General features: G+C 66.8%; 51 protein-coding genes (2 of these 51 only partly in view). 39 read left to right on the top strand and 12 right to left on the bottom strand.

Translation table 11 applies throughout. The features are described 5' to 3' along the window. Positions 1-754 carry the 3' portion of a methionine ABC transporter ATP-binding protein gene (locus ACTXG9_RS09345; protein ID WP_021203891.1) on the top strand. Its footprint begins 254 nt before the window's first position, so 754 of the gene's 1,008 nt are visible here — the last part of the coding sequence; its start codon lies beyond the left edge, outside the window; it ends in the stop codon at positions 752-754. Further along, the gene (locus tag ACTXG9_RS09340) at positions 751-1,440 is read left to right on the top strand and encodes a methionine ABC transporter permease (RefSeq protein WP_021203892.1); all 690 of its coding nucleotides are present in this window, start codon (positions 751-753) and stop codon (positions 1,438-1,440) included. The genes ACTXG9_RS09345 and ACTXG9_RS09340 overlap by 4 nt, the downstream gene beginning before the upstream one ends. A gap of 104 nt (positions 1,441-1,544) precedes the next feature. Here ACTXG9_RS09340 and ACTXG9_RS09335 read toward each other — a convergent pair whose 3' ends face one another. Continuing rightward, entirely contained in the window at positions 1,545-2,147 is a 603-nt protein-coding gene (locus ACTXG9_RS09335) for a lipocalin family protein (protein ID WP_019660709.1), read from the bottom strand. A 128-nt stretch (positions 2,148-2,275) separates the two neighbouring features. Between ACTXG9_RS09335 and ACTXG9_RS09330 the strand changes: the two genes are divergently transcribed. Both ACTXG9_RS09330 and ACTXG9_RS09325 read left to right on the top strand, forming a co-directional pair. Continuing rightward, positions 2,276-2,602, top strand: coding sequence for a hypothetical protein (locus ACTXG9_RS09330; RefSeq protein ID WP_021203893.1), 327 nt, complete (start codon positions 2,276-2,278; stop codon positions 2,600-2,602). A gap of 69 nt (positions 2,603-2,671) precedes the next feature. Then, the gene (locus tag ACTXG9_RS09325; RefSeq protein WP_111098347.1) at positions 2,672-4,768 is read left to right on the top strand and encodes a prolyl oligopeptidase family serine peptidase; all 2,097 of its coding nucleotides are present in this window, start codon (positions 2,672-2,674) and stop codon (positions 4,766-4,768) included. Positions 4,769-4,878: 110 nt separating this feature from the next. Here ACTXG9_RS09325 and ACTXG9_RS09320 read toward each other — a convergent pair whose 3' ends face one another. Then, the gene (locus tag ACTXG9_RS09320) at positions 4,879-6,066 is read right to left on the bottom strand and encodes a pyridoxal phosphate-dependent aminotransferase (protein WP_111098346.1); all 1,188 of its coding nucleotides are present in this window, start codon (positions 6,064-6,066) and stop codon (positions 4,879-4,881) included. 205 nt (positions 6,067-6,271) lie between these two features. Here ACTXG9_RS09320 and ACTXG9_RS09315 point away from each other — a divergent pair, with 205 nt between their 5' ends. The 8 genes from ACTXG9_RS09315 (at position 6,272) to hslU (ending at position 13,793) form a co-directional block, all read left to right on the top strand. Further along, positions 6,272-8,383, top strand: a complete 2,112-nt coding sequence (locus tag ACTXG9_RS09315; protein WP_111098702.1) for a S9 family peptidase — start codon at positions 6,272-6,274, stop codon at positions 8,381-8,383. 54 nt (positions 8,384-8,437) lie between these two features. Continuing rightward, the gene (locus ACTXG9_RS09310; protein ID WP_021203896.1) at positions 8,438-8,860 is read left to right on the top strand and encodes a YbaN family protein; all 423 of its coding nucleotides are present in this window, start codon (positions 8,438-8,440) and stop codon (positions 8,858-8,860) included. 127 nt (positions 8,861-8,987) lie between these two features. Further along, complete coding sequence (gene lptM, locus ACTXG9_RS09305) at positions 8,988-9,260, top strand: LPS translocon maturation chaperone LptM (RefSeq protein ID WP_031270510.1); 273 nt, start codon at positions 8,988-8,990, stop codon at positions 9,258-9,260. Continuing rightward, on the top strand, positions 9,253-10,104 hold the full coding sequence (gene dapF, locus ACTXG9_RS09300) for a diaminopimelate epimerase (protein WP_111098675.1): 852 nt from the start codon (positions 9,253-9,255) through the stop codon (positions 10,102-10,104). Before lptM ends, dapF begins: the two co-directional genes overlap by 8 nt. Next, a complete protein-coding gene (locus tag ACTXG9_RS09295) occupies positions 10,101-10,775 on the top strand; it encodes a DUF484 family protein (RefSeq protein WP_019660702.1) in 675 nt (224 codons plus the stop codon). Before dapF ends, ACTXG9_RS09295 begins: the two co-directional genes overlap by 4 nt. A 16-nt stretch (positions 10,776-10,791) precedes the next feature. After that, entirely contained in the window at positions 10,792-11,688 is an 897-nt protein-coding gene (gene xerC / locus ACTXG9_RS09290) for a tyrosine recombinase XerC (protein WP_111102110.1), read from the top strand. Positions 11,689-11,773: 85 nt separating this feature from the next. Next, a complete protein-coding gene (gene hslV / locus ACTXG9_RS09285; RefSeq protein ID WP_005411093.1) occupies positions 11,774-12,325 on the top strand; it encodes an ATP-dependent protease subunit HslV in 552 nt (183 codons plus the stop codon). Between the two features lie 94 nt (positions 12,326-12,419). Then, positions 12,420-13,793: an ATP-dependent protease ATPase subunit HslU gene (gene hslU, locus ACTXG9_RS09280; protein ID WP_095378276.1), complete on the top strand. Its 1,374-nt coding sequence runs from the start codon at positions 12,420-12,422 to the stop codon at positions 13,791-13,793. Positions 13,794-13,889: 96 nt separating this feature from the next. Here the strand turns inward: hslU and ACTXG9_RS09275 are convergent, their stop codons facing one another. Both ACTXG9_RS09275 and smeT read right to left on the bottom strand, forming a co-directional pair. Next, positions 13,890-14,882, bottom strand: a complete 993-nt coding sequence (locus ACTXG9_RS09275) for a Gfo/Idh/MocA family protein (protein WP_111098678.1) — start codon at positions 14,880-14,882, stop codon at positions 13,890-13,892. Positions 14,883-14,928: 46 nt separating this feature from the next. Continuing rightward, positions 14,929-15,588: an efflux transporter SmeDEF transcriptional repressor SmeT gene (smeT, locus tag ACTXG9_RS09270; protein ID WP_019660698.1), complete on the bottom strand. Its 660-nt coding sequence runs from the start codon at positions 15,586-15,588 to the stop codon at positions 14,929-14,931. A gap of 207 nt (positions 15,589-15,795) precedes the next feature. Between smeT and smeD the strand changes: the two genes are divergently transcribed. From smeD to smeF, 3 genes are all read left to right on the top strand, one after another. Then, positions 15,796-16,980, top strand: a complete 1,185-nt coding sequence (smeD, locus tag ACTXG9_RS09265; protein ID WP_155030142.1) for a multidrug efflux RND transporter periplasmic adaptor subunit SmeD — start codon at positions 15,796-15,798, stop codon at positions 16,978-16,980. A 12-nt stretch (positions 16,981-16,992) separates the two neighbouring features. Next, entirely contained in the window at positions 16,993-20,115 is a 3,123-nt protein-coding gene (gene smeE, locus ACTXG9_RS09260) for a multidrug efflux RND transporter permease subunit SmeE (RefSeq protein ID WP_456115793.1), read from the top strand. A 110-nt stretch (positions 20,116-20,225) separates the two neighbouring features. Then, a complete protein-coding gene (gene smeF, locus ACTXG9_RS09255; protein WP_146268407.1) occupies positions 20,226-21,626 on the top strand; it encodes a multidrug efflux RND transporter outer membrane subunit SmeF in 1,401 nt (466 codons plus the stop codon). A 115-nt stretch (positions 21,627-21,741) separates the two neighbouring features. Here the strand turns inward: smeF and ACTXG9_RS09250 are convergent, their stop codons facing one another. From ACTXG9_RS09250 to ACTXG9_RS09235, 4 genes are all read right to left on the bottom strand, one after another. After that, the gene (locus ACTXG9_RS09250) at positions 21,742-22,164 is read right to left on the bottom strand and encodes a low affinity iron permease family protein (protein ID WP_456115792.1); all 423 of its coding nucleotides are present in this window, start codon (positions 22,162-22,164) and stop codon (positions 21,742-21,744) included. 67 nt (positions 22,165-22,231) lie between these two features. Continuing rightward, positions 22,232-22,567, bottom strand: a complete 336-nt coding sequence (locus ACTXG9_RS09245) for a hypothetical protein (RefSeq protein WP_021203904.1) — start codon at positions 22,565-22,567, stop codon at positions 22,232-22,234. A gap of 75 nt (positions 22,568-22,642) precedes the next feature. Then, positions 22,643-22,903 (bottom strand): hypothetical protein, encoded by a 261-nt coding sequence (locus ACTXG9_RS09240; protein ID WP_021203905.1) that lies wholly within the window; start codon positions 22,901-22,903, stop codon positions 22,643-22,645. 198 nt (positions 22,904-23,101) lie between these two features. Next, positions 23,102-23,554, bottom strand: coding sequence for a nucleoside deaminase (locus ACTXG9_RS09235; RefSeq protein ID WP_005419409.1), 453 nt, complete (start codon positions 23,552-23,554; stop codon positions 23,102-23,104). Positions 23,555-23,634: 80 nt separating this feature from the next. On the opposite strand from ACTXG9_RS09235, the gene ubiE reads away from it, so the two are divergent. The 4 genes from ubiE to ACTXG9_RS09215 all read left to right on the top strand — a co-directional run bounded on the left by ubiE (position 23,635) and on the right by ACTXG9_RS09215 (position 27,987). Then, positions 23,635-24,396, top strand: a complete 762-nt coding sequence (ubiE, locus tag ACTXG9_RS09230) for a bifunctional demethylmenaquinone methyltransferase/2-methoxy-6-polyprenyl-1,4-benzoquinol methylase UbiE (protein WP_019660690.1) — start codon at positions 23,635-23,637, stop codon at positions 24,394-24,396. A gap of 183 nt (positions 24,397-24,579) precedes the next feature. Further along, the gene (locus ACTXG9_RS09225; protein WP_021203906.1) at positions 24,580-26,508 is read left to right on the top strand and encodes a M1 family metallopeptidase; all 1,929 of its coding nucleotides are present in this window, start codon (positions 24,580-24,582) and stop codon (positions 26,506-26,508) included. Between the two features lie 127 nt (positions 26,509-26,635). Further along, positions 26,636-27,367 (top strand): hypothetical protein, encoded by a 732-nt coding sequence (locus ACTXG9_RS09220; RefSeq protein WP_021203907.1) that lies wholly within the window; start codon positions 26,636-26,638, stop codon positions 27,365-27,367. After that, complete coding sequence (locus ACTXG9_RS09215; protein WP_031270516.1) at positions 27,367-27,987, top strand: HAD family hydrolase; 621 nt, start codon at positions 27,367-27,369, stop codon at positions 27,985-27,987. Before ACTXG9_RS09220 ends, ACTXG9_RS09215 begins: the two co-directional genes overlap by 1 nt. 220 nt (positions 27,988-28,207) lie before the next feature. On the opposite strand, the gene ACTXG9_RS09210 is transcribed toward ACTXG9_RS09215, so the two are convergent. Beyond that, the gene (locus tag ACTXG9_RS09210; protein WP_019660686.1) at positions 28,208-29,146 is read right to left on the bottom strand and encodes a carbohydrate kinase family protein; all 939 of its coding nucleotides are present in this window, start codon (positions 29,144-29,146) and stop codon (positions 28,208-28,210) included. A 283-nt stretch (positions 29,147-29,429) separates the two neighbouring features. Between ACTXG9_RS09210 and ACTXG9_RS09205 the strand changes: the two genes are divergently transcribed. The 9 genes from ACTXG9_RS09205 (at position 29,430) to ACTXG9_RS09165 (ending at position 41,323) form a co-directional block, all read left to right on the top strand. Then, positions 29,430-30,476 (top strand): rod shape-determining protein, encoded by a 1,047-nt coding sequence (locus ACTXG9_RS09205; protein ID WP_005419402.1) that lies wholly within the window; start codon positions 29,430-29,432, stop codon positions 30,474-30,476. A 121-nt stretch (positions 30,477-30,597) separates the two neighbouring features. Then, positions 30,598-31,695: a rod shape-determining protein MreC gene (gene mreC / locus ACTXG9_RS09200; RefSeq protein ID WP_456115791.1), complete on the top strand. Its 1,098-nt coding sequence runs from the start codon at positions 30,598-30,600 to the stop codon at positions 31,693-31,695. Next, positions 31,692-32,177: a rod shape-determining protein MreD gene (gene mreD / locus ACTXG9_RS09195; RefSeq protein ID WP_021204559.1), complete on the top strand. Its 486-nt coding sequence runs from the start codon at positions 31,692-31,694 to the stop codon at positions 32,175-32,177. Before mreC ends, mreD begins: the two co-directional genes overlap by 4 nt. A 3-nt stretch (positions 32,178-32,180) precedes the next feature. After that, positions 32,181-34,253 (top strand): penicillin-binding protein 2, encoded by a 2,073-nt coding sequence (mrdA, locus tag ACTXG9_RS09190; RefSeq protein WP_456115790.1) that lies wholly within the window; start codon positions 32,181-32,183, stop codon positions 34,251-34,253. Beyond that, positions 34,250-35,362, top strand: a complete 1,113-nt coding sequence (gene rodA / locus ACTXG9_RS09185; RefSeq protein ID WP_456115789.1) for a rod shape-determining protein RodA — start codon at positions 34,250-34,252, stop codon at positions 35,360-35,362. The genes mrdA and rodA (ACTXG9_RS09185) overlap by 4 nt, the downstream gene beginning before the upstream one ends. A 148-nt stretch (positions 35,363-35,510) precedes the next feature. Beyond that, positions 35,511-36,605 (top strand): rod shape-determining protein RodA, encoded by a 1,095-nt coding sequence (rodA, locus tag ACTXG9_RS09180; protein WP_031270823.1) that lies wholly within the window; start codon positions 35,511-35,513, stop codon positions 36,603-36,605. Between the two features lie 986 nt (positions 36,606-37,591). Further along, positions 37,592-38,737 (top strand): lytic murein transglycosylase B, encoded by a 1,146-nt coding sequence (mltB, locus tag ACTXG9_RS09175; RefSeq protein ID WP_288040343.1) that lies wholly within the window; start codon positions 37,592-37,594, stop codon positions 38,735-38,737. Then, positions 38,734-40,005 (top strand): septal ring lytic transglycosylase RlpA family protein, encoded by a 1,272-nt coding sequence (locus ACTXG9_RS09170; protein ID WP_019660679.1) that lies wholly within the window; start codon positions 38,734-38,736, stop codon positions 40,003-40,005. Before mltB ends, ACTXG9_RS09170 begins: the two co-directional genes overlap by 4 nt. A 100-nt stretch (positions 40,006-40,105) precedes the next feature. Then, positions 40,106-41,323: a D-alanyl-D-alanine carboxypeptidase family protein gene (locus tag ACTXG9_RS09165; RefSeq protein ID WP_329866081.1), complete on the top strand. Its 1,218-nt coding sequence runs from the start codon at positions 40,106-40,108 to the stop codon at positions 41,321-41,323. A gap of 238 nt (positions 41,324-41,561) precedes the next feature. Here ACTXG9_RS09165 and ACTXG9_RS09160 read toward each other — a convergent pair whose 3' ends face one another. Then, positions 41,562-42,635: a lipid A deacylase LpxR family protein gene (locus ACTXG9_RS09160; protein WP_206621868.1), complete on the bottom strand. Its 1,074-nt coding sequence runs from the start codon at positions 42,633-42,635 to the stop codon at positions 41,562-41,564. A gap of 263 nt (positions 42,636-42,898) precedes the next feature. Here ACTXG9_RS09160 and ACTXG9_RS09155 point away from each other — a divergent pair, with 263 nt between their 5' ends. The 7 genes from ACTXG9_RS09155 (at position 42,899) to gnd (ending at position 50,286) form a co-directional block, all read left to right on the top strand. Continuing rightward, positions 42,899-43,177: a YbeD family protein gene (locus ACTXG9_RS09155; protein WP_005411067.1), complete on the top strand. Its 279-nt coding sequence runs from the start codon at positions 42,899-42,901 to the stop codon at positions 43,175-43,177. Then, complete coding sequence (lipB, locus tag ACTXG9_RS09150; RefSeq protein WP_019660675.1) at positions 43,165-43,875, top strand: lipoyl(octanoyl) transferase LipB; 711 nt, start codon at positions 43,165-43,167, stop codon at positions 43,873-43,875. Before ACTXG9_RS09155 ends, lipB begins: the two co-directional genes overlap by 13 nt. Before the next feature lie 17 nt (positions 43,876-43,892). Further along, a complete protein-coding gene (lipA, locus tag ACTXG9_RS09145; protein WP_019660674.1) occupies positions 43,893-44,903 on the top strand; it encodes a lipoyl synthase in 1,011 nt (336 codons plus the stop codon). A 278-nt stretch (positions 44,904-45,181) separates the two neighbouring features. Beyond that, on the top strand, positions 45,182-47,359 hold the full coding sequence (locus tag ACTXG9_RS09140) for a carboxy terminal-processing peptidase (protein ID WP_019660673.1): 2,178 nt from the start codon (positions 45,182-45,184) through the stop codon (positions 47,357-47,359). A gap of 161 nt (positions 47,360-47,520) precedes the next feature. After that, the gene (locus tag ACTXG9_RS09135) at positions 47,521-48,114 is read left to right on the top strand and encodes a DUF2242 domain-containing protein (protein WP_019660672.1); all 594 of its coding nucleotides are present in this window, start codon (positions 47,521-47,523) and stop codon (positions 48,112-48,114) included. A gap of 17 nt (positions 48,115-48,131) precedes the next feature. Further along, positions 48,132-49,370 carry a hypothetical protein gene (locus ACTXG9_RS09130; protein ID WP_111102121.1) on the top strand — a complete coding sequence of 413 codons (1,239 nt, stop codon included), beginning with the start codon at positions 48,132-48,134 and terminating at the stop codon, positions 49,368-49,370. A 10-nt stretch (positions 49,371-49,380) separates the two neighbouring features. Next, entirely contained in the window at positions 49,381-50,286 is a 906-nt protein-coding gene (gene gnd, locus ACTXG9_RS09125; RefSeq protein WP_111098686.1) for a phosphogluconate dehydrogenase (NAD(+)-dependent, decarboxylating), read from the top strand. A gap of 350 nt (positions 50,287-50,636) precedes the next feature. On the opposite strand, the gene ACTXG9_RS09120 is transcribed toward gnd, so the two are convergent. Further along, complete coding sequence (locus tag ACTXG9_RS09120) at positions 50,637-51,680, bottom strand: oxidoreductase (RefSeq protein ID WP_021204678.1); 1,044 nt, start codon at positions 51,678-51,680, stop codon at positions 50,637-50,639. A gap of 169 nt (positions 51,681-51,849) precedes the next feature. Here ACTXG9_RS09120 and ACTXG9_RS09115 point away from each other — a divergent pair, with 169 nt between their 5' ends. The 4 genes from ACTXG9_RS09115 (at position 51,850) to ACTXG9_RS09100 (ending at position 56,242) form a co-directional block, all read left to right on the top strand. Further along, positions 51,850-52,233 carry a BON domain-containing protein gene (locus ACTXG9_RS09115; RefSeq protein ID WP_019660668.1) on the top strand — a complete coding sequence of 128 codons (384 nt, stop codon included), beginning with the start codon at positions 51,850-51,852 and terminating at the stop codon, positions 52,231-52,233. 238 nt (positions 52,234-52,471) lie between these two features. Continuing rightward, entirely contained in the window at positions 52,472-54,289 is a 1,818-nt protein-coding gene (locus ACTXG9_RS09110) for a sensor histidine kinase (RefSeq protein ID WP_456115865.1), read from the top strand. Then, positions 54,286-54,726 carry a response regulator gene (locus ACTXG9_RS09105; RefSeq protein ID WP_005411057.1) on the top strand — a complete coding sequence of 147 codons (441 nt, stop codon included), beginning with the start codon at positions 54,286-54,288 and terminating at the stop codon, positions 54,724-54,726. The genes ACTXG9_RS09110 and ACTXG9_RS09105 overlap by 4 nt, the downstream gene beginning before the upstream one ends. A 4-nt stretch (positions 54,727-54,730) precedes the next feature. After that, the gene (locus tag ACTXG9_RS09100) at positions 54,731-56,242 is read left to right on the top strand and encodes an ATP-binding protein (RefSeq protein ID WP_456115864.1); all 1,512 of its coding nucleotides are present in this window, start codon (positions 54,731-54,733) and stop codon (positions 56,240-56,242) included. A 75-nt stretch (positions 56,243-56,317) separates the two neighbouring features. Here the strand turns inward: ACTXG9_RS09100 and ACTXG9_RS09095 are convergent, their stop codons facing one another. Then, positions 56,318-56,370: the 3' end of a proteasome-type protease gene (locus ACTXG9_RS09095; RefSeq protein ID WP_019660665.1), read on the bottom strand. It continues 691 nt past the right edge of the window; the window shows 53 of its 744 coding nt (coding positions 692-744); its start codon lies beyond the right edge, outside the window — the gene reads right to left on this strand; it ends in the stop codon at positions 56,318-56,320.

Genomic DNA, 56,370 nt, shown 5'->3' with positions numbered 1-56,370 from the left:
CATGATCTTCCAGCACTTCAACCTGCTGTCGTCGCGCACGGTGGCCGGCAACGTCGCCTTCCCGCTGGAGCTGGCCGGCACGCCGAAGGCGGAGATCGACGCACGCGTGGTCGAGCTGCTGCAGACCGTTGGCCTGGAAGCGCATGCGCAGAAGTATCCGGCGCAGCTGTCCGGTGGCCAGAAGCAGCGCGTCGGCATTGCCCGCGCACTTGCAACGCGTCCGCAGATCCTGTTGTGCGACGAGGCCACCAGTGCGCTCGATCCGCAGACCACGGCATCGGTGCTGTCGCTGCTGTCGAAGATCAATCGCGAGCTGGGCCTGACCATCGTGCTGATCACCCACGAGATGGACGTGATCCGCCGCGTCTGCGACCGCGTCGCCGTGCTCGACGCCGGCCAGATGGTCGAGACCGGGCCGGTCACCCGGGTATTCCTGCATCCACAGCATCCGACCACGCGCCGTTTCGTCAGCGAATCGGAGCACATGGACGAAGGTGCGCTGCATCGCGATTTCGATGCCGTCGGTGGCCGCATCGTGCGGCTGACGTTCCTCGGTGGCGACACCTACGAACCCCTGCTCGGCAGCGTCGCGCGGCAGACCGGGGTCGACTACAACATCCTGTCCGGCCGTATCGACCGGATCAAGGACACCCCGTATGGCCAGCTGGTCGTCGCCCTGGTGGGCGGTGACCAGTCCGCCGCGCAGGCCGCGTTCGTGGCCGCCGGCGTGCACGTTGAGGAACTGCGTCGATGATCATCGCTACTGCCGGCGGCTTCTTCCGCCACCTGGATGCGGACAAGTGGGTGGATATCGGCAAGGCCACCCTCGAGACGCTGCTGATGATGGCCGGCTCGCTGCCGCTTACCCTGGCCATCGGCCTGCCGATGGGCGTGCTGCTGTACGTGTTCGGCGCGCCGCAGATGAAACGCCGGCCACTGGCCTATGGCGCGCTGGCGATCGTGGTGAACCTGCTGCGTTCGGTACCCTTCATCATCCTGATGGTGGTGTTGATCCCGGTGTCGCTGTGGTTGATGGGCCAGTCGATCGGCGTGCTCGGCACGTTGCCGGCGCTGGTCATCGGTGCGGCGCCGTTCTACGCGCGCCTGGTGGAAACCGCGCTGCGCGAAGTGGACCGCGGCGTGGTCGAGGCCGCGCAGTCGATGGGTGCCACCACCTGGCAACTGGTCACCCGGGTGCTGCTTCCCGAGGCGCGGCCGGGCCTGATTGCCGCCGCCACGGTCACTACCGTTGCTCTGGTTGGCTTCACTGCCATGGGCGGCGCGATCGGTTCCGGCGGCCTGGGCGACCTGGCGCTGCGCGAAGGCTACCAGCGCAACCGCACCGACGTGGCCCTGGTTACCGTGGTGGTGCTGCTGATCCTGGTGCAGCTGCTGCAGATGCTCGGCGACCGCCTGGTCGCGCACTACACCCGCAAGTAGCCCGCCTCAGATAGTGCCGGCCGCTGGCCGGCAACGATGCGCTGCTCCAGGTGTGCCGGAGCTGCCGGCCAGCGGCCGGCACTACATCTGCGCCCGGCGCTCTCTCAACGCACGTTGGGTACTTCGTAACCCAGCTTGCCGACCTGCTCCGGGCGCTGTGGCACACGCTTGAGCTTGTCGGTGTTCACCCCGTATTCGTCACGCAGGCGCTCGGCCAGTTCCTTGTAGAGGCCCTTGTCCATGTCCGGTGTGCGCGAGAAGATCCAGGCCATCTCGCGGCCCGGGTAGCCGATCAGTGCCCAGGAATAATCCGGTGCTACTTCCAGCACCCGTGAATGGGTAGGCACCACGCGATAGAACCAGGTGCGCCAGCCGTGATTGCCGCTGTCCGGATCGACACTGGCGCGTGCGCGGATCTCCTGCAGGGGTTCGCCGAAGCCATCACGATAGCGGTAGGTGATGCCGACCTTGTGCGCGTCGCGCAGTTCGTACTCGTTGACGCTGGCCACATGGCCGCGCTCGACGAAGTTCGGCACGCGGCCAATCACGTACCAGGTACCCATGAAGCGCTTCAGGTCGATCGGCGCATCCGGGTCGGCGACGCGTGGGGCGCTGGCACGGGGCGATGGCGGCTCGCTGGCGGCCACGGCGGGGCCCGCCAGGGACAGGGCCAAGAGCATGGCGCAGAGCGGGCGGATCGAAGTCATGCGGGAGCGGGCTCAGGAGGGCTTTGCGTGAGCATGGTCGACTGAGCGTGCGCGATCCGTCAATGGTGTCGCAGCCTTTGAGAAGGGCATTGACCAAGCTGTGTTGCACTGTCTACCGGAGAAGCCCCATGAACGCACGTTCCGTCCGTCGCCCTGCAGCTGAACGCGTCAGCCTTGAACGTGCCGACCCGCGCCTGCTGCGCAGCGTGCGGCAGTTGGCCCTGGCCGGTGTGGCACTGGTCCTGGTCTGGCCGGCCGCGCGTGGTAGCAGCGCATGGCTGGGCTGGTTGCCGATGTGGCTGGTGGGCATGCCGCTGGTGGCCTGGTGGGCGCTGCTGCGCTTCCCGTTGCCTCGCCTGTCGTGGCTGCGGCGGGCGCGTCACACCGGTGGACAGGCGGACCGACGCGGTGGCGGTGCGGCCCGCCGCCGTCGGGGCGCCACCGCCGCGGCCTGACCTTCGACACGGGGGCGACAGCGGTGATCCATGCTAGCGTTCCAGGGCTTATGACTGCCTGGAGCTGCAATGTCACGATTCGCTTCCGCCTGCCTGTTGGCTGGCATGATGACCGCTGCCTCGGTGGGGACCGCCGTGGCCGCTGAAGACACCGACCGTTACGCCTGGCTCGAAGACGTAACCGGCGACAAGCCGCTGGCCTGGGTCAAGGAACAGAACGCCAAGTCCGAGGCGCGCCTTGCGCAGACCCCGGCATTCAAGCAGATGGAAGCCAGCATCCGCGAGGTGCTCGACTCCGATGCCAAGATTCCCGCCGTGCAGAAGATCGGCGACTACTACTACAACTTCTGGAAGGACCAGCAGCACGAGCGTGGCCTGTGGCGACGCACCACCCTGGCCGAATACCGCAAGGCCTCGCCGCAGTGGGAAACCGTGCTCGACCTGGATGCACTGAACAAGGCCGAGGGTGAGAACTGGGTCTGGCACGGCGCCGATTGCCTGCGCCCGGACTACAGCCGTTGCCTGATCGCGTTGTCGCGCGGCGGCGCCGATGCCGACGTCACCCGCGAATTCGACCTGGCCAACAAGACCTGGATCAAGGATGGCTTCTTCCGTCCGGAGTCGAAGGGCGGCCTCAACTGGATCGACCGCGATACCGTGTTCGTCTACACCGACTTCGGTGCCGGCTCGATGACCACCTCCGGCTACCCGCGCGTGGCCAAGCTGTGGAAGCGTGGCACTCCGATGGCCTCGGCCACGACGGTTTACGAAGGCAAGCCGGAAGACATGTACATCGCGGCGACGCACGATGACACTCCGGGCTTCGAACGCAACCTGGTCAGCCGCACGCTCGCCTTCTACAACAACGAGATCTATCTGCGCGGTGACGATGGCACGCTGACCAAGATCGACGCGCCGAATTCGGCCGAGAAGGGCCTGCACAAGCAATGGCTGACCCTGGAGCTGCGTGATCCGTGGACTGTCGGGGGCAAGACCTATGCGCCCGGTTCGTTGCTGGCCACCAAGCTGGATGACTTCCTGGCCGGCAAGCGCGAGTTCGACGTGCTGTTCACCCCGACCGCGACCACCTCGCTGGCCAGCGCCACCTGGACCAGGAACCATCTGGTGCTGAACGTGCTGGACGACGTCAAGAACCGCCTGTCGGTGCTGACGCCGGGCGCCAATGGCTGGCAGACCAGCCGCTTCGTTGGTGCACCGGCTTTCGGCACGCTGGGGGTGGCTGCGGTCGACAGCAATGACAGCGACGCGGTGTGGCTGACGGCCACCGACTATCTGACCCCGACCACGCTGGCGCTGGCCGAGATCGGCCAGGCCCCGGAAACGCTGAAGACCATGCCGGCCTTCTTCGATGCCAAGGGCAAGGTGATCGAGCAGCACTTCGCCACCAGCAAGGATGGCACCCGCGTGCCGTACTTCGTTGTGCACGATCGGGCGATGAAGCTGGACGGTTCCAATCCGACCCTGCTGTACGGCTACGGTGGCTTCGAGATCTCGCTGACCCCGAGCTATTCCGGTGGCATGGGCCGCGCCTGGCTGGAAAAGGGCGGCGTGTACGTGGTCGCCAACATCCGTGGCGGTGGCGAGTATGGGCCGCGCTGGCACCAGGCGGCACTGAAGCAGAACCGCCACAAGGCCTATGAAGACATGGCCGCGGTGGCGCGCGATCTGGTCAAGCGCAAGATCACCAGCGCCAGGCACCTGGGCGTGCAGGGCGGCAGCAATGGTGGCCTGCTGACCGGCAACATGCTGACCCAGTACCCGGAGCTGTTCGGTGCGGTGGTGGTGCAGGTGCCGCTGCTGGACATGAAGCGCTACAACCACCTGCTGGCAGGCGCATCGTGGATGGCCGAGTACGGCAACCCGGATACCAGCGACTGGGAGTTCATCAAGACCTTCTCGCCGTACCACCTGTTCGATGCGAAGAAGAAGTACCCGCCGGTGCTGTTCACCACGTCCACCCGCGATGACCGCGTGCATCCGGGCCATGCCCGCAAGATGGCGGCGAAGATGATCGACGCCGGCAAGGACGTGACCTACTACGAGAACATCGAAGGTGGCCACGGCGGCGCCGCCAACAACGCGCAGGCCGCACACATGTCGGCGCTGGCCTACAGCTTCCTGTGGGAACGCCTCGGCGGTAAGTGACGGAATGAAAAACGCCGCCTTCGGGCGGCGTTTTTCGTTGGGTCCGCGTATCCACGTGGCGTGGAGCCAGTAGATCCACGTCATGCGTGGATGCTGTTCGCGCAGGGCGATCAGGTGCCCCAGCTCTTCAACCCACGCGCGATCCGCTCCACCGCCTCCTGCAATCGCGGCACTTCCTGGGTATAGGCCAGGCGCACGTGCTGGTTGGCACGATGGAAGCCGAAATCCAGCCCGGGCGTGAATGCCACATGCTCGGTTTCCAGGAAGTGGGTGCAGAACGCCTGCGCATCGTCGGTGAACGCGCTGACGTCTGCGTACAGGTAGAACGCGCCCTGCGGCTCGACCTCGATACGGAAGCCCAGCTCACGCAGTGCGGGCAGCAGGAAGTCGCGACGCTGGCGGAACGCGTCGCGGCGCTGTTCGAAGATCGCCATCGATTCCTCGCTGAAACAGGCGAGGGCGGCATGCTGGGCGATGCTCGAGGCGCTGATGTACAGGTTCTGCGCCAGCTTCTCCAGGTCCGGTACCGCGGCCGGCGGTGCCACCAGCCAGCCCAGCCGCCAGCCGGTCATGCCGAAATACTTGGAGAAGCTGTTCAGCACGAACGCGCTGTCATCCACCTGCAGCACGCTGGGCGCATCCAGGCCATAGGTGAGGCCGTGGTAGATCTCGTCCACCACCAGGTGGCCGCCCCGCGCGTGCAGGGCCTGCGACAGTGCGGCCAGATCGTCGGCGGAAAGCACGGTGCCGGTCGGGTTGGCCGGTGAGGCGACCAGCGCGCCGACGCTGTCGGCATCCCAGTGCTGTTCCACCAGTGACGGGGTCAGCTGGTAGGCGGTCTCCGGCCCGACCGGTACCAGTTGCGCACCGCCTTCCACCAGGCGCAGGAAGTGGCGGTTGCACGGATAGCCGGGGTCCGCCAGCAGCCAGTGGCGGCCGGGATCGACCAGCAGGCTGCTGGCCAGCAGCAGCGCACCGGACCCACCCGGTGTGACCAGGATGCGTTCAGGGTCGATATCCAGCCCGTAATGGCTGCGATAGAAGCCGCTGATGGCCTCACGCAGAGCCGGCAGGCCACGTGCGGCGGTGTAGCGGGTATGACCGGCGGCCAATGCGGCCTGGCCGGCGCGCACGACAGGTTCGGCGGTGGTGAAGTCCGGTTCGCCGATTTCCAGGTGGATCACATCGTGGCCGGCCTGCTCCAGCGCCTGTGCGCGGGCCAGCAGGGACATCACGTGGAATGGAGCGATTTCATGGCTGCGCCGGCTGTAGCCCGGCGTGTGGGGCAGGGTGCTCATGTGCCCATGGTACGCCGCGCGTCTGGGTCATGCGTTCTGGTAGTGCCGGCCGCCGGCCGGCATTCCGACCGTCTCCGGGTTCGTGAGGTTGCTGGCCAGCGGCCGGCACTCCCCATGACGATCCGCAGGGTTGCCCGCAGCCCTCCTGCAACCCAGACTCGGGCACAAGGACGCCATTGCATTGCAGTTCAAGGAACCCCACTACATGAAATCCACTCTCTGCCTGTTGCTCGCCAGCCTGATGACCACTACTGCCACCGCCGCCACTCCGCCTGTTCCGCCGGATGCCGCCAAGCATCCGCATGTGGTCAAGGCGCCGTTCGGCGCGACCCGCAACGATGACTATTACTGGCTGCGCGACGACAAGCGCGAGAACAAGGACATGCTGGCCTACCTGCAGGCCGAGAATGCCTACGCGGACCAGGTGCTGGCGCCGCTCAAGCCGCTCGAAGACACCCTGTACAAGGAGATCGTCGGCCGCATCAAGCAGGACGATTCCAGCGTGCCGGCGCGTGAGCGCGGCTATTGGTACTACAGCCGCTTCGAGACCGGCCAGGACTATCCGATCCACGCGCGCCGCAAGGGCAGCATGGAGGCCGCCGAGGAGATCCTGCTGGACGTCAACGCCATGGCCGCCGGCAAGGGCTATTTCAGCGTCGGCTCGATGGAAGTGAGCCAGGACAACCAGCTGCTGGCCTGGGCCGAGGATGAGGTGGGCCGCCGCCAGTACACGATCCGCTTCAAGGATCTGGCCACCGGCAAGGTGCTGCCCGATGTGATCACCGGCAGTTCCGGCGACCTGGTCTGGGCCGACGACAACCGCACCGTGCTGTATGTCGAGAACGATCCGGAAACGCTGCTGACCGTGCGCGTGAAGAAGCACGTGCTGGGCACTCCAGCCAGCGCCGACACCGTCGTCTACGAAGAGAAGGACGACAGCTTCTACATGGGCATCGGCCGCACCCGCGATGATCGCTTCATCACCATCGGCGTGCACAGCACCGTGTCCTCGGAAGAGCGCTACGCACCGGCCGGCGACCCGACCACGTTCACCGTGCTGGCCCCTCGCCAGCGTGACGTCGAGTACGATGCCGACCACTACGACGGCCGCTGGGTGATCCGCACCAACGACGGCGCGAAGAACTTCAAGCTGGTCACTGCGCCGACCGATGCCACTTCGCGTGCGCAGTGGAAGGACTGGATCGCGCACGACGATGCGGTGTTCATCGAAGGCTTCGAACTGTTCGATGGCTACACCGCCATCGCCGAACGCTCCGAGGGCCTGGAACGCATCCGCCTGCTGTTCAAGGATGGCCGCAGCGACTACGTGAAGGCTGATGAGCCAGCGTACTCGATGGGCCTGGGCGACAACACCGAGGCCGATACGCCCTGGCTGCGCTACGTATACACCTCGATGACCACCCCGACCACCGTGTTCGAGCTGAACACCGCCACCGGCGAACGCCGCCAGCTGAAGGTGCAGCCGGTGATCGGCTATGACGCGTCGAAGTACGAAACCGACCGCGTCTGGATCACCGCACGTGATGGCGTGAAGGTGCCGGTGTCGCTGGTCTACCGCAAGGGCTACCAGAAGGACGGCAAGGGCGCGCTGTTCCAGTACGCCTATGGCAGCTATGGCATGTCGATGGATCCGTACTTCAACCAGACCGCGGTGAGCCTGCTCGACCGCGGCGTGGTGTATGCCATCGCCCACATCCGCGGCGGCCAGGAAATGGGCCGCGACTGGTACGAGAACGGCAAGCTGCTGCACAAGCAGAACACCTTCAACGACTTCATCGACGTCACCCGTGGCCTGGTCGCACAGGGCTGGGCGGCGAAGGATCGCGTGGCCGCGTCCGGTGGCAGCGCCGGCGGCCTGCTGATGGGCGCGGTGGCCAACCAGGCCCCGCAGGATTACCGGGTGATGGTGGCGCAGGTCCCGTTCGTCGACGTGGTCACCACCATGCTCGACCCGACCATTCCGCTGACCACCAATGAGTACGACGAGTGGGGCAACCCGGAACAGAAACAGTATTACGACTACATGCTGTCCTACTCGCCCTACGACAACGTGAAGCGGCAGGCGTACCCGGCGCTGTTCGTGGGTACCGGCCTGTGGGATTCGCAGGTGCAGTACTGGGAGCCGGCCAAGTGGGTGGCCAAGCTGCGTGACGACAACACCGGCCACTACCCGATCCTGTTCCGCACCAACATGGAAGCCGGCCACGGCGGCAAGTCGGGGCGCTTCCAGCGCTACCGCGAGCTGTCCGAGTCGTACGCGTTCGTGCTGCAGCAGCTGGGCATCGCCCAGCCGTGATCGCGACAGGGTGCCGGGCGCTGCCTGGCACCCTGAACCGGTATCCTTGCGGCCATGAGCGCGCCAGATCCTTCCGCCCCTCGCGATGCCGCCACGCCTCCGCGCGTGGTGCGTTTCCGCTGGGCGTGGTGGCTGCTGGCGTATGTCAGCCTCGGCACCGGCATCGTCGGCATCTTCGTGCCGGGCCTGCCGACCACCGTATTCATCCTGATTTCGGCCTGGGCCGCCTCGCGTGGCTCCGAGCGCCTGCACAACTGGCTGCTGCAGCATCCACGCTTCGGCCCGGCCATCGCCAACTGGCAGGCACACGGGGCGGTCAGCCGCTACGGCAAGTGGATGGCCACGATCACCATGGCGGTATGCGCCGCCATCATGCTGTGGTGCGTACCGATTGCCTGGGTGAAGTGGTTCTCGATCGGCAGCATGACCGTGGTGGCGATCTGGCTGTGGACGCGGCCGCTGCCGCCAAAGCAATGATTGCCCGCCGGGCATGGCCCGGCGCTACCTGCGGCGCCCGGTTACGGTAGCGCCGGGCCATGCCCGGCGGATGCGTGGCGTGCCGCCCTGCACCAACCGCTCAGCCGCCAATGGCTATACTCGGGGCATGAAGATCCCCCATCGAAACGCCATCCTGATTCCGCTGGCAGCGGCCTCGCTGCTGCTCCTCGCCGCCTGCGGCAACAAGGGCCCGCTGGTACTGCCGCAGAAGCCGGTGCCGGTGGAAGAAACCGTCGAACCCGCTGCCGAGCCCGCCACCGAGGCGACCCCGGCGGAGGCCCAGGGCGCCGTTGCCCCCGCCACGACCGTCGATCCGGCTGCAACGACCACTCAGCCGGCACCCGCGCCAGCGAAGAAGGCGGGCAGCGGGGATGAGTAAGGCCAGTTCCACGGCGCTGCGCTTCAGCAAGATGCACGGCGCGGGCAATGATTTTGTAGTGATCGACCTGCGTGACGGCACCGCGCCGCCTACGCCCGAACTGGCCGCGCGCCTTGCCGACCGCCACACCGGCGTCGGCTGCGACCAGATCCTGACCATCGAAGCGCCGCGTGCGGAAGGCTCGGCGGCCTCGTACCGCATCTGGAATGCCGACGGTTCCAATTCCGAGCAGTGCGGCAATGGCGCACGCTGCATCGCGGCCTGGCTGGTGCGCCAAGGGAGTGCGCAGGGCGATGCGTTCGTCATCGACAGCCCGCTGGCCAGCCATGAAGTGAAGGTGCTCGGTGACGGACAGTTCGCCGTAACCATGGGCGTGCCTGCCTTCGAGCCGGCCAACGTGCCGCTGATGGGCTTCGCCCATCCGCGCGAGGAATACCTGCTGCCGCTGCAGGGCGAAAGCGTGCGCTTCGCCGCAGTGTCGATGGGCAACCCGCATGCGGTGATCGAAGTCGGCCTGATCGATGCTGCGCCGGTCGAGCGCGTCGGTGCGCTGCTGCAGCAGCATGCTTCGTTCCCGCGCTCGGTGAACGTGGGCTTCGCCCAGGTGATGGGCCCGGCGCACGCCCGCCTGCGCGTGTTCGAGCGCGGCGTCGGCGAAACCCTGGCCTGTGGCAGTGGCGCCTGCGCCGCTGCGGTGACCCTGATGCAGCGCGGCCGCCTGCAGCGCGATGCCCGCATCAGCCTGCCCGGTGGTGACCTGCGCATCCAGTGGCCGGGGGATGGCCAGCCTGTGGTGATGGCCGGCCCGACCGCATTCGTCTTCGAAGGGGAGTGGATGGCATGAGCGAAACCGTCGACAAGCTCGGGGCCCACGAAGTCGCTGCCTGGTTGCGGCGTCATCCCGGCTTCCTCAAGCAGTTCCCGGACCTGGCCCTGACCCTGGTGGTGCCGCGCGATGACGGCCCGACCGCATCGCTGGCCAGCTACCAGCTGGAAGTGCTGCGCGAGAAGAACCGCGAGCTGGCGCGACGGTTGGCCGACCTGGGCGCGACCGCCCAGGTCAACGAGCGGCTGGCGGTGCGCACGCATCAGCTGACCCTGGCACTGATGAAGCAGGACAATGCGGCCGACACTCTGCGTGCGATGGCCGCTTCGTTGCAGGAAGACTTCGCCGGCGACCTGGTGCGGCTGGTGGTGCATGCGCCGGTGGCCGGGCTGGAACAGGCCGACTGGCTGCAGGTGATCGCCGCCGATGATCCGCAACTGGGCCCGTTCCGCGACTGCCTGAAGGACGGCGAGCCGATCTGCGGCCGCCTGCAGCCGGAGAAGAACGCCGTGCTGTACGGCGCGCGCAGCGAGGAGGTGCAGACCACCGCGCTGCTGCCGCTGCCGGGGGTTGGCCTGATCGCGGTCGGCAGCCATGATCCGAACCGTTTCTACCCGGGCATGGGCACGTTGTTCCTGCGCATGATGGGCGACGCCCTGGCCACTGGCCTGAAGCGCTTCCCGAGCTGAGCAGGGCACGACGGCGATGAGCGCGGTACAGGCGTTCCTGCAGCATCTGCAGGTGGAGCGGCGGATGTCGGCGCACACACTCGACGCCTACCGCCGCGACCTGGACGCGCTGTCGGTCTGGGCCGAGCCGCGTGGCGTAGCCGTGGAGGCACTCGATGCCGATGCGTTGCGCCAGTTCGTGGCCGATGAGCATCGGCGCGGGCTGTCGGCCAAGAGCCTGCAGCGCCGCCTGTCGGCCTGCCGCAGCTTCTACGCCTGGCTGCTCAAGCACGGACGCATCGAGGCCAGCCCGGCAGCGACGTTGAAGGCCCCGCGCGCACCGCGCCGGTTGCCGCAGGTGCTCGATGCCGACGAAGCCGTACAGCTGGTCGAGCTTGAACCGGAAGGTGAACTCGGCCGACGTGATCGCGCGCTGCTGGAGCTGTTCTACTCCTCGGGCCTGCGCCTGAGCGAAGTCTGCGCACTGACCTGGCGCGACCTGGATTTCGCCAGCGGCCTGGTCAACGTGCTGGGCAAGGGCAACCGCCAGCGCCGGGTGCCGTTCGGCAGGCCCGCACGCGAAGCGCTGCAGGCGTGGCGTGCCGAAAGTGGTGGCGGCCCGGCCTCGCCGGTGTTTCCTGGCCGCAACGGGCCGATCAGCCAGCGCGCGGTGCAGATCCGCATCCGCCAGCTGGCGCAGCGCCAGGGCCTGTTCAAGCATGTGCATCCGCACATGCTGCGGCACAGTTTCGCCAGCCATATTCTCGAATCGTCCGGCGACCTGCGCGGTGTGCAGGAGCTGCTGGGCCATGCCGACATCGCCACCACGCAGATCTATACCCACCTCGATTTCCAGCACCTTGCCAAGGTCTACGACGCCGCGCATCCGCGCGCGAAGCGCCGACGCAGCAGCGAGGGCAGCGGAGAAAGCTGAACGTTGCCCCTGCGGTGGCCGGTCGCGGGTGGCTTGAAGGGCGCAGCGCAGTCCCCACCTCTGGTTCTGTCACCCCGGAGGCATCATGGACCCCAGTCAGAACCCCAACGTTTTCCACGCCACCACCATCGTCTGCGTCCGTCGCGGCGAGCACGTGGCCATTGCCGGCGACGGCCAGGTCACGCTGGGCCACACCGTGATGAAGGGCAACGCGCGCAAGGTGCGCCGCCTTGGCCGCGACGGCCAGGTGCTGGCCGGTTTCGCCGGTGCCGCCGCCGATGCCTTCACCCTGTTCGAGCTGTTCGAGGCCAAGCTGGAAAAGCACGGCCAGCTGCAGCGCGCTGCGGTCGAGCTGGCCAAGGATTGGCGCACCGAGCGCCGCCTCGGAAAGCTTGAAGCCCTGTTGGCCGTGGCTGACAAGGAAACCTCGCTGATCATCAGCGGCACCGGCGATGTGATCGAACCGGAGGACGGCATCATCGCCATCGGCTCCGGTGGCTCGTATGCACTGTCGGCCGCGCGCGCGCTGATGGCACATACCGAACTGGATGCGCGCACGATTGCCAGTGAAGCGATCGGCATCGCCGGCGACATCTGCATCTACACCAACCGCAACGTGGTGGTCGAGGAGCTGTGACCGCTCTTCTGTAGTGCCGAGCCATGCTCGGCAGGGCTGCCCGTCAGCCGAGCATGGCTCGGCTCTACATGCATCTGAATCCGTGAGCACAACCATGCCGAAGATCGAAGTATCCTCCGCCACCATGACCCCGCGCGAGATCGTGCAGGAACTGGACCGGCATATCGTGGGCCAGCACGACGCCAAGCGTGCCGTGGCCATCGCCCTGCGCAACCGCTGGCGCCGCATGCAGCTGGCGCCGGAGCTTCGCAATGAAGTGATGCCCAAGAACATCCTGATGATCGGCCCGACCGGCGTCGGCAAGACCGAGATCGCGCGCCGCCTGGCTACGTTGGCCAACGCGCCGTTCGTGAAGGTCGAAGCCACGCGCTTCACCGAAGTGGGCTACGTCGGCAAGGACGTCGAGCAGATCATCCGCGACCTGGCCGACACCGCGGTCAAGCTCTATCGCGAACAGGCCAAGGTGCGCGTGCGTACCCAGGCCGAAGAACGCGCCGAAGACCGCATCCTCGATGCGCTGCTGCCGCGTCGTAGCGGCGGCATCGGTTTCGATCCTGAAGTCGCCCGCAACGAACCGTCGGCGCAGGACAACGAGACCCGCATCAAGTTCCGCAAGATGCTGCGCAACGGTGAGCTGGACGAGCGTGAGATCGAGCTCGACCTGGCGGCCAATGTCAGCATGGACATCATGACCCCGCCGGGCATGGAGGAAATGGGCCAGCAGCTGAAGTCGATGTTCGCCAACCTGGGTGGCGGCGCGAAGGCGCACAAGCGCACGCTGACCATCAAGGCCGCGCGTCCTCTGCTGATCGAGGAAGAGGCCGGCAAGCTGGTCAACGAGGACGATATCCGCACTGCGGCGATCGAGGCCTGCGAGCAGCACGGCATCGTCTTCATCGACGAGATCGACAAGGTTGCCAAGCGCGGCGACAACGTGGGCGGTGGCGATGTCTCCCGCGAAGGCGTGCAGCGCGACCTGCTGCCGCTGGTGGAAGGCTCCAACGTGTCCACCAAGTACGGCACGATCAAGACCGACCACATCCTGTTCATCGCGTCGGGCGCGTTCCACCTGGCCAAGCCCAGCGACCTGATTCCGGAGCTGCAGGGCCGTTTCCCGATCCGCGTTGAGCTGGGCGCGTTGAGCAAGGGCGACTTCGTGCGCATCCTGACCGAACCGAAGGCGGCGCTGACCAAGCAGTACGAAGCACTGCTGGCCACCGAAGGCGTCAAGGTCAGTTTCACTGCCGATGCCATCGAGCGCCTGGCCGAGATCGCGTTCCAGGTGAACGAGCGCCAGGAAAACATCGGCGCGCGCCGCCTGCATACGGTGCTGGAGCGCCTGCTGGATTCGCTCAGCTACGAGGCACCGGACCGCGATGGCGAAACCCTGGCCATCGACAGCGCCTACGTCGATGCACACCTGGGTGAGCTGGTGCAGGACCCGGACCTGAGCCGCTACATCCTGTAATGCGCATCGAGGTCGGATCCTTCGCCGTGGCGAGGGCCCTGACTCCATCCGCTGCAACGCAAAAGGCCGCCGCAGGGCGGCCTTTTGCGTTGGCGCTCAGCGCGATTGCCGGGCGCGGTAGGCCTGCAGTACCTGGTCGATCACTGCACTGGTGCGGGCGGCGCTGATGCCGTTCGAGGGCGAGTGCCCGTGGCCGCGCAGTTCGTCCACGACGGAGGCGATCAACGGCTGCTGGACCGATGGCGGGTTCGGGATATCGAATGCCTGCACGCCCGCTTCGGTCTCCAGCACCACCGGAACGTCCTCGAAGGTGGCAAAGCGCAGCTGCCCCAGGTCGCCGGTGATCTCGACCTCGTCCTGTCGGCGGAACGCGCAGAAGCTCCATTGCGCGATGCCGTGCGCCCCCACCCCGCTGCGGAAGCACATCGAGACGCTGTCTTCGGCGGCGTAGGCGCCGGTCAACGAACTGGCCAGGCCGCGCACGTCGCTCAGGGGCCCCAGCAGATGGTCGAGCAGGTCCAGCGTGTGTGAGCCCAGATCGACGAACAGCCCGCCGCCGGCGATGGCGGGGTTGGTTCGCCAGAAGTCCGGCGATGCGGCAGCCGCCGAATGTGGCCGATGCAGGGTGGCGCGCACGCTGCGCGGCGTACCGATCGCGCCGCTGTCCAGCAACTGCTTCACCTGTGCGAAGCGGGGCAGGGCACGGCGGTAGTAGGCCACGAACACGGGCACGCCGCTGCGGGCGCTGGCCGCGATGATGCGCTGGCACTCGTCGTGGTTCATGGCCATCGGCTTTTCGATGTAGACCGGCTTGCCTGCAGCAATCGCCTGCAATGCGTAGTGCATGTGCGTGGAGGGCGGTGTTGCAACGTAGACCGCGTTCACCTCCGGATCGGCGATGAGTGCATCGGCGTCCGCGTACCAGCGCGGAATCGCGTGGCGGCGTGCATAGTCTTCGGCCAATGCGGCATTGCGGCGCATGACCGCCACTACCCGTGAGCCCGGCGTGTTGGCCAGGGCCGGCCCGCTCTTCTTCTCGGTGACGCTGCCACACCCGATGAAGCCCCACACCACGTTGTCCAGGATCATCGATCTGCCCTTGCAGGGGGTGCCGCAGTGATGGGAGCAGCCTCGTTCACGCCTCGGGCAGCGGCTCGGGGACGGTGCCGGGAACGAACACACCATCCTTCACGTAGGCGGCCAGGGTCATGTCCAGCGCGAGCATGCCATCGCGCTTGAGGTCCATCAGTTCCGGTTCGACCATCGCGCCGTGCAGCACGCCCAGCACGGTGGCGTGCAGCATGCGTGCGGCGATCTTCGGGTCGGCGCCCTCGCGCAGCTGGCCCAGGTCCTTGGCGCGGCGCAGGGCGCGCTCCATCCGGTCCAGCGCATCGCGGAAGCCGGCCTGCTGCATTTCGGTCAGGACCCTGGTGTCGGCCGACGCATCGCTGCGCAGCATGATCTCCATGGTCTTGCGCAGGCGTTCGTCCTCGGACAGCTCGATGAACGAGTGGATCATCACCGCGCGCAGGTCGTGCACCGGCGTGTCGCGCTGGTCGGTGGAGGTGCGCTCCAGTTCCTGCATGAAGGGCAGGTGCACCCGCTCGACGATCGCGGCCAGCACCTCGCTCTTGTTCTTGAAGTGCCAGTACACCGCGCCACGGGTATAGCCGGCGCGGGCGCCGATCATCTCCAGCGTGGTACGGGCCACGCCGTGTTCATGGAAGCAGGCTTCGGCGGCGTCAAGGATGCCTTCCCGGGTTGCCTGGGTGTCCTCTTTGGTCTTGCGGGCCATGGGTAGGTACGAGTGCGGGTGAAACGTGGCTGAATTGTACCGGTTTACAAACAAACAAGCATGTATGTATATTTCGCTCCCATCATTCCCGTCGTGTGCGTGGCAGGCCGGTCCGGCTCCCACTCCCCGCTGGTGCGCGTTGCCTGCTGGCGCTTTCGGCCTGTATCAGCGCGATTTGAGATTCCTTCCCCTAAGAGCCTTTCCGTCATGTTGCTGAGCCGAATCCGACCCTTTGCACTGTCGCTGGCCATCGCCGCAGCCGTGGCTGCCTGCGGCGGCCAGCCCCAGGCCCCCGAGCAGGGCCCGGGTGACGTCACCGTGGTCACGCTGAAGTCCGAAACTGTGGGCCTGACCCGCGAACTGCCGGGCCGTACCAACGCCTTCCTGGTCGCCGAAGTGCGCCCGCAGGTCAACGGCATCGTTGCCAAGCGCCTGTTCACCGAAGGCGGCATGGTCAAGGCCGGCGAGCCGCTGTACCAGATCGAGGACGCCAGCTACCGCGCCCAGGCCAACAGCGCCCGCGCCCAGCTGGCCCGCGCCGAAGCCACGGCCAACGCCGCGCGCCTGAGCGCCAAGCGCATCACCGAGCTGGCCAAGGTCGACGCGGTCAGCCAGCAGGACCTGGAAAACGCCGTCGCCGCGCAGAAGCAGGCCGAGGCCGATGTCGGTGCCGCCAGGGCCTCGCTGGACGCGGCCAACGTCACCCTCGGCTATGCCCGCATCACCGCGCCGATCAGCGGCCGCATCGGCAAGTCCAGCGTTACCCAGGGTGCGCTGGTCAGCGCCGGCCAGGCCAATGCACTGGCGACCGTGCAGCAGCTGGATCCGATCTATGTCGACCTGACCCAGTCCTCCGCCGAACTGCTGCAGCTGCGCCGCGAACTGGCTGCCGGCCGCCTGCAGGACAACCAGACCCTGCCGGTCAGCATCCTGATGGAAGACGGCAGCACCTTCGAGCACAAGGGCACGCTGGAGTTCTCCGAAGTCAGCGTCGATCCGACCACCGGCAGCTTCGGCTTGCGCGTGAAGGTGGACAACCCGGACGGCCTGCTGATGCCGGGCATGTACGTGCGTGCGGTGATCGGCGGCGGCGTGCGCAGCGATGCGGTGCTGGTGCCGATGCAGGGCATCGCCCGCGATCCGAAGGGCGACACCACCGCGATGGTGGTCGGCAAGGACAACAAGGTCGAAGTGCGCCCGGTCAAGGTCAGCCGCACGGTCGGCGACAAGTGGCTGGTCGAGGACGGCCTGAAGGCCGGTGACAAGGTCATCGTCGAAGGCCTGCAGAAGATCGGCCCCGGCATGCCGGTCAAGGCCACCGAGAAGGGCGCTGCTCCGGCCAAGCCGGCGGCAGCCGCCCAGCCTGCCGCCCCGGCCGGCGACGCGAAGTAAGCGGAGAACTCCATGGCACGCTTTTTCATCGATCGACCCATCTTTGCGTGGGTGATCGCCATCATCATCATGCTCGCCGGCGGCCTGGCCCTGTTCAAGCTGCCGGTCTCGATGTACCCCAACGTCGCACCGCCGGCGGTGGAAATCAGCGCCACCTACCCGGGTGCATCGGCCAAGGTGGTCGAAGACTCGGTGACGCAGATCATCGAGCAGAACATGAAGGGCCTCGATGGCCTGATCTACTTCTCCTCCAACAGCTCGTCCAACGGCCAGGCCACCATCACCCTGACCTTCGAGAGCGGCACCAACCCGGACATTGCCCAGGTGCAGGTGCAGAACAAGCTGCAGCTGGCCATGCCGCTGCTGCCGCAGGAAGTGCAGCGGCAGGGCATCAACGTGGCCAAGTCCAGCTCGGGCTTCCTGAACGTCATCGCGTTCGTGTCCGAGAACGGCAGCATGGACGCCAACGACATCGCCGACTACGTCGGTTCCAATGTCGTCGATCGCCTGAGCCGCGTGCCGGGCGTGGGCAACATCCAGGTGTTCGGTGGCAAGTACGCCATGCGCATCTGGCTGGACCCGAACAAGCTGCATACCTATGGCCTGTCCGTCGCGGAAGTGACTGCGGCAATCAAGGCACAGAATGCCCAGGTGGCGATCGGCCAGCTCGGCGGTGCGCCGTCGGTGAAGGGCCAGCAGCTCAACGCCACCATCAACGCGCAGTCGCGCCTGCAGACCCCGGAACAGTTCCGCAACATCATCGTGCGCGGCGCGCAGGACGGTGCCGAGCTGCGCCTGGGTGATGTCGCCCGCGTCGAACTGGGTGCCGAGTCCTACGACTTCGTCACCCGCTACAACGGCCAGCCGGCCAGCGGCCTGGCGGTCACCCTGGCCACCGGCGCCAACGCGCTGGATACTGCGGCCGGCGTGGACGCTGCGCTGGACGACATGAAGAGCTTCTTCCCGGCCGGGCTGAAGGCCGAGATCCCGTACGACACCACCCCGTTCGTGCGCGTGTCGATCAAGGGCGTGGTGCAGACCCTGCTCGAAGCGATCGTGCTGGTGTTCGTGGTGATGTACCTGTTCCTGCAGAACTTCCGCGCCACCCTGATCCCGACCATCGCCGTGCCGGTGGTGCTGCTGGGTACCTTCGGCGTGCTGGCGATGCTGGGCTTCTCGGTGAACATGCTGACCATGTTCGCGATGGTGCTGGCGATCGGCCTGCTGGTGGACGATGCCATCGTGGTGGTGGAGAACGTCGAGCGCATCATGTCCGAAGAGGGACTGTCGCCGCTCGAGGCCACCCGCAAGTCGATGGGCCAGATCACCGGCGCGCTGGTCGGCATCGGCCTGGTGCTGTCGGCAGTGTTCGTGCCGATGGCCTTCATGAGCGGTTCCACCGGCGTGATCTACCGCCAGTTCTCGGCCACGATTGTCTCTGCAATGGCGTTGTCGGTGCTGGTCGCGATCGTGCTGACCCCGGCGTTGTGCGCGACCATGCTCAAGCCGCTGAAGAAGGGTGAGCATCATGTTGCCCACCGCGGCCTGGTCGGTCGCTTCTTCAACGGTTTCAACCGTGGCTTCGACCGCACCAGCGAAAGTTACCAGCGTGGTGTGCGCGGCATCATCCATCGTCCGTGGCGCTTCATGGGCATCGTGGCGGCACTGTTCGTGCTGATGGGCGTGCTGTTCGTGCGCCTGCCCAGCTCGTTCCTGCCCAACGAAGACCAGGGCGTGCTGATGGCGCTGGTGCAGGCCCCGGTCGGCGCCACCCAGGAGCGCACGCTGGAATCGATCGCGGCATTGGAGAACCACTTCCTGCAGAACGAGAAGGATGCGGTGGATTCGGTGTTCTCCGTGCAGGGCTTCAGCTTCGCCGGCATGGGCCAGAACGCCGGCATGGCGTTCGTCAAGCTGAAGGACTGGAGCGAGCGTGACGCCGACAATGGCGTGATGCCGATCACCGGTCGTGCGATGGCGGCTCTGGGCCAGATCAAGGATGCCTTCATCTTTGCCTTCCCGCCGCCGGCCATTCCGGAACTGGGTACTGCCTCGGGCTATACCTTCTTCCTGAAGGACAACAGCGGCCAGGGCCACGAGGCACTGGTCGCCGCACGCAACCAGCTGCTCGGCCTGGCCGCCGGCAGCAAGAAGCTGGCCAACGTGCGCCCGAACGGCCAGGAGGACACGCCGCAGTTCCGCATCGACATCGACGCGGCCAAGGCGACCTCGCTGGGGCTGTCGATCGACCAGATCAACGGCACGCTGGCCGCTGCGTGGGGCAGCTCGTACATCGATGACTTCGTCGATCGTGGCCGCGTCAAGCGCGTGTTCGTGCAGGCCGACCAGCCGTTCCGCATGGTCCCGGAGGACTTCGACCTCTGGTCCGTGAAGAACGACAAGGGCGAGATGGTGCCGTTCAGTGCATTCGCCACCAAGCACTGGGATTACGGTTCGCCGCGCCTGGAGCGCTACAACGGTGTGTCGGCGATGGAGATCCAGGGCGAACCGGCCCCGGGTGTCGCCTCCGGCGATGCCATGGCCGAGATCGAGCAGCTGGCCAAGCAGCTTCCGGCGGGCTTCGGCATCGAGTGGACGGCGATGTCCTACCAGGAACGCCAGGCCGGCTCGCAGACGCCACTGCTGTACACGCTGTCGCTGATGATCGTGTTCCTGTGCCTGGCCGCGATGTATGAAAGCTGGAGCGTACCGACCGCGGTGCTGCTGGCGGCCCCGCTGGGTATCCTCGGCGCGGTGCTGGCCAACACCTTCAAGGGCCTGGAGCGCGACATCTATTTCCAGGTGGCGATGCTGACCACGGTGGGCCTGACCAGCAAGAACGCGATCCTGATCGTCGAGTTCGCCAAGGAAAACCTGGAAAAGGGCGCCAGCCTGATCGAGTCGATCATGCACGCCGTGCGCGACCGCCTGCGCCCGATCGTGATGACCTCGCTCGCCTTCGGCATGGGCGTGGTACCGCTGGCGATCTCCACCGGCGCCGGCTCCGGTGCCAAGCAGGCGATCGGCACCGGCGTGCTCGGCGGCATGATCGTCGGCACCGTGCTCGGCGTGTTCTTCGTGCCGCTGTTCTTCGTGGTGGTGCAGCGCGTGTTCAAGCGCAAATCCACGATGTGACCTGTAACGGTAGTGCCGGCCGCTGGCCGGCATCTGCTGATCGCTTGATGTGAATCCAACGAGGTTGCCGGCCAGCGGCCGGCACTACCTCCTGCCATCCGGCAGTACCGATGGAAGTCATTCCCATGAAAAGTGCATCCCTGTTTCTTTCCATTGCCGCCGCGCTCGCGCTGGCAGGTTGCTCCACCCTGGTGCCGAAGAACACCGCTGTCGCCCCGGCGATCCCGGCGCAGTGGCCGGCCGAGGCCGCGCAGGGCGAGGTGGCCGATGTCGCCGCCGTCGGCTGGCGCGACTTCTTCACCGATGCGCGCCTGCAGCAGGTGATCGAGCAGTCGCTGCAGAACAATCGCGACCTGCGCGTGGCCGTGCTCAACGTTGAACGCGCGCGCGGCCAGTACCGTGTGCAGCGCGCTGATCGCGTACCCGGCGTGGCCGTTACCGGCCAGATGCAGCGCCAGGGCACCGATGCCGGTGTCAGCGAGCAGTTCACCGCCGGTGTCGGCGTGGCCGAGTTCGAGCTGGACCTGTTCGGCCGCGTGCGCAACCTCAGCGAAGCGGCGTTGCAGCAGTACTTCGCCGTGGCCGCCAACCGCCGCAACGCGCAGTTGAGCCTGGTTGCCGAGACCGCAACTGCGTGGCTGACGTATGGTGCCGACGCGCAGCGCCTGAAGATCGCCGAGGCCACGCTGAAGACCTACGAAGATTCGTTGCGCCTGGCCGAGGCCCGCCACGAGCGTGGCGGCAGTTCGGCACTGGAACTGACCCAGACCCGCACGCTGGTCGAGACCGCGCGCACCGATGCTGCGCGCCTGCGTGGCCAGCTGGCCCAGGACCGCAACGCGCTGGCGCTGCTGGCCGGTGGCCAGCTCGATCCGGCACTGCTGCCGGACGGCATCGAACCGCAGCTGCTGGCACTGGCACCGCCGCCGGCCGGCCTGCCCAGCGACGTGCTGCTGCAGCGCCCGGACATCATGGCCGCCGAACACCAGCTGCTGGCGGCCAACGCCAATATCGGTGCGGCACGCGCGGCGTTCTTCCCCAGCATCTCGCTGACCGGCAGCATCGGCAGTGGTTCGAGCGAACTGTCCAACCTGTTCGACAGCGGTACGCGCGTGTGGAGCTTCCTGCCGAAGATCACGCTGCCGATCTTCCAGGGCGGCAAGCTGCGCGCCAACCTGGCCATCGCCAACGCCGATCGTGATATCGCTCTGGCGCAGTACGAGAAGTCGATCCAGGTGGGCTTCCGCGAAACCGCCGATGCGCTGGCGTTGAATGTCAGCCTGGACGAGCAGGTGAGTTCACAGCAGCGCCTGGTGGAAGCGGCCGAACAGGCCAACCGCCTGTCGCAGGCGCGCTACGACGCGGGCCTGGACAGCTTCGTGACCCTGCTGGATGCGCGACGTACCGCCTACAACGCACAACAGACCCAGCTGCAGGCGCGGCTGGCGCAGCAGGCCAACCGCATCACGCTGTACAAGGTGCTGGGCGGTGGCTGGCACGAGCGCAGCTGAGCAGCAATTCGATACCGGTAGCGCCGGGCCACGCCCGGCGGCTTTTCGTTCCTGCATGCCTGACGTCTGGGACGGACCACACTTCGTGCTCGCCGGGCATGGCCCGGCGCTACCGTCAGATCGCTTCATCATCGCGCGGGGCCGCGCGGCAGGCGCGCACGCGCAGCAGCGCGTCACCGGCCTCGCGGGCCATGCGCTCGTATTCGGCGCGGATCTCTTCCAGGCGCGCTTCGTTCAGTTCTTCCAGGTCCAACAGCTCGTTGTTGGCCTCGGCGGTTGCCCGGATCAGCTCGTCCAGCTTGATCTGCATCGCGGCGGTGTCCGCGTTCTGCGTGTGCTGGATCAGGAACACCATCAGGAAGGTGATGATGGTGGTGCCGGTGTTGATCACCAGCTGCCAGGTGTCGTTGAAGCCGAACACCGGGCCACTGATGCCCCAGATCACCACGATCGCCACTGCAGCCAGGAAGGTCCACGGCGAGCCCGTGGCGGCCGCGGCCTTCTTGGCGATCGTATTGAACAGGTTTCGTGCTTTCATCGTCGTCGTCCCACCCAGGTGACGAGGATGATCGGCAGTGGCGCGTGGAGGCGCCGTGCAGCGGCCGTCAGGCGCGCATGCGTTGCAGTCGTGGCGCCTGCAGGCTGCGCACTGGGCTGCTCTGATAGACGTGCTGCCAGCAGAGGTCGACGAACTCGCGGGCCTGTGCTTCGCTCAACCGCGGCATGATCTGCAGGGCGTACTGGGTCTGGAACATTTCGTCACGTTCGGCCTCGCTGGCGCGCGGCTGGGTGATCAGCGAATCACAGGCGAACTTGATCCACGGCACGTAGGAGCCGAACGAGTTGTGCGGCAGTGCGCCCTCGGCATGCTGGCGGCGCCAGTGGTCAAGCTCGGCGTCTACGTTGATGACCGGAGGAATGGTGGGGACTTCAGCGTGCATGACAATCCAGTTCGGTTGAGTGGAAAGGGAGTGGGGGTTCATCGGAGTGTGGCGTATCTGCCGGTGCATGCCGCGTCAGCGGGATGTGGAGCCGGTGTGGCGATTGCTGATCAGTTGCGCGTGCTCGACCGCCCCCATCTGCTCGGCCATGGTGGCCATCGCGTTGCACAGTCGCTCGTGATCGCGTGGCTGGCCGCGCACCAGTTCCAGCTGCAGGCCCTGGTAGGCACTCCAGAACGACGCACTGCGCCGGTGCAGCGCGAAGTGCTGCTGCAGGCGTTCGCGGATGGATTCGAGGATCGGGTCGGGCGTAGGTCGTACGGCGTGCGCGCACATGGCTGGCTCCGCCGGGGAAACGAGCCCCGGTAACCCCACCCTAGGCGTGTCAGCCGGGTGGGGTGTTACCGCAGTGTGTGCACGCAGTCCAGCTGACTGTGCGCGCGGTCACGGCAATGGCCGCAAACGCTGTCCGCACTAAGAGGTGGCGGCACTGAAGCGTTCATTAAACGGGTTCAACGGATGACGGTGTGTGGCTCATTCACCGATGTCTTCGTTCCAGATGTCCGGATGGCGGCTGATGAAATCGCCGAGCAGGTCGACGCATTCCTGGTTGTCGAGGTCGATCACGTTGACGCCGTTTTCCCGCAACCAGTCGATGCCGCCCTGGAAGGTGCGCGATTCGCCCACCACCACGGTGCCGATGTTGAACTGGCGCACCAGGCCAGAGCAGTACCAGCACGGTGCCAGGGTGGTGACCATGATCGTGTCCTGGTAACGGCGCTGGCGGCCGGCCTTGCGGAACGCATCGGTCTCGCCGTGCACCGACGGGTCGCCTTCCTGCACGCGGCGGTTGTGGCCGCAGCCAAGCAGGCGGCCGTCGTTGTGGTACAGGGCCGCGCCGATCGGCACGCCGCCCTCGGCCAGGCCTTGGCGGGCTTCGGCGATGGCGGTCTGCAGCAGGGCCTGGTAGTCGGGCGTGGTGATCATGCGGGGCTCCGGTAAGTCGTGGCCCGCCATGATACGGGCAGGGGGTGCCGCTGGCCCCCGGCGGTGCGATAATCGGGGCCATGAGCGAATCCCCCTACAAAGCCGGTACCACCCATTTCGGGTTCCGCGACGTCGCCGCCAAGGACAAGCAGAAGCTGGTCGGCCAGGTGTTCACCTCGGTCGCGCGCAACTACGACCTGATGAACGACCTGATGAGCCTGGGCGTGCACCGGGCGTGGAAGCGCTACTACGTGGCCACCGCGCAGGTGAAGCCGGGCGACCGCGTGCTCGATCTGGCGGGCGGCACCGGCGACATCGCCGCCCTGCTGAAGGAGCGCGTCGGCGCCGAGGGCTCGGTGGTGCTGGGCGACATCAACGCCGGCATGCTGTCGGTCGGCCGTGACCGCCTGACCAACCGCGGCCTGGTGCTGGGCCTGGACTACGTGCAGTGCAACGCCGAGGCCCTGCCGTTCCCGGACAACAGCTTCGACCTGGTCACCATCGCCTTCGGCCTGCGCAACGTGACCGACAAGGACGCTGGCCTGCGCGAGATGTACCGCGTGCTGAAAGTGGGCGGCCAGGCCCGCGTGCTGGAGTTCTCCGAAGTCACCGCGGACTGGTTCAAGCCGATCTACGACTTCCACTCGTTCAAGATCCTGCCGAAGCTGGGCAAGCTGTTCGCCAACGATTCGGACAGCTACCAGTACCTGGCCGAGAGCATCCGCAAGCACCCGCCGCAGGACGAACTGAAGGCGATGATGGCGCAGGCCGGCTTCGAGCGCTGCCACTACAAGAACCTGACCGGCGGCATCGTCTCGATCCACTCCGGCTACAAGCTGTAAGCCCGGTGTCCGGGTAGTGCCGGCCGCTGGCCGGCATCCCCGTGCCCGGTCATCGTCCGTGCGGATGCCGGCCAGCGGCCGGCACTACCGGTGCTGTGGGCCGCCATTACCCCGCACCGCGCAACGCCTGCGCGGCCGGAGGGAGTTACCATTGGGGTTTGATCCCCGTAACGGTCCCGATTCATGCGTAATCCGCTGATGCTCCTTCCGCTGGCCGTGGCCCTGGCCGCCGGCTGCTCCCAGGAGGCGGCCGCGCCCGCCGCCGCCCCGACTGCCGCAAAGGCCCCTGCCGCCCCCGTGAACGCCGAGAACCGCAGCCACGACGAAAGCTCGTACGCCGAGCCGGACAAGGTCGTCATCAAGGACATCGCGCTGGATCTGAAGCTGGACTTCGACCAGAAGCAGATCGGCGGCACCGCCACCTACACCCTGGAATGGAAGCAGAAGGACGCCAGGCAGCTGGTGCTCGACACCCGCGAGCTGACCGTGTCCAAGGTCGAGGCCGTCGCCGCCGACGGCGCGCGCAGCCCGCTGAAGTTCGAGCTGGCCGCCGCTGACAAGGTGTTCGGCAGCAAGCTGACCATCGAGGCCCCGGAACAGCCGGCCAAGGTGGAAGTGAGCTACCACACCGCACCGACGGCCTCGGGCCTGCAGTGGCTGGCGCCGTCGATGACCGAGGGCAAGAAGCTGCCCTTCATGTTCAGCCAGTCGCAGGCCATCCACGCCCGTTCGTGGGTGCCGCTGCAGGACACCCCGAGCGTGCGTTTCACCTACAGCGCGCACGTGGTCTCGCGCCCGGACGTGATGGTGCTGATGAGCGCCGACAACGATCCGAAGGCCGCGCGTGACGGTGACTACACCTTCAAGATGCCGCAGCCGATTCCGTCCTACCTGCTGGCCATCGCGGCCGGCGACCTGGTGTTCGAGCCGATCTCCGGCCGCTCCGGCGTCTGGGCCGAGCCGACCATGGTCAACAAGGCCGCCAAGGAATTCGAGGACACCGAGAAGATGATCGGTGCCGCCGAGAAGCTGTACGGCGAATACCGCTGGGGCCGCTACGACATGCTGGTGCTGCCGCCGTCGTTCCCGTTCGGCGGCATGGAGAACCCGCGCCTGACCTTCGCCACCCCGACCGTGATCGTCGGCGACAAGTCGCTGGTCTCGCTGGTCGCCCATGAACTGGCGCACAGCTGGTCGGGCAACCTGGTGACCAACGCCAGCTGGAAGGACATCTGGCTCAATGAAGGCTTCACTACCTACGTCCAGGGCCGCATCACCGAAGCCCTGTACGGCAAGGAGATGGCCGAGATGGAGAAGCAGATCGACCAGACCGACCTGCTGGCCGAAGTGAAGGACATGAGCCCGGCCGACCAGGCGCTGGCGCTGCCGCCGCTGAACGAGCGCGACCCCGACGAAGCGCTCAGCCAGGTCGCCTACGTCAAGGGTGCATGGTTCCTGGAGTTCCTGGAGCAGCGCTTCGGCCGCGAGACCTTCGATCCGTTCCTGCGCGGCTGGTTCGATGACCATGCTTTCCAGAGCGCGAACACCGACCAGTTCGTCGGCTACATGAAGAAGAACCTGCTGCCGAAGAATCCGTCGGCAGTGACCGAGGCCGAACTGAAGGCATGGCTGGACGAGCCGGGTATCCCGGCGTTCGCGGCCAAGGCGCAGTCGCGCAACTTCAGCAGCGTCGATACCGCACGCATCGCCTTTGCCAGCGCCGGCACCGTGCCCAGCAGCCAGGTCATCGCCGACTGGAGCACCCAGGAATGGGTGCGCTTCATCGACGGCCTGGGCGCGACCCAGCCGCTGGACAAGCTGGCCACGCTGGACAAGGCCTTCCACTTCACCGGCACCCCGAATGGCGAAATCGCCATGCGCTGGTACCCGCTGGCGATCCGCAGCGGCTACGAGCAGGCCAATGAAGGCGCGGCGGCATTCATCGAGCGCGTCGGCCGTCGCAAGCTGATCCTGCCGATCTACGCCGAACTGGTGAAGACCCCGAAGGGGCTGGAGCTGGCCAAGCAGGCCTTCGAAAAGGCCAAGCCGGGCTACCACCCGATCACCACCGCCTCGGTCCAGGACATGCTGGCCAAGGCTGAAGCCAAGTAAGCGGTAGTGCCGGCCGCTGGCCGGCAACCGGTCACTGCTTCACCACCAACGGCGGGGAAACCCGCCGTTGGTGTATCCGCTTTTCGCTGCCGATAGAATCGGGATGCACTCGCAAAGGACCTCCGCCATGAAACGACTGATCCTGCTCACCGCCTGCACGCTGGCGCTGGCCGCCTGCAGCAACCCCGAGGAAGAACGCAAGGCGAAGGAAGCCGCCGCAGCCGCCGTGCAGGCGCAGAAGGAGGCCAAGGCCGAAGACGTGGCCAAGCAGTACGACATGGCCGTGGCCGCGCAGGACTGGGAGCGCGCGCGCCTGCATGGTGCCTCGCTGCTGGACCAGTACAAGGACACCGCGGCCGCCGAGCGCATCGCCGCAGGCTTCGACGAGGTCAAGGCCAAGGGCGATGCCGCGCGCGACTTGCGCCGCATGCAGGCACTGTGGCAGTACAACCAGATCCCGGTGGGCAACAAGGGCAACCAGGTTTCGGCGCAGATCTACAGCAAGGAACGGGTGGACGTGGATGGCAGCGGCGCCAAGCCGGTGCAGCTGGTGTTCCGCGATCATCCGGAGTGGAAGCGGCATGCGTATCTGGTGCTGCAGGCCGGCGATTTCCGTTGCCCGCAGTGCACGGTGAAAGTAACCGTGGACGACGGCAAGCCGATTTCCATGGCGGCGTGGCGTCCGAAGACCGATGAAGCCATTGCCCTGTTCATCACCGACCAGAAGGCGCTGTGGAAGCTGGCGCGCAAGGGCAAATCGATCAGCATCGAGTTCCCGGTCAAGGCCGGTGGCACCCGCACCGCTGTGTTCGAAACCGGTGGCGTCGACGCCAGCCGCATGCCGCAGTGGTGGCAGTGATCGTTGCGGCGGGCAGCGCCGTGCACGCGTTGTCCGCGATCCGGCACTGGGTGTTCGACATGGATGGCACGCTGACCGTCGCCGTGCATGATTTCGCTGCGATCCGCCACGCGCTGGAGATCGCGGCCGAGGAAGACATCCTTGACCATATTGCGGCCTTGCCAGACGCACCGGCGCAGGCCAAGCGCGCGTGGCTGCTGGATCATGAGCGTGCGCTGGCCGAGGACGCACTGCCGGCACCGGGTGCGCTGAAGCTGCTGCGCGCGTTGTCGGCGGCAGGCTGCCGGCTCGGCATCCTGACCCGCAATGATCATGCGCTGGCGAAGCTGACCTTGGACGCGATCGGGGTCGGGGCGTTGTTCGACGATGCCGACATCATCGGCCGCGATGAAGCGGTGCCCAAACCCTCACCGGATGGCCTGCAGCAGCATCTGCGGCGTTGGGGGATCGGGGCTGCGGAGGCAGTGATGGTCGGTGACCACGCCTACGACCTGGAGTGCGGCCGTGCCGCAGGCACGCACACCGTGCTGGTCAATCTGCCGGAAAATCCGTGGCCTGGCCGTGCCGACTGGCATTTCGCCGATTGCCGCGCCTTGTTGGCTGCCTGGCAGGGCGCCTGATGATGTAGAGCCGAGCCCACGCTCGGCTGCTCTCCGGTCAGATCGCGCTGGCGCGCGCAAGCCGAGCATGGCTCGGCTCTACAGGAATCAAACAGTGTGTCGACCAAGGTCGACACCTACCAACAGCATTCCCAGCAGCGCATCGGGTGGAAAGCCCCCTTGTTGTTCAAGGGGGCGCGCCGAAGGCGCGGGGATAAGGTGGAATGCGCGAGCAATTTGGTTACGCGCTAAGCGCGTAGCCAAATTGCTGCTTGAACTGCTCGTTGAACTCATCGAAAGTGAAGCGCTGGTTCTGCGTGCCCGGGTGTTCGACCTTCAGCGCGCCCATCAGGTTGCCCATGCGGCCGATGGTCAGCCAGTCGTAGCCCTTCTGGATGCCGTAGATCAGGCCGGCGCGGAAGGCGTCGCCACAGCCGGTCGGGTCGACCACGCGGCGCTCGTGCGCCGGCGGGATGTCGTAGCTCTTTTCCGGGGTGTGGATGACCGCACCCTTCGGGCCACGGGTGGTGATGTAGGCCTTGACCCGGCTGACGATCTCCTTTTCGTCCCAGCCGGTGCGCTCCTGCAGCAGGTTCGACTCGTAGTCGTTGACCACCACGTAGTCGGCCTGATCGATGAACGCGCGCAGCTCCGGGCCGTTGAACAGCGGCATGGCCTGGCCCGGGTCGAAGATGAACGGGATGCCGTCCTCGTGGAATTCCTGCGCGTTCTGGATCATGCCTTCGCGGCCGTCCGGGCCGACCAGGCCCAGGGTCACGCCCGGCACGCCACGCACGTGGTTCTCGTAGGAACGCATCATCGCGCCCGGGTGGAAGGCGGTGATCTGGTTGTTGTCGTGATCGGTGGTGATGAACGCCTGCGGGGTGAACAGCTCATCGATCACGCGCACGCGCGACAGGTCGATGCCCAGGCCTTCGAAGTACTCGCGGTACGGGCCGAAGTCCGATCCCACCGTGCCCATCGGGATCGGCTGGCCACCCAGCAGGTGCAGGTTGTAGGCGATGTTGCCGGCGCAGCCGCCGAACTCGCGGCGCATGCGTGGGACCAGGAACGACACGTTCAGGATGTGCACCTTGTCCGGCAGGATGTGATTCTTGAACTGGTCCGGGAACACCATGATGGTGTCGAAGGCAAGAGAACCACAGATCAGAGCGGACATCGATGTAAGCCTATGCGGTGAATTTTGGGGTGGGCCGGCCCGGTTCAGCGGGCAAGCAAACGGCGCCCTTGGGCGCCCGACGGCGCAAAGGTTACCCGCTGGTGCCGCTCAGGGCCAGAACCGGGTGAGACCTGATCAGGCCGAAAGCCTGTGAAGACGCGGGTTCAGCTAGTTTTTTCCTTGCTCGGCGGCAGGCGGGTTGCTAGGCTTGTCGGCCTCGATTTCTGCCCATTTTTTCGCCATCCCGCGGCGGGCACGACACCCCTCAGGACTCCTTCCTCAGATGTTCAAGAAACTCCGTGGCATGTTCTCCAACGACCTGTCCATCGACCTGGGCACGGCCAACACCCTCATCTACGTGCGCGGGCAGGGGATCGTACTGAACGAGCCATCGGTCGTGGCCGTGCGCCAGGACCGTGCCATCGGTGGCACCCGCTCGGTGGCAGCCGTAGGCGCCGAAGCCAAGCAGATGCTGGGCCGTACCCCGGGCCACATCACCACCATCCGCCCGATGAAGGACGGCGTCATCGCCGACTTCACCTACACCGAGGCGATGCTCAAGCACTTCATCAAGAAGGTGCACAAGTCGCGCGTGCTGCGCCCGAGCCCGCGCGTGCTGGTCTGCGTGCCGGCCGGTTCGACCCAGGTCGAGCGCCGCGCGATCAAGGAATCGGCCGAGGAAGCCGGTGCCCGTGACGTGTTCCTGATCGAAGAGCCGATGGCCGCCGCGATCGGCGCCGGCATGCCGGTCACCGAAGCCCGTGGCTCGATGGTCATCGACATCGGCGGCGGCACCACCGAAGTGGCGGTGATCTCGCTCAACGGCATCGTCTATTCGGCCTCGGTCCGCATCGGCGGCGACCGCTTCGACGAGTCCATCACCAACTACGTGCGCCGCAACCACGGCATGCTGATCGGTGAAGCCACCGCCGAGCGCATCAAGGTCGAGCTGGGCTGCGCCTACCCGCAGGCGGAAGTGATCGAGATGGAAATCTCCGGCCGCAACCTCGCCGAGGGCGTGCCGAAGATGATCAAGATCAGCTCCAACGAGGTGCTCGAGGCCCTGCACGAACCGCTGTCGGGCATCGTCAGCGCGGTGAAGCTGGCGCTGGAGCAGACCCCGCCGGAACTGTGCGCCGACGTCGCCGAGCGCGGCATCGTGCTGACCGGTGGCGGCGCCCTGCTGCGCGACCTGGACCGCCTGATCTCCGAGGAAACCGGCCTGCACGTGCAGGTGGCCGACGATCCGCTGACCTGCGTGGCCCGCGGCGGCGGTCGTGCGCTGGAGCTGGTGGACATGCACGGCAACGAGTTCTTTGCGCCGGAATAAGCCGTCCCGGCCGTTCCTGCCCGCCGCGCCCTTCCGGGGTGCGGCCCGCCGTGATGGCGGGCCGGCACCGGCGGGGCGCCCGCGTGTTTCCCTTCCGCCTTCTGCCAGTTGAATCGTTGCCGTGCCGCCCTACGCCGGTCCTCCCGTCGCCTCCCGATCCGGTGATGCCGCCAGCCCCCTGCGGTTGCTGGCCTATCTCGCGTTGGCCATCACGCTGATCGTGCTCGATGACCAGGCCGGCTGGCTGGCGCGCCTGCGCGAGCAGGCCAACAGCCTGGTGCAGCCGGTCTGGGCACTGGCCGGCCTGCCCGGCAAGCTCGGCAACCAGGTCAAGGATTCTGCCGCCAGCCACAGCCAGCTGGTCGCCGAGAACCGCGAACTGCGCAACCAGCTGCTGCTGGCCAACGCGCGCCTGACCCGCCTGCAGACCGCCGCACTGGACAATGCCCAGCTGCGCGAACTGCTGAACGTGGCCGAGCGCAGTGGCCTGGACGTGCAGCTGGCGCCGATCCTGGACATCGACCTGGACCCGGTCAAACAGCGCCTGGTACTCGATGCCGGCAGCCGCGAGGGCGTGCATGTCGGCCAGGCGGTGATCGACGCCGGCGGCCTGATGGGCCAGGTGATCAGCGTCACCGGCGGCACCTCTACCGTGCTGCTGCTGACCGACCCTGACCATGCCGTGCCGGTCACCGTGGCCCGCAACGGCGTTCGCCTGATCGTCTATGGCCGCGGCGACACGCTGGAACTGCGCGATATTCCGCTCAGCGCCGGGGTGGAAGTGGGCGATGAGATCGTCACCTCCGGCCTCGGTGGCCGCTTCCCGGCGGGCTTCCCGGTCGGCACCATCACCGCACTGCGACCGGACGACACCCATGCCTTCCTGGTCGGCGAACTGAAGCCGGCGGCGCAGCTCGACCGCGGCCGCGACGTGCTGCTGCTGCGCCCGGGCGCGGCGATCCGCATTCCGCCGGAGCTGCGCCTGCAGCTGGAAGAAACCGCCCCGGGTGGCCCGGCCACCGGCGCCACCGTGCCCGTGGGAACCGCGCCAGCGGCATCGACGCCAGCTCCGGTCAGCGCCCCGGTAGTGCCGGCCGCTGGCCGGCAACAGCCCTCGTCGCAAACGAGGTCTGTTGCCCCCGCATCCTCCCCTGATCCTGCTGCTCCGGTAGTGCCGGCCGCTGGCCGGCAACCGACCACGCCGGAGGCGCAGCGATGAGCCGCCTGCGCGACAACCCATGGGTGCTGCCGGCCAGCCTGGTGGTGGCGCTGCTGCTGGGCCTGCTGCCGTTGCCGGCGCTGCTGCAGCCGCTGCGCCCGTACTGGCTGGCGCTGGTGCTGGCGTACTGGGTCATCGAAGCGCCCGAGCGCGTCGGCCTGGGCATCGCCTTCGCCAGCGGCGTCATCGCCGACCTGCTGTACGGCGGTGTCCTCGGCGAACAGGCACTTCGGCTGGTGATGCTGGCTTTCATCCTGCAGCGCTTCCGCGCGCGCATCCGCTTCTTCCCGATGTCGCAGCAGATGCTGGCCATCGGCGGCCTGCTGTTCAACGACCGCATCGTCAGCGCACTGGTGCACATCCTGGTGGGCGAACCGACCCTGCCGTGGTCGTACTGGTGGGCCCCGCTGCTGGGCATGGGCCTGTGGCCGCTGGTGTTCGTGCTGCTGGACGCGGTGCGCTTCGGCAAGCGCGGGCGCTGAGCCATGATTCCGCGCCGCCAGGTCAAGAATCCACACGCCGAAGCCGAGCAGTTCCGCCGTCGCGCGGCGCTCGGTTTCCTGGGCGTGCTGGTCTGCCTGCTGGGGCTGGGCGGCTGGTACTTCAAGCTGCAGGTGCTGGACCACGACGTCTATGCCACGCGCTCGGAAGCCAACCGCATCAAGCCGCGGCCGGTGGTGCCCGGGCGCGGCATGATCTACGACCGCAATGGCCGCCTGCTGGCCGAGAACGTGCCGGCGTTCCGCCTGGACGTGACCCCAGACAAGGTCAAGGACATGGACGCCACCCTGGAAGGGCTGGCGAAGATCATCAGCATCAGCCCGGAAGAGCTTGAAGCGTTCAACAAGTCGCGCAAGGCGCGCCGCAAGTTCCTGCCGGTCACGCTGAAGCTGCGCATGAGCGACGAGGAGATGGCGCGCTTTGCCGTCGACCGCTGGCGTTTCCCGGGGGTCGAGCTGGAACCCTACCTGACCCGGCGCTACCCGTATGGCGATCTGTTCGCGCACATCATCGGCTACGTCGGTCGCGTCGATGACAAGGATCTGGAAATCCTCGGCGAAGGTAATGCCGCGCTGACCCACATCGGCAAATCCGGCCTGGAGCGCTATTACGAGCAGCAGCTGCGTGGCCGGGTCGGCTATGAACAGGTCGAGACCAACGTGCAGGGCCGCGCGATCCGCACCATCGGCCGGGTGGCCGCGCAGTCCGGTGCGGACCTGCGGCTGTCGATCGACGCCGACCTGCAGCGCGCGATGGTGGCTGCCTTCGGCGACCAGGAAGGCTCGGCGGTGGCGATGGACCCGCGTACCGGCGAAGTGCTGGCGATGGTCAGCCTGCCGTCCTACGACCCCAACCTGTTCGTCAACGGCATTTCCCATGCCGACTTCAAGGCATTGAACGAAAACCCGTCGCGGCCGCAGTTCAACCGCCTGGTGCTCGGTGGCGTCGCCCCCGGTTCCACGCTGAAACCCCTGATCGGCCTGGCCGGCCTGGATTCGGGCGTGCGCCGCCCGGAAGACAAGGTGCTGTCCACCGGCATGTTCTACCTGCCCGGCACTTCACGTGGCTGGGGTGATGCGCATCGCGGCGGCCACGGCTGGACCGACCTGCGCAAGTCGATCGCCGAATCGGTCAATACCTATTACTACAAGCTGGCGCTGGACCTGGGCATCGAGCGCTTCGACCATTACATGGAGTACTACGGCTTCGGCCAGCCGACCGGCATCGACCTCACCGGCGAAATCGGCGGCATCCTGCCGTCGCCGGCCTACAAGCGGAAGACCCGCAAGGAAGCCTGGTTCCCGGGCGACACGGTCAACATCAGCATCGGCCAGGGCGACTGGAAGGTCACCCCGCTGCAGCTGGCGCGCGGCGTCAGCGCGCTGGCCGACGGCCAGCTGCGCACCCCGCACCTGGCGATCCAGCAGCGCGAAGGATTCGACAGCGACTGGACGGCAATGCCGGCCGGCGAAAGCAAGCCGATCAGCCCCAACCCCAACAACGTGCAGGCCGTGCGCGAGGGCATGATGGCGACCATGCGGCCCGGCGGCAGCGGCTGGCGCGTGGCGGTGGGTGCGCCGTACGTGATGGCCGGCAAGACCGGTACCGCACAGGTCATCAGCCGCAAGGGCACTGCTGCAGTGAACCCGAAGAGCCTGCCGATGCACCTGCGCCACCGCGCGCTGTTCGTTGGCTTCGCGCCGGTCGAAAACCCGGTGATCGCGATTGCGGTGGCGGTGGAAGGCGGTGGCTACGGTGGTTCAGCCGCGGCGCCGATCGCCCGCAAGGTGTTCGATGCCTACCTGCTGGGCAAGATGCCCGAAGGCATGCAGCCGCTGGACAGCGAGCGCGGCACCACTGCCATCGGCGCCACCGCGTTCGACAACGAAGACGCGAGCGCGCGCCAGGCCGGCGATCTTGCCGCTGCACAGGTGGGAGAACATCCGGTGCTGATCGGCGTGCCTGCACCGGCGCCTGCACCCGCGCCGCAGCCGGATGCGCAGGCCGCCGCGTTGCCGGCCACGCCACGGCCGACCCCTGCGGAGCCCGCACGATGAGAGTGTTCCTGCGTTGGGCCGGCGACATGCTGCGCCGCTTCTTCAGTACGCTGGACTGGGTGCTGTGCCTGGCCCTCGGCGCGCTGATGGTGATCGGCCTGGCGACCCTGAAGAGTGCCGGAGGCGGCAGCCTGGTGATGGCCCAGGGCGCGCGCTTCGCGGTGGGCATGGCGGCGCTGTGGGGCATCTCGCGCGTGCCTATCCTGCGCATCCGCTCGGCCACGCCGATGATCTATGCGATCTCGATGATTCCGTTGCTGGCGGTGTTCGTGCTCGGCACCGGCAAGTACGGCCGGCAGTGGCTGGACCTGAAGTTCTTCTACCTGCAGCCGGCCGAGCTGCTGAAGGTGAGCCTGCCGATGATGGTGGCCTGGTACCTGCACAGGATGCCGCTGCCACCGCGCTTCAATACCGTGCTCGTGGCCTTGGTCATCATCGGCGTACCGACCGGCCTGGTGATGCTGCAGCCGGACTTCGGCACCGGTGTGCTGATCGCCGCCAGTGGCGTGTTCGTGCTGCTGCTGGCAGGCCTGCCGTGGTGGTGGGTCGGGCTGGGCGTAGGCGGCGTGGCCGCGGTCGCGCCGGTGGCCTGGTTCTGGCTGCTGCGGCCGTACCAGAAGGACCGCATCATGATGTTCCTGGACCCGGAAATGGACGCGCTTGGCGCCGGCTGGAACATCATCCAGTCGAAGATCGCGATCGGTTCCGGGGGCTTCGATGGCAAGGGCTGGGGCGAGGGCTCGCAGTCGCACCTGAACTTCATTCCCGAGCAGACCACCGACTTCGCGTTCTCGGTGCTGAGCGAGGAATTCGGCTGGATCGGCGTGGCCACCGTGCTGGCGCTGTACCTGCTGGTGATCGGGCGTTGCCTGTGGATTGCCAGCCAATCGCGCGATTCCTATTCGCGCCTGCTTGCCGGGGCCACCGGACTGGCATTCTTCGTCTACGTACTGGTCAACGGCGGGATGATTTCCGGCCTGCTGCCGGTGGTGGGCGTGCCGATGCCGCTGATCAGTTACGGCGGTACCTCGGCGGTGTCACTGCTGGCCGGCTTCGGCCTGGTGATGGCGGTGCGCAGCCACAACCCGGTGCACGGCGGCTACGGCTAGCCGCCGCGCTTCCTGCTCCTGATTCTTGTAGAGCCGAGCCATGCTCGGCTGCTTCTGCTGTATGAAAGGCAGTCGGGCATGGCTCGACTCTACAAATGCGGCACCGCGCTGACAGCTTCACGCAAGCACGCATTGCTACCGTGGCCGTGTGGAATGGAAACGACTGCTTGGCGGCTGCCGTGAGGCGGTGCGCACGATCGATCTGCCGTTGCTGGTTGCGTTGTTGATCCTGATGGGCGTCGGCCTGGCGGTGCTGCACAGCGTGTCCGGCCCCGTGGCCGGGCAGGCGGCGCGCTTTGCCGGTGGCCTGGTGGCGATGTGGCTGCTGTCGCGTGTTTCGCTGCTGCGCCTGCGGGCGTGGACACCAGCGTTGTATGCGTTGTCGATGCTGCCGCTGATGGCGGTCTACGTGGTCGGCACCGGCAAATACGGGCAGCGCTGGCTCAACCTCGGCGTGTTCTACCTGCAACCGTCCGAACTGCTCAAGCTCAGCCTGCCGCTGATGATGGCCTGGTACCTGCATCGCCAACCGCTGCCGCCGTCGCCACGCACGGTACTGACGGCTGCGGTGCTGATCGGCATGCCTGCAGTACTGATCCTGATGCAGCCCAACCTCGGTACCGCAACGCTGGTCACCGCCAGCGGCGTGTTCGCCTTGTTGCTGGCGGGCCTGCACTGGGGATGGGTGGCGACCGGGGCAACAGGGCTTGCGGTGGCCGCACCCCTGGCATGGTTCGGTCTGTTGCGTCAGTACCAGAAGGATCGCGTGCTGACCTTCCTCGATCCGGCGGCAGACCCGCTCGGCACCGGTTGGAACATCCTGCAGTCACGCATCGCGATCGGCTCCGGTGGCTGGGACGGGCGCGGCTGGGGGCAGGGCACCCAGGCCACGCTGGACTTCCTGCCTGAGTACACCACGGACTTCGCGTTCTCGGTGCTGGCCGAAGAGTTCGGCTGGATCGGGGTGGCCACCGTGTTTGCGCTGTACCTGTTCGTGGTCGGCCGCTGCCTGTGGATCGCGGTGCACGCCCGCGACACGCACGCAAGGTTGCTGGCCGGCAGCCTGGGCTTGGCGTTCTTCGTGTACGTACTGGTGAACGGCGGGATGATTTCCGGCCTGCTGCCGGTGGTGGGCATTCCGATGCCGTTGATCAGTTATGGCGGTACCTCGGCGGTGTCGCTGCTGGCGGGTATCGGGCTGGTGATGGCGGTGCGCGGGCACCGACCTGTGCACGGGGGATAGGGTTTCCAGCCAACGGCGCAGCCCCTCGTGGATGACCGCGCAAAGCAGTTCATGGGTGGGGCCGGGTAGATGGGCCGCGCAGGGGACGCTGCAAGTACATCCATGTAAGCTCGGTCGCCGCATCCATGCGGCTCACGCCCCTGCGCAGCCCATCTACCCGGCCACGGACAGGTTCCGTGCGCGTCTCCCCCGGAGAAGAAAAAGAAGATCAAAAGCAAAGGCGGCCTGGCGGGTCGCTTCATTGCCTTGTGTAGAGCCGATCCATGCTCGGGTCACGAGCAAGCGCAGCGTCGCGATCTTTTGATCTTCTTTTTCTTCTCCGTGGGTGGCAGACCTCCGAAATCTGTCAGAGGCCGGTCGGGTTGGGTACGCGGGGGTGTCAGCCGCATGGATGCGGCTGCCAAGCCTCCAGGGACGGATTCACGGCGTCCCCCGCGTACCCAACCCGACCGGCCCACCCGCGGCTTCTCCTTTCCGCGACCACCCAGACACCACCCACGAGGGGCTGCGCCGATGGCTGGAAACTTCCTGACTCTGCGCAACGCCAGTTATGGAAGCGTTCTCACAACGCTGCACGACAGCACACCCGCTGACCAAAGTCCGCAAAAAACGTTAGCTGGTTCACACTTTTACGCCGCGTTGATCTTGATCAATGGACTTGTCGTAATCGGCCTGCACAATGGCGGCCCGTTCGGCACGGCGCGCCGTCAATCGATGCAGCGCGAGGGGGCGTCGGGCGGGAGCAGTACTGATCCAACGGGTACAGGGAGCGCGGGGAACTGTCACTGGGGAGCGGCAGCCGCGCAGGTACCGACCGGATCCGGTCGCCGGTTGCGTCTGCGGGGATGGGGACGCAACCGGCCACCTCTATCTGAATGGGGAAGCCCGATCACGACGTCTTCACATTTCCCGCTGAACGGGGGCAAATCGTTGTGATTCATGGTGTTAGGGGTTTTAATTCATCCATGACCTGCTAACCTGCGACGATGATTCGACGCACTCTGGCCTGCATGCTCACCCTCGGCCTGGTCGCCTGCGCGACCCAGCCGAAGTCCCCACCGTCTTCGCCGCAGGCCAGCAGCACGCCGCGCCAGCCGTCCGCCAAGGCCCATGGTCCGGCCGAGGCCGCGCCTGAAGCCGCTGCCGCCACCGCACCGCCGGTCGATCTCACCCCGGTGCCGTTCGAGGTTGCACGGGCCCGCTTCATTGCCGATACCGCCAAGCGATATGGCCTGAGGCCGGAGGAGATCAGCAGCGTGCTCGACCAGGCGCAGGTGCGCCAGCCGATCATCGCCGCCATGTCGCGTCCGGCCGAACGGGTCAAACCGTGGAACGAGTACCGGCCGATGTTCATCAGCAAGGCCCGCATCGATGGCGGCCGCGCGTTCCTGGCCCAGCATCGTGCCGAACTGGATCGCGTGCAGCAGCGCACCGGCGTGCCGGCCGAGGTGATCGTGGCGATCATCGGCGTGGAAACCAGCTACGGAAAGAATGCGGGCAATCATCGCGTGCTCGATGCGCTGTACACGCTGGCGTTCTACTACCCGCGCAGTGGCGACCCGGCCAAGCTGGAGCGCGAAGTGCGCCGCGAGCTGTTCTTCCGCGATGAGCTGGCCAAGCTGTTCGAGCTGGGCCGTGAGGAAAAGCTGGACATCACCACGCTCAAGGGCAGCTATGCCGGTGCGATGGGCATGGGCCAGTTCATGCCGTCCAGCTATCTCGATTACGCCGTGGACGGTAATGGCGATGGCCGTCGCGACCTGTTCACCAGCTACGACGATGTGTTCTCGTCCATCGCCAATTATTTCGTGAAGAAGGGCGGCTGGGTCCGTGGTGGCCAGGTGGCCGTACCGGCCACGCTGGCGCCGGGTCGCGAGGAGTTCAACCCGACCGAATGGATGCCGACCTGGTCGCTGGCCGACCTGGCCCAGCGCGGCTACCAGCCCAGCGCTGCGGTGCAGCCGGGCGCCACCGCAACGCCGATCACGCTTGAGGGCAGCACCGGCAAGCAGTACTGGCTGGGCTTCCAGAACTACTACGCGATCACCCGCTACAACCTCTCGAAGATGTACGCGATGGCCGTGTTCCAGTTGTCGCAGGCCATCGCCGGACAGGAGCTGCCCCCGGCATGAACATCAGATGGCTGGTCCCGAGCTTGATCGTCCTCGCGCTGGCTGCCTGCAGCAGTGCGCCGAAGAAGCCGGCCACGGCCGGCCACGGTGGCAAGCCCAGCGGCACGGTGGTGCAGGGTCGGGGCTCGCGCCCGGCGCATTGCCCGGAAGGCTCGCCCTATGCCGCGGCCAAGGAAGACCCGAACACGCGCGGCAACTACACCGCCGGGGGGCTGTACAAGCCAGGCGTGCGCGACAGCACCCCGGACTACATTCCCAACGTCGCCTGCATTCCCGAGCCGGAAGTGACCGCCGAAGAGCGTTCGGCCATCGGCAACAAGTCGCCGTACGTGGTGCTGGGCAAGTCGTACAAGGTGCTCGACGACACCCGCAATTATGTCGAGCGCGGTACCGCGTCGTACTACGGCGCCAAGTTCCACGGCCGCCTGACCTCCAACCGCGAGGTCTACGACATGTACCAGTTCACCGCCGCGCACAAGACGCTGCCGCTGCCCAGCTTCGCCCGTGTGACCAACCTGGACAACGGCGAGTCGGTGATCGTGCGCGTCAACGACCGTGGCCCGTTCCATGATGGCCGTGTGGTCGACCTCAGTTATGCCGCCGCAGTGCGGCTGGGCATCACCCAGCGCGGTACCGGCAATGTGGAGGTGCGCGCGTTGCAGCCGGGCGAGGGCAACCTGCTGGCGCAGAAGCCGTCGCGCCGCGAGCGCCGTGCCGCCGAAACGGCTGTCGCGGCGGCCAGTACGCGCCCGGTAACGGCTGCGCGTGCCACCGCCGACAGCGACATCGATCGCCTGGTCAAGCGCCTTCCGGCCGACGCCACGCCTGCGCGTGGCCAGCCGGCCACCACACAGGGCGTGGCCAGCGCGGTGCCGGACGTGGCGGTCAGCAGCCTGCCGCCGAGCGCACCGCCGGTGCGCAGCCCCACAATGGCGCCGGTTGCAGTCGCCAGCGCCGCGCCGCGCACGGTCGCGCCGGCCGCAGTGCGTACGGTGCCCGCCACCGCAGCAGCCCCAAGCCTGTCGCAGCAGGTGGTCGGCGCGGTGATGGTGCAGGTCGCCAGCTTCTCCAGCCGCGACAATGCCAACCGCGCGATGGGCCAGCTCAACGCGGCCGGCATTGTCGGCGCGACCATCAGCGACATCGCCGCCGGTGGCCGCACCCTGTTCCGGCTGCGCGTTCCCGCCAGCGACCATGCCAGTGCCGCGGAACTTGTCGGCCGCATCGCCGGTCTGGGCCTGGGTTCGCCGCAGATCGTCAAGGATTGACCCGCCTGGGCTGGTGCTGCCGGCCCAGGCTCGCCCGGCCTTACAATGGCCGCTTCGTTCCACCCTCCATTCCTGGCCGTCCCCTGGAGCCTGCTGTCCAATGAATTTCCGTTCCGCCGCCACCGCCCTGGCCGCCACCCTGGTGGTGGGCCTGGCTTCCGCCCAGACGCCGCTGCCGACCCCGGCCACGCCTGCGCCTGCCGCCGCCGCTGCCCCGGCCACCGTTGCCACCCCCCCGGCGCCGGTGCCGAGCGTATCCAAGGCCTGGGTGCTGATGGACTACGCCACCGGCCAGGTGCTGGCTGGCGAAAACATCCACGAGCAGCTGGCCCCGGCCAGCATCACCAAGGTGATGACGTCCTACGTGGTTGCCGCCGAGGTCAAGAACGGCAAGGTCCGTGCGGATGACCAGGTGATGATGAGCGAGCGCGCATGGCGCGAAGGCGGCGCCGGCACCGATGGCAGCTACAGCGGCTTCCCGGTCAATCAGACCGCACGCCTGGAAGACATGGAAAAGGGCATGGCGATCCAGTCCGGCAATGACGCCGCGATCGCCCTGGCCGAGCATGTGGCCGGCAGCGAAGAAGCCTTCGCGTCGCTGATGAACAGCTACGCCGCCAAGATCGGCATGAAGAACTCGCACTTCGTCAACGCCCACGGCCTGACCGCCGAAGGCCACCACAGCACCGCCTATGACCTGGCACTGCTGGGCCGCGCGATGGTGCGTGATTACCCGGAAACCTACGCGTACAACAAGATCAAGGAATTCCAGGTCGGCAACATCAAGCAGCCCAACCGCAACCTGCTGCTGTGGCGAGATGGCAGCGTCGACGGCATCAAGACCGGCCACACCTCCGAAGCCGGTTACTGCCTGATGAGTTCGGCGCAGCGCGGCGACCAGCGCCTGATCGCCGTGGTATTGGGTGGTGCGTCGGAAAAGCAGCGCGCTGATGACAGCCTGGCCCTGCTGAACTGGGGTTTCCGCTTCTTCGAGACCCACCGCCTGTACGAGCCGGGCAAGCCCGTGGCCGAGCACAAGGTCTGGAAGGGCACCGCCGACAAGGTGCAGCTGGGCGTGGCGCAGCCGATGCTGGTCAGCGTGCCGCGCGGCCGCTACAACGACCTGAAGCCGAGCATCGACGTGCCCAAGACCCTGGAGGCACCGTTCACTGCCGGCCAGCAGATCGGCACCGTGAAGGTCACGCTGGACGGCAAGGTCGTCGCCGAAGCGCCGCTGGTCGCCGTGACTGCCGTCGAACAGGCCGGCTTCTTCAAGCGCCTGTGGGACAGCTTCTGGATGTGGTGGGAATCGGAATGATCCACGCCCCGGCGTGGTGAATGAAAAGGCCGGCGTATGCCGGCCTTTTCGTTCCGGGATGTCGGATGCGGATGGGGGGAGTGCCGGCCGCTGGCCGGCTCCCCATGAATCCATCCGGAAATGCGAGAGCCGGCCAGCGGCCGGCACTACCGGCAGCGCCTCACTTGCAGCGAGCGATGCAGTAACCGGTGTGCCGACCAACGGTCGGCACCTACCCGCTTCACCCTCAGCCCCTCGCCTACAGCGAGCGGCTGATGGTGAAGCTGCCGAACACCGGCGATTGGCGCTGGCCGTTGAATTCGCGCGTGCTGTGGTAGCGCGCGGCAGCGAACTTCCAGCGGCCGTACATCACCGCCACGCCGTACCCGCCGTAGGCCACCACATGGCGCTTGTCCACGCTGTGGCTGTTGCGGAAGGTGTTGCCATCCAGCGTGATGTCGCGGATCACCCAGGCAGCGTCGGAGGTCGCGAACAGGTGCCAGGACCATCCGCTTGGGCGGCCGCCGCGGGTCGGCGCCGTGTTCTCACCTGCCGGGCGCAACGGCGTGCTGCCGAAGTCATCCGGCAGCTTCCAGCCGAAGCGCACTTCACCGCCCAAATTGGCCTTGGTTTCCAGGTTGCCGATCGACCCGCCGTAGTGGCTGATCGCGTCCCAACCCCAACCGTCGGCATTGACGCTGGCATCGCCCGGCCAGCGGCGCATGCGCTCATGGGTCAGCATGAACAGTGGTTCGTTGTGCAGCTGGTTGTCCCAACCCTTGAATTTCTCGTCGCCCAACACTTCATGCACGGCATTCTGCACCTGCTTGCCCTGCGCCCACGGGCCGACCACGCCCAGTGTCAGCTGGGTGGTCTGCAGGCGGTCGCCGCTGCGCGCATTGAAACCGAAGTTTGCGATCAGCACGCCGGCGTAAGGGCGGTCGTCCTCGATCAGGTCCCTGCGGCTGAAATCGGTTGGGGTGAAAATCCCCTGGCCGATGCTGAAGATCATGTTCTGCTGTTCGAACCTGCCCGGATGCAGCCCTTCCAGGTACCGGTTCACCCAGCGCGCCATGCGTGGCAGGCAGGGGTCGTCGGTGTAATCGACCAGATTGGGGGAGACCAGGGTCAACAGCGCACCGTTGGTATAGCCCTGATCCTGGTGGCGGCCGCCGAACAGGTCGTTGTCGACGCGGAAATTGACCTGCGGCGGATGGTCGCGCATCGCGTCCGGGCCACATTGTTCGGCCGCCTGGGCGGCAAGCGGGAGGGCAGCAGCCAGCAGGCCGTACAGGCCGAAGGCCGCAAGGCGGCGGTGGGAGGGGGGACTCATTGGGAGGGCTTTGTTCTGTCTGTCGTTGTATGCCGCGACACGGTACTCGCGGGGATGTGACGGAACGAGCGCGTTCGAATCACTTGTCTGTTCCGAAAACGACATTGTCTCGTGAGGACAATCCTGAACCCTCCTGTAGTGGGTTTCGGGGCATTGACCAATGCTGAACGTCTGTTCAGCTGCAACGCAGCGACTCACCAGTGCGCCGTTTGACGTTGATGAATACTCTTGGGTTTGTTGCCCTGCGGCCCGATAATGGCTCCATGGAAATCAAGTCCGACAACCCCGACCACGGCTTCCAGTTCCCCGGCCAGTTCGAGCTCAGCGCCATGGGCCCGGCCAACCGCGGCCTGGAACATGAGCTCCCCCGCCTGCTGCTGGCTGCCGGCATCGATGTGGTCAACGAACGCATCAGCTGGAAGCACTCCTCCAACGGCAAGTACGTCTCCGTCCGCATCGTGTTCAAGGCCGAAAGCCGCGAGCAGTACGACCTGGCGCACCAGGCGCTGCGCGACCACCCGGAAGTGAAGTGGACGCTGTAGCCGACAGCTGCCCGGCCGAAGCCGCCCCGGAACACCGCGCGCCGCGTCCGGCGGTGGTCCGTGACCTCGGCCGCCAAGCCTACGAGCCGGTATGGCGCGCCATGCAGCGCTTCACCGACCAGCGCAGCGACAACGATGCCGACGAGCTGTGGGTGGTCGAGCACGACCCGGTGTTCACCCTGGGCCAGGCCGGCAAGGACGAGCACGTGCTGGCACCGGGTGAGATCCCGGTGCTGCACGTGGACCGAGGTGGCCAGGTGACCTACCACGGTCCCGGCCAGATCGTGGTCTATCCGCTGCTGCGCCTGCCGCGGCTGGGGATCGGGGTCCGCGACTACGTGTGCCGCATCGAGCAGGCCCTCATCGATACGCTGGCCGAGTGGAACATCGGTGCCGAACGCCGCGAGGGCGCCCCGGGCGTCTACGTCGGTGGTGCCAAGATCGCTGCGCTCGGCATCCGTGTGCGGCGCGGCTGCACCTTCCATGGGCTGGCCTTCAACGTGGCCATGGACCTGGAACCCTTCCACCGCATCAATCCCTGTGGCTATCAGGGGTTGCAGGTGACCTCGGTAGTAGACTTGGGCGGGCCCTCCGGCATGGAGGCCGTCAAGCCGGTACTGCTGGAGCACCTGGCCCGCCAGTTCGGCCTGCTGCTCCAGCCCACGCACGAACTGCCCGATCTTTCTGCGGCCGCCTGACCGCTCCCGGAACTGCCATGACTGAAACCACCGCCCGTTCCATTCCCCTGCAGATCGTGCAGGGCGACTCCCCATCCGCCGCGCCGTTGCAGGCCGGGGTCAAGCAGCTGGGCGGTGACAAGATCAACCGCTCGCCGGTGCAGTTCGCCGACGCGCCGGTGCTGCGCAAGCCGTCATGGATCCGCGTGCGCATTCCCTCGGGAAATGCCGTGCAGAACCTGAAGGCCAAGCTGCGCGAAAACCGCCTGGTGACCGTATGCGAGGAAGCCAGCTGCCCGAACATCCACGAATGCTTCGGCCATGGCACCGCCACCTTCATGATCCTCGGCGAGGTCTGCACCCGCCGCTGCTCGTTCTGCGACGTGGCCCATGGCCGCCCGAAGCCGCCGGATGCCAACGAACCGGCCAGCCTCGGCCAGACCGTGGCCGACATGGGCCTGAAGTACGTGGTGGTGACCAGCGTCGACCGCGATGACCTGCGTGACGGCGGTGCCCAGCACTTCGTCGACTGCATCACCGCCATCCGCGAAAAGTCGCCGGGTACCCGCATCGAAGTGCTGACGCCGGACTTCCGTGGCAAGGGCCGCATGGAGCGCGCGCTGGAGATCCTGGCGCAGAACCCGCCGGATGTGTTCAACCACAACATCGAAACCGTACCGGACCTGTACCGCAATGTGCGCCCGGGTGCGGACTACCAGTGGTCGCTGAACCTGCTGAAGAACTTCAAGGCGCAGCACCCGGGCGTGCCGACCAAGAGCGGCATCATGCTGGGTCTGGGCGAAGACTTCGAACAGATCAAGGCCACCATGCGCGACCTGCGCGCGCACGATGTGGACATGATCACCATCGGCCAGTACCTGCAGCCGACCGCGCATCACCACCCGGTACTGAAGTACTGGACTCCCGAGGACTACAAGGCGCTGGAGGACTACGGCTACGAGCTGGGATTCAGCCACGTGGCCTCCGGCCCGATGGTGCGCTCGTCGTACCACGCCGACGTCCAGGCCAAGGGCGCCGGCATTTCCTGACACCCTGCCGGTGGGTGGGAGCTACTTCTCCTGTGGGTGCGGACCCTTGGTCCGCACACCTCTGCCTGCCGTAGAGCCGAGCCCATGCTCGGCTGCTTGCTGCCGGCCAGCCGAGCATTGGCTCGGCTCTACATGCATTCACAATTTGCTACACCGGCCCGGCTAGGCTGGTTTTCCACCGAGCGCGGCCGGGTGACAAACCCGGCAACTTTCGGCACTGTCGTGGTGTCTTAACACCCCGCAGTCTCCCCCTTGGCAAGGCGCCTTCGAGCACGTCAATGAAATTCAAAGCCCCCGCATTCCTGATGGCCCTGGCGCTGGTGGCGCCGCTGGCGCTGGCGGCCAAGGCCGACTCGCCGGCATTGCCCGCTGCGGTAACCGCCGATCAGGTGACCACCTCCAAGCTGGTGTACGGCCTGCTGTCCGACAGCCGTTATGCCTACCGCCCGCGCGCGCTGGACGAGGCCACGTCCAAGGACGTGTTCAAGCGCTACCTGGAGACGCTTGACGGCGGCAAGCAGTACTTCACCCAGGCCGACGTGGCGCGCTTTGCGCCGTTCGAAGCCAACATTTCCTCGGCCATTCGCGGCGGCGAGCTGGAGCCGGCATTCCAGGTCTTTGCGGTCTACAAGCAGCGCGTCGGCGAGCGCGTGGCCTACGCGCGCAAGCTGCTCAAGCAGGAACCGGACTTCACCACCGACGAGCGCTTCGAGTACGACCGCAAGAAGGTGCCGTGGGCCGCCAGCAGCGCCGAGCTGGATGAGCTGTGGCGCAAGTCGGTGAAGAATGACTGGCTGCGCCTTAAGCTGGCCGGCAAGAAGCCCGATGACATCCGCAAGACGCTGGACAAGCGCTATGCCACGCTTGAAAAGTCGGTCAACGAGCTGAAGGGCGAGGATGTCTTCCAGTTCTTCATGAACGCCTACACCAGCGCTGTCGATCCGCACACCGACTACTTCACCCCGCGCACCGCCGAGAACTTCAACCAGGCGATGTCGCTTTCGCTGGAAGGCATCGGTGCGCAGCTGCAGCGGCAGGACGACATGGTGGTGATCCGCGAGATCATCGCCGGTGGCCCGGCTGCAGTGGATGGCACGCTGAAGCCGGGTGACCGCATCGTCGGCGTCGGCCAGGGCAAGTCCGGCCTGGTCGAGGACGTGATCGGCTGGCGCATCGACGACGTCGTGGCCAAGATCCGCGGTGCCAAGGATACCCAGGTGAAGCTGGAATTCATTCCGGCCGCCGAGGGTGCCGACGGCAAGCACCACACCCTGGTGCTGACCCGCCAGAAGGTGCGCCTGGCCGAACAGGCCGCGAAGGGAGAGACCATGACCATCCCGGCCGCCAATGGCGAGCCGGCACGCAGGATCGGCGTGATCAAGCTGCCGACCTTCTACCAGGACTTCGAAGGCCGTCGCCGCAATGCGGCCGACTACGCCTCGGCCACCCGCGACGTGGCCAAGCTGCTGGCCGGCTTCAAGAACGACAAGCTGGACGGCGTGGTGCTGGACCTGCGCAACAACGGCGGCGGTTCGCTGGATGAAGCCATCGAACTGACCGGCCTGTTCATCGAGCAGGGCCCGGTGGTGCAGGTGCGCGAGTCTGGTGGCCGCGTCACCGTCAACAGCGACCGCAACCAGGGCGTGGCGTGGGATGGCCCGCTGGCGGTGCTGATCAACCGCGGTTCGGCCTCGGCCTCGGAAATTTTTGCTGGTGCCATCCAGGACTACGGTCGTGGCCTGGTGATCGGTGAAACCAGCTTCGGCAAGGGCACCGTTCAGAACATCGTCGACCTCGACCGTTGGCCGAGCGGCGAGACCCAGCGCTTTGGCCAGGTCAAGCTGACCATCGCCCAGTTCTTCCGCATCAGCGGCAGCAGCACCCAGCACAAGGGCGTGGTGCCCGACCTGGCCTTCCCGGCCAGTGTCGACGCCACCGAGTTTGGCGAGAGCACCTACGACAACGCCCTGCCGTGGACCCGCATCGCCGCCGTGCCGCACACCCAATACGGCAACTTCGCGCCGCTGCTGCCGAAGCTGGAAACCCGCCACGACGCACGCATCGCCACCGACAAGGAGTTCCAGTGGTGGAACGAGGACGTGGAACAGTTCCGCACCGAGGCGGCCAAGAAGTACATCTCGCTCAACGAGGCCACGCGCCGCGCCGAGCGTGAGCGCCAGGATGCCCAGCGCAAGGAACGCCAGCTGCAGCGCAAGGAGCTGGGCCTGGCGCTGGACCCGCTGGCCGATGACAGCAGCGATGACGGCCTGACGGGCAACGAGCGCGACATCGTCAAGGACGCCGCGCGCGAGAAGGCGGCCGAGAAGCGCCCGGACCCGCTGCTGCGCGAGTCGGCGTCCATCCTGGCCGATGCGGTGAACCTGCTGGCCAACGACCGCCCGCTGTCGGCACAGGTGCTGCCGCAGTCGACCGGCGCCGGTCGCTGGGCGGACTGAGCCGGACACGGTATGTGATACCCGAGGGCCGGCATTGCCGGCCTTCTGCTTTTTTCGTGCATGAACCGGCTGCAAACGGGGCCGCCTGACGCGGGTGCTTTCGACCTGCCGCACACAGCTGGGGGGCTACCCTTGCCGGTACCGTCCTCGCAGGAGCACCCATGCGGTCCTCCCTCGTTTCCAGTGCTGTTGTGGCGCTTGGCAGCGCCCTGATCCTGTCGGCCTGTGGTGGCCGTGCCGCAGACAGCACGCTGCTGCGCGAATCCTTCGATTCCGGCGACACGTTCTCGCGTACCGTCGATGGCCGCCCCGGCGATGCCTGTGAAGCGGCGCGGCGCACCCTGCTCAGCCAGGGGTACGCCATCGCCCGTGCCGATGACGCACAGGTGGAAGGCAACAAGAACTTCCAGCCGCGCGAAGACGACCATGAGCAGCTGGTGCTGCGCATCTCCTGTGCGCCCCGGGGCGATCAGGCGTTGGTGTTCGTAAGCGCCGTGCAGGACCGTTATGCGTTGAAGAAGAGCCCGACGTCCGCCAGTGTCGGCGTCGGTGCACTGGGCTCGGTATCACTGCCGTTCGGCAGCAATGACGATTCGCTGGTGAAAGTGGCGAGCAGCACGGTTACCGACGCCGATTTCTATCGCCGTTTCTTCCAGCGCCTGCAGCAGTACCTGCCACAGGCTGCGGGCACGCCACCGCCGCCACCACCCGCAGCAGTTCCTGAGCCCGCGCCGGTCCGCACGGACCAAGGGTGAACGTGCACGGCTGGCTGATGGGCGCGGCCCTGTTGCTCGCGCCTGTGATGGGCGTGGCGGCCACAGCCGGCGACTGCGCCCAGGGGCTGCTGCTGCGGCTGGGCTGGCGCTTCGACGAGGCCGCGCTGAAGGAGCCGCAGGTGCATGGTGGCGCGGTGTGCACCCGTGCGTCGCTGGCCGAGGCGCAGGCAGCAGGCGATCTGCACGTGCGCTGGCCGGCGCACATGTCCGCTGCTGCACGCCAAGCGCTGCTGCAGCAGTTGCTGGACGATCCGGCCACGATCTGCGCCTATGCGTTCCAGCTGGGGGCGGCCACGCAACGCGCCGCCTCGGCATTGCAGGCCAACACCCGCTTCCGCTTCTTCGGCCTGCAGATGGGCTGGATCGGTTTCGGCCTGCAGGGCCCGCGCGCTCAAGGCTGGCAGCGTACGCACAGTCTTGGCCGCGGTTTCGTTCCCAGCGCGGGCAACAGCAAGGCGCTGCAGGCGTTCTACAACGGTGCCGTGCGTGCCGAATGCGGTGTCGGCCGCCAGGTCGCGCAGCTGGCCACCCAGCGCGAGCTGTATGGCGATGCTGCCTTCGATACCGAGTTCTCTGCGGATGAGCTGTCGATCGGCACCTTTCTCGCCCTGCATGGGACCGACAGCATCCTGCTTGGCGCGCATGCCGGCGATTTCTTCGCCGATGGCAAGGCAGTGCGTACCTCGGCGATGGGGCGCCAGGCGTTCGTCGGTGTGCCTGGTTTCATCGAGCATGCATACGACAAGGGCACGCTGGACGACCTGAGCAACCAGGCCGAGAACTTCGTGGTGGTCGAGGTGGGCGAGGACGCTGCGCGGGCGCTGGCCACGCATGGCGGCCTGGCCTGGTACGACCAGCGCAACGTCGAACTATGGAAACTCGCGCAGGACATCCCGCGCACCGGCCAGCGCTACTTCGAACGCCTGCTGTTCGAGCGCGACCCTGAGGTGCGCGCGGCGCTTGCGCCGCGCTACCACGCCACGCTGGCACGCATGGACCGCCTGCTGGACGATCCGTTCTACCAGCAGTTCGTGATCTATGTGCATCCGCGCGGTATACGTCCCATCGGCTACCACATCGCCCGCCTGCTCGACCGCAACCCGCGAACCCCCTTTTCGATCGACCTGGCGGTGCACAATCTGCATACCACGCTCTACCGGCGTTGGCGCGAGGCGCAGCTGCGCCACTGCGCGGCTACCGGCAGGCCAGGCAGCCTGACCCTAGACCCCAACTGAAGGTGAAACAATGGATATTGCAATGATCGGCCTCGGCCGCATGGGCGCCAACATGGCCCAGCGCCTGCATCGCGGCGGCCACCGCGTGGTCGGCTACGACCCGGGCGAAGGCGCCCGCCAGCGCGCCGCCGAGGCCGGCCTGGAGGTGGTTGATTCGCTGGCCGCCGCGGTGGCCGCGCTGCCGGTGCCGCGCGTGGTGTGGCTGATGGTGCCGGCCGGCGAAACCGTCGACCAGACGCTGGGCCAGCTGACCCCGCACCTGGCCGAGGGTGACATCGTCATCGATGGCGGCAACTCCAACTACCAGGACTCGATCCGCCGCGCCAAGGCGCTGGCCGAGGACGGCCTGGGCTACGTCGACTGCGGCACCAGCGGAGGCGTGTGGGGCCTGCAGGAGGGCTACAGCCTGATGGTCGGTGGCGAAGCGCCGGTGGTGGAGCAGATCGCGCCGCTGCTGCGTACGCTGGCACCGGCCGAGGACCGCGGCTGGGCGCGTGTCGGCCCATCCGGCGCTGGCCACTTCACCAAAATGGTGCACAACGGTATCGAGTACGGAATGATGCAGGCTTACGCCGAAGGCTTCGCGCTGATGGAGCGCAAGCAGGAGATGGAGCTGGACCTTGCCCAGGTGGCCGAAGTCTGGCGGCACGGCAGCGTGGTGCGTTCGTGGCTGCTGGACCTGAGTACCGAAGCACTCAAGCGCAATCCGTCGCTGGATGGCATCGCGCCGTATGTGGAGGATTCCGGTGAAGGCCGCTGGACCGTCGCCGAAGCCATCGCGCTGGACGTGCCGGCCCCGGTGATCACCTTGTCGCTGCTGGAACGCCTGCGTTCGCGCGAATCCAACTCGTTCACCGACCGCCTGCTGTCGGCGATGCGCAACGAGTTCGGTGGGCACGCCATCAAGAAGTCGTAAGCAATCGGGGTCGGACCCCTTTCCGCAGGAAAGGGCGCTGACCCCCATGGCGCCAGGGGCAGTCGAGCATGGCTCGACTCTGCAAAAGCATTTTCCGATTGTTTGCACGTCATCCACGCATGGCGTGGATCTACTGGCAGATCGCGGGAAAGTGCCGAAGGCCAGGTGGGGGCGGTTGCGGGGGTGTCTGCGGCATGGATGGCGCGGCCAAGCCTCCAGGGACGGATTTACGGCGTCCCCCGCAACCCGACCCACCCCGCCATCCCACGGATAGCCGGCTTTTGCTGTTGAGGTTGCCGGCCAGCGGCCGGCACTACCGCTTCTGCGGGTGCAGGGCGCAGCCCTGCCGATCACCCCAACGCGATTCGCCGCCCTTCGCGCGCACTGTCCATGCCCGCCTGCAGCAACTGCATCAACTGCAGTGCCTGCACCGGGCTGACCGTAGCTTCGCCGTCGCCGTGCATCGCCGCGGCGAACTGCGCATACAGCCGCCGGTAGTCGCCAGGCAGGTTGTCCACCGTCGTGCGCTGCACGTTGTCTTCGGCATCGCAGCGCACCAGCTCACCATGCCGCGGATCGATACCCCAGCCTGGCGCACCGGGTGCCACACCGCGGCGCAGCTGCGCCTCCTGCACGTCCAGGCCGTGCTTGATCCAGCTTGCCTTGCTGCCATGCACGCTGAAGTGCGGGGTCTGTGCCGCGACCAATGAACCGGAATGGAGGATCGCGCGATGCCGCGGGTAGTGCAGCACGGCGTGGAAGTAATCGATGCCGCTGCCGCCTTGGCGCAGCACGGCAAGATCCGCATCGATCGCCTCGGGCCAGCCGAACAGCACCAGCATCTGGTCCAGCAGATGCGGACCCAGGTCGTACCACAGGCCACTACCGGGCCCGTCCTGCTCGCGCCAGCGATCGCGCACCTGCGGCCGGTAACGGTCGAAATGCGCATGGCACTCGGCCACGTCGCCGAGTGCGCCTTCGGCCAGCAGCGCCTGCAGGGTGAGGAAATCCGCATCGAAGCGCCGGTTCTGGAACACGGTGGCGATGCGGCCGGCGCTGCGTGCCGCAGCCAGTACCGCTTCGGCTTCAGCGACATCCAGCGCAAACGGCTTGTCAACCAGCACGTGCTTGCCCGCGGCCAGCGCCGCGATTGCAAGCGGCGCGTGCTGCGCGTTCGGTGTGGCAATCACCACTGCGTCCACGGCCGGATCGTCGAACACGTCCTGCGGCATCGCACGCACGTGCACGTCGCTGAACGCGCGCAGCAATGTGTCGCGCTGCGAACTGACGATGCTGTGCAGCGCCAGCCCGGGTGTGTGCTGGATCAGCGGCGCATGGAAGACGCGGCCGGCGAGGCCGTAGCCGATCAGGGCCAGTTGCAGGTCGGGGCGCATGGCAGAGCTCCGGCTGTGGGAAGGGCAGGGTATACGACGGGTGGTGGCAGGCCAAACTGAACCGTTGCCCCAGGAAACGGTCCGATTCACGGCGGCATGACCGCAGCGCCACGCCTGCTCTACGGCGGCTTGTCCAGACTGGCAGCACATCCCGAAGGAGTACGACACGATGAGCAATACCTCCCGCACACTGATTGCTTCTGCCTTGACGCTGGGCCTGGCGCTGTCCTCCTCGGCTGCATTTGCAAAGGATCCCGCTGCCAAGAGCCCGCCGACCAGCAGCCATCCGGCCACGCATGCTGATCGCCATGACTCCAATGAGCCTGTGACCGATACCTGGATCACCACCAAGGTGAAGGCCGACCTGCTGGCCAGCAGCAACGTTCCGGGCACGGAGATCAAGGTGGAAACCGTGAACGGCGTTGTCAGCCTGAGCGGCGCGGTGGCCTCCCAGGCCGAGAAGGACAAGGCGGTTGCCACTGCCAAGGGCATCAAGGGCGTGACCCGCGTCGATGCCGCTGCACTGAAGGTCAGCACTGCTGCCAAGCGCTGACCTGGCGGAGTGGGGGCCCCCGGGTTGGGGGCCCCCACTCCCGCGTGAAGCCGAGCCGTGCTCGGCTGCCGTTGGGTTCCAGCCGACCGTGGGCTCGGCCGTACAGCGCCGAAGTACCAGCCGTTCAGCCAGCGGCGCTGGAAACTCCAGAGTTTTGACCCGCCTGCGCTATATTGCCGGTTCCGCCGCACTGGGGCCGGGTACGGCCCATGCTTTGCGGCCGTGTTGATGAGGAACTATGGCGCTGGTTTTCAGTGATGACATCTGGGACCGCTGGCGGATGCCCGCCCTGGCGCTGGCCGCCGCAGCGATCATCGTGGTGCCGTGGTTGACACTGCGCCACCTGCAGCAGGACAGCGAAGATGCGATGGCCTGGGTCAATCATACCCAGGCTGTCGGCGTGGCCTTGCAGCAGCTGCAGGCCGATGTACGCGATGTCGAATCGGCCGCGCTGACCCTGTCCAAGGGCGTGGACGCGCCTGGCCTGCGCGAGCGCATGGCCAAAGCCAATGAACTTCCCGGTCGCCTGGCTGAACTGGGCCGGATGACCCGCGACAATCCTGAGCAGCTGATCCGCATCGGCCGCATCGAGTCGATGCTGGAAGGGCGCATGGCGCTTGCCCGCGAACTGGCAAAGTCAGAGCCCAACAGTGACCAGCGCGAGCTGGTGCAGGACCTGAGCACGCGTTATCCGATCCGCGGGCTGGTGGAGGAACTGCAGGCCAGCGAGCAGAAGCTGCTGGCACAGCGCGCCGAGCAGGCCGCCCGCCAGCGCAAGCAGACCGAGTTGGTGTCGTGGAGTTCGCTGGTGGTCCAGCTGGCGTTGCTCGGCCTGGTGCTGTGGCTGCTGCAGCGGCAGATCGGCCGCCGCCTGCACGCCGAGCGGCAGTCATTGCGTTCGGCCGCGCGAGCAGCGTCGGTGCTGCAGACGGTGCGCGAGCCGATCGTGCTGCTCGACCGCGATCTGCGCGTGCAGCTGCACAATCCTGCTTTCGCCGAGCTGTATGGTCTGCAGGATGAGCGCGCCGAGGGCCTGGTGCTGGATAACGTCGGCAACGGTGCGTGGCAAGACCCGGTGATGCGCCAGCGACTGTCCGATGTGCTGCTGCGCGGCCGGGAACTCTGGGACTTCGAGCATGAACAGCGCACCGCCGATGGCTTGGTGCGCTACATGCTGCTCAACGCGCGGCGCATGCCGCTGCCGGACACCGATGACGAAGTGGTGTTGCTCACGGTCAGCGACGTCACCGTGCAGCGTGCGGTGCAGCTGCGTGTGGAGGAACTGAACCGCCAGCTGGAAGGCAAGGTTGCACAGGTGTCCGAGGTCAACAGGGAACTGGAAGCCTTCAGTTACTCGGTCTCGCACGATCTGCGGGCGCCGCTGCGCCACGTGGCTGGATTCTCCGACAAGCTGTCGCGCCATCTCGGCGATGCGGCCGATGACAAGAGCCGCCATTACCTGGAAGTGATCTCCAGTTCGGCGCGGCGCATGGCCGCGCTGATCGACGACCTGCTGGTCTATTCGCGGCTGGGCCGTGCGGCAATGCGGCACCAGGCGGTGGACATGCAGTCGCTGGTGGCCGATACCCGCGCCATGCTCGATTCCAATCTGCAGGCCGAGGCTGAGGCCTGCGGCCACGTGCACCAGGTGGAGTGGAACATCGCGCCGCTGCCGATCGTGGTGGGTGACGAGAACATGATCCGCCAGGTCTGGCTGAACCTGCTTGGCAACGCTGTGAAGTACTCGGGCAACCGCGAACCGGCGAAGATCCGCGTGGATTACCAGCCCCAGCCCGACGGCGGCCATCAGTTCACGGTCAGCGACAATGGTGCAGGCTTTGACATGGCCTATGCCGGAAAGCTGTTCGGTGTGTTCCAGCGCCTGCACAAGGCCAGCGACTACCCCGGAACCGGTATCGGCCTGGCCAGCGTCCGTCGCGTGCTCACCCGCCATGGCGGCCGTATCTGGGCCGAGGCCGAACCGGACGTCGGCGCCACCTTCCACTTCTACCTGCCCCCCGCGACCGACGCGGACAAACAAGGTCCCTCTGCATGACGACTCTGCGCACCATTCTTCTCGCCGAAGACAGCCCGGCCGATGCCGAAATGGCGATCGACGCCCTGGAAGAGGCGCGTCTGGCCAATCCCATCGTGCACGTCGAGGATGGCGTGGAAGTGATGGACTACCTGCTGCGCCGCGGCGCCTTCGCCAACCGCGAGGAAGGCCTGCCGGCGGTGCTGCTGCTGGACATCAAGATGCCGCGCATGGACGGCCTGGAAGTGCTGCGGCAGATCCGCGAGCACGAAGAACTCAAGCGCCTGCCGGTGGTGATCCTGTCGTCCTCGCGCGAGGAAAGTGATTTGGCCCGCAGCTGGGACATGGGGGTCAATGCCTACGTGGTCAAGCCGGTGGACGTGGACCAGTTCTTCGGTGCGGTGCAGACCCTGGGCAAGTTCTGGGCGTTGATCAACCAGGCACCGGAACTCGAGTGAGCCCATGCCCCTGACCGGTCCTGCCCTGGGGGCGCTGCGCATCCTGCTGGTGGAGGACTCACCGGAAGATGCCGAGCTGATGTCCGAACAGATGCTCGATGCGGGCCTGGACGCTCGTTTCGAGCGCGTCGAGAGCGAGGCGGAGCTGCGCCAGGCACTGGCTGCGTTCCAGCCGGACATCGTGCTGTCCGACCTGAGCATGCCGGGGTTTTCCGGTGATGATGCGCTGCGCATCGTGCGCGAGACGGCGCCGGAAGTCCCTTTCATCTTCGTCTCCGGCACCATGGGTGAGGAGAACGCGGTGGCGGCGCTGCAGAAAGGCGCCAACGATTACATCATCAAGCACCAGCCGGCGCGCCTGCCGTCGGCGGTGGCGCGTGCGATCCGCGATGCCCGCAGCGCCGTAGAGCGCGCACGGGTGGAGACCGAACTGATGCGCGCGCAGCGCCTGGAAAGCCTGTCGCTGCTCGCCGCCGGCCTCAGCCATGACCTGCGCAACATCCTGCAGCCGCTGCTGATCATGCCGGACCTGTTGAAGGCGCGTACCGACGATCCGCAGTTGCACCACCTGGCCGACGTCATCGCCGAGTGTGGCCGCCGCGGCCACGAGATGGCCGAATCGATGCTGTCGTTCGTGCGCGGTTCGCGCAAGCCGAGCGAGCGTATCGAGATCAAGGGCCTGTTCGATGCGGTGGCCCTGCTGTTGCGCAGCAACGTGCCCGATGCCGTGCGCCTGGAACTGCAGGTGCAGGACGAAGGCCTGGTAGTGGATGCCAACTACACCGAACTGCAGCAGGTCATGCTGAACTTGGCACTCAATGCGATCCAGGCGATGCCCAACGGCGGCCGACTGAGCCTGACCGCCAGCCATGCCGGCCAGCGCGATGGCGTGGACTGGATGCGTATCTGCGTTGCCGATGAAGGCATTGGCATGGATGCGGACACGCTGTCGCACCTGTTCAATCCATTCTTCACCACCAAGGCAGATGGCACTGGCCTGGGCCTGATCTCCTGCAAGCGCATTGTTGAGGGCGCTGGTGGCAGCATCCATGTCAGCAGCCAGCCGGGACAGGGCACCTGCTTCGAACCGCGCCTGCCGATGCACGAGATCATCGACGGCAGCGAGCCGATCGAACAGCTGGTGGCCTTGGGCAGCGGCCAGTCGATCCTGGTGGTCGATGGGGAAGCCACGCGCCTGTCGCTGCTCGGTAACGCGCTGTCCAGCCAGGGCTACCAGCTGCAGTTGGCCTCCGATGGCCCGGCGGCGCTGCGCTGGATGCAGCAGGAGGCAATGCCGGCGCTGGTGATTGCCGATGCCGGCTCCAAGCTGCTGCCGGCCAGCCAGCTGCTGGGCGAGATGGCTGCGCTCGGTTACCGCGGCCCGGCGCTGGTGCTGGAAGACCCTGCGGTGCCGGTCTCGGCCGACGCCTTCCCGGCCGGAGTGGAGGTGCATGTACTGCACAAGCCGCTGCAGATGCAGCAGGTATTCCGCGCCGTGGCCGAAGCGCTGGGCTGATGCCCCGGTAGCGCCGGCCGCTGGCCGGCATCCCTGTGTGCTGGTATCAACGCGGTCGCCGGCCAGCGGCCGGCACTACCGTTCGTCGGTTTCCCAGGGGAACCGCGGCAGGGCGTCCACCGCCTGTT

Source organism: Stenotrophomonas maltophilia group sp. LNF247, assembly GCF_054083135.1.
This window is presented reverse-complemented; position numbering and strand designations above follow the sequence as displayed.

Excerpts from the sequence above, each read along its gene's own strand:
- ACTXG9_RS09310 (WP_021203896.1), top strand. The coding sequence starts at position 8,438 with ATGAGCGCGCCAGATCCTTCCGCCCCTCGCGATGCCGCCACGCCTCCG.
- smeF (WP_146268407.1), top strand. The coding sequence starts at position 20,226 with ATGGAAGTCATTCCCATGAAAAGTGCATCCCTGTTTCTTTCCATTGCC.
- ACTXG9_RS09165 (WP_329866081.1), top strand. The coding sequence starts at position 40,106 with ATGAATTTCCGTTCCGCCGCCACCGCCCTGGCCGCCACCCTGGTGGTG.
- dapF (WP_111098675.1), top strand. The coding sequence starts at position 9,253 with ATGAGTAAGGCCAGTTCCACGGCGCTGCGCTTCAGCAAGATGCACGGC.
- lipA (WP_019660674.1), top strand. The coding sequence starts at position 43,893 with ATGACTGAAACCACCGCCCGTTCCATTCCCCTGCAGATCGTGCAGGGC.
- ACTXG9_RS09205 (WP_005419402.1), top strand. The coding sequence starts at position 29,430 with ATGTTCAAGAAACTCCGTGGCATGTTCTCCAACGACCTGTCCATCGAC.
- lptM (WP_031270510.1), top strand. The coding sequence starts at position 8,988 with ATGAAGATCCCCCATCGAAACGCCATCCTGATTCCGCTGGCAGCGGCC.
- ACTXG9_RS09100 (WP_456115864.1), top strand. The coding sequence starts at position 54,731 with ATGCCCCTGACCGGTCCTGCCCTGGGGGCGCTGCGCATCCTGCTGGTG.
- ACTXG9_RS09340 (WP_021203892.1), top strand. The coding sequence starts at position 751 with ATGATCATCGCTACTGCCGGCGGCTTCTTCCGCCACCTGGATGCGGAC.
- ACTXG9_RS09210 (WP_019660686.1), bottom strand. The coding sequence starts at position 29,146 with ATGTCCGCTCTGATCTGTGGTTCTCTTGCCTTCGACACCATCATGGTG.
- ACTXG9_RS09240 (WP_021203905.1), bottom strand. The coding sequence starts at position 22,903 with ATGTGCGCGCACGCCGTACGACCTACGCCCGACCCGATCCTCGAATCC.
- smeD (WP_155030142.1), top strand. The coding sequence starts at position 15,796 with ATGTTGCTGAGCCGAATCCGACCCTTTGCACTGTCGCTGGCCATCGCC.
- rodA (WP_456115789.1), top strand. The coding sequence starts at position 34,250 with ATGAGAGTGTTCCTGCGTTGGGCCGGCGACATGCTGCGCCGCTTCTTC.
- ACTXG9_RS09105 (WP_005411057.1), top strand. The coding sequence starts at position 54,286 with ATGACGACTCTGCGCACCATTCTTCTCGCCGAAGACAGCCCGGCCGAT.
- ACTXG9_RS09155 (WP_005411067.1), top strand. The coding sequence starts at position 42,899 with ATGGAAATCAAGTCCGACAACCCCGACCACGGCTTCCAGTTCCCCGGC.
- ACTXG9_RS09295 (WP_019660702.1), top strand. The coding sequence starts at position 10,101 with ATGAGCGAAACCGTCGACAAGCTCGGGGCCCACGAAGTCGCTGCCTGG.
- ACTXG9_RS09245 (WP_021203904.1), bottom strand. The coding sequence starts at position 22,567 with ATGCACGCTGAAGTCCCCACCATTCCTCCGGTCATCAACGTAGACGCC.
- gnd (WP_111098686.1), top strand. The coding sequence starts at position 49,381 with ATGGATATTGCAATGATCGGCCTCGGCCGCATGGGCGCCAACATGGCC.
- mltB (WP_288040343.1), top strand. The coding sequence starts at position 37,592 with ATGATTCGACGCACTCTGGCCTGCATGCTCACCCTCGGCCTGGTCGCC.
- ACTXG9_RS09330 (WP_021203893.1), top strand. The coding sequence starts at position 2,276 with ATGAACGCACGTTCCGTCCGTCGCCCTGCAGCTGAACGCGTCAGCCTT.
- ACTXG9_RS09335 (WP_019660709.1), bottom strand. The coding sequence starts at position 2,147 with ATGACTTCGATCCGCCCGCTCTGCGCCATGCTCTTGGCCCTGTCCCTG.
- ubiE (WP_019660690.1), top strand. The coding sequence starts at position 23,635 with ATGAGCGAATCCCCCTACAAAGCCGGTACCACCCATTTCGGGTTCCGC.
- ACTXG9_RS09325 (WP_111098347.1), top strand. The coding sequence starts at position 2,672 with ATGTCACGATTCGCTTCCGCCTGCCTGTTGGCTGGCATGATGACCGCT.
- ACTXG9_RS09130 (WP_111102121.1), top strand. The coding sequence starts at position 48,132 with ATGGGCGCGGCCCTGTTGCTCGCGCCTGTGATGGGCGTGGCGGCCACA.
- ACTXG9_RS09235 (WP_005419409.1), bottom strand. The coding sequence starts at position 23,554 with ATGATCACCACGCCCGACTACCAGGCCCTGCTGCAGACCGCCATCGCC.
- ACTXG9_RS09220 (WP_021203907.1), top strand. The coding sequence starts at position 26,636 with ATGAAACGACTGATCCTGCTCACCGCCTGCACGCTGGCGCTGGCCGCC.
- ACTXG9_RS09115 (WP_019660668.1), top strand. The coding sequence starts at position 51,850 with ATGAGCAATACCTCCCGCACACTGATTGCTTCTGCCTTGACGCTGGGC.
- ACTXG9_RS09110 (WP_456115865.1), top strand. The coding sequence starts at position 52,472 with ATGGCGCTGGTTTTCAGTGATGACATCTGGGACCGCTGGCGGATGCCC.
- ACTXG9_RS09170 (WP_019660679.1), top strand. The coding sequence starts at position 38,734 with ATGAACATCAGATGGCTGGTCCCGAGCTTGATCGTCCTCGCGCTGGCT.
- mrdA (WP_456115790.1), top strand. The coding sequence starts at position 32,181 with ATGATTCCGCGCCGCCAGGTCAAGAATCCACACGCCGAAGCCGAGCAG.
- mreD (WP_021204559.1), top strand. The coding sequence starts at position 31,692 with ATGAGCCGCCTGCGCGACAACCCATGGGTGCTGCCGGCCAGCCTGGTG.
- ACTXG9_RS09135 (WP_019660672.1), top strand. The coding sequence starts at position 47,521 with ATGCGGTCCTCCCTCGTTTCCAGTGCTGTTGTGGCGCTTGGCAGCGCC.
- ACTXG9_RS09140 (WP_019660673.1), top strand. The coding sequence starts at position 45,182 with ATGAAATTCAAAGCCCCCGCATTCCTGATGGCCCTGGCGCTGGTGGCG.
- ACTXG9_RS09250 (WP_456115792.1), bottom strand. The coding sequence starts at position 22,164 with ATGAAAGCACGAAACCTGTTCAATACGATCGCCAAGAAGGCCGCGGCC.
- ACTXG9_RS09275 (WP_111098678.1), bottom strand. The coding sequence starts at position 14,882 with ATGATCCTGGACAACGTGGTGTGGGGCTTCATCGGGTGTGGCAGCGTC.
- smeT (WP_019660698.1), bottom strand. The coding sequence starts at position 15,588 with ATGGCCCGCAAGACCAAAGAGGACACCCAGGCAACCCGGGAAGGCATC.
- ACTXG9_RS09315 (WP_111098702.1), top strand. The coding sequence starts at position 6,272 with ATGAAATCCACTCTCTGCCTGTTGCTCGCCAGCCTGATGACCACTACT.
- ACTXG9_RS09225 (WP_021203906.1), top strand. The coding sequence starts at position 24,580 with ATGCGTAATCCGCTGATGCTCCTTCCGCTGGCCGTGGCCCTGGCCGCC.
- ACTXG9_RS09120 (WP_021204678.1), bottom strand. The coding sequence starts at position 51,680 with ATGCGCCCCGACCTGCAACTGGCCCTGATCGGCTACGGCCTCGCCGGC.
- smeE (WP_456115793.1), top strand. The coding sequence starts at position 16,993 with ATGGCACGCTTTTTCATCGATCGACCCATCTTTGCGTGGGTGATCGCC.
- ACTXG9_RS09320 (WP_111098346.1), bottom strand. The coding sequence starts at position 6,066 with ATGAGCACCCTGCCCCACACGCCGGGCTACAGCCGGCGCAGCCATGAA.
- xerC (WP_111102110.1), top strand. The coding sequence starts at position 10,792 with ATGAGCGCGGTACAGGCGTTCCTGCAGCATCTGCAGGTGGAGCGGCGG.
- ACTXG9_RS09160 (WP_206621868.1), bottom strand. The coding sequence starts at position 42,635 with ATGAGTCCCCCCTCCCACCGCCGCCTTGCGGCCTTCGGCCTGTACGGC.
- hslU (WP_095378276.1), top strand. The coding sequence starts at position 12,420 with ATGCCGAAGATCGAAGTATCCTCCGCCACCATGACCCCGCGCGAGATC.
- hslV (WP_005411093.1), top strand. The coding sequence starts at position 11,774 with ATGGACCCCAGTCAGAACCCCAACGTTTTCCACGCCACCACCATCGTC.